The organism is Massilia sp. CT11-137 (assembly GCF_047302885.1).
GTDB lineage: Bacteria > Pseudomonadota > Gammaproteobacteria > Burkholderiales > Burkholderiaceae_D > Telluria > Telluria orientalis.
Genome location: NZ_JBKYMP010000002.1, coordinates 228,841 through 285,322 on the forward strand (window position 1 = coordinate 228,841; position 56,482 = coordinate 285,322).

Below are 56,482 nucleotides of genomic sequence, written 5' to 3' on the forward strand. Positions count from 1 at the left end.
CCACCTCGTCGATCCCGCGCGGTGCCGCTACGGCCGAAGCCGCTGCCGAGTAATTTTTACTCAGCATCACAAAACCCGCCGCGACGCGAGTCCGGCGGGTTTTTTGTTTTTCAGATCAGTCCCAGGGTGAGCGCCTTGAGCGTGGCCGCGGCCCGCGTCGAGCACGCCAGCTTGCGGAATATGCTTTCCACGTGCGTGCGCACGGTTGACGGGCTGATCTGCATGACCCGCGCCGCTTCCTTGTTGCTTTCGCCCAGGCTGATGCGGCGCAGGACTTCGATTTCGCGATCGGACAGCAGGCTCTTGCGCGCCGGTGCCGCTGGGGCAGGGACGCCGGCCGCCGGGACGCCGGCCGCCGGAACGCCGGCCGCCGGGACGCCGGCCGCCGGAACGCCGGCCGCTTCAATAACGTGGCGTATGGCATCGGCATCGAAGCTTTGTGTTTGCCCGGCCAGCACGCGCGCAGCCTCATCTTGTGAATACGCCGGACGCCAGGGCCGCGGCATGCACAGCGCCACGTACGCGCACGCGGCCGCGAGCAGGCGGTGCGGCATGCCGAGCCCATCGGCATCCAGGTTGCGGAAATAGCCGCTGCCGTCCAGCCGTTCGTAGGCGTGCGACGCCAGTGCGGCTTCAAGACGCAGGGTCGGGATCTGGACGCCGGCCCGCGCGGTCCAGTACGGCACGAGCCGGATCTTTTCCCAGTCGGCGGCGCTGAGTTTTCCCTCCCGTTCCCAGATCGTGTTCGATACCGCCGCGCGGCCCATGCCGTGGATGAGGGCGGCGCGGCCGAGACTTTGCTGCTGGGCCGGCGACAGGTCCGCGCGCGCGGCGGCCGCTTCCACCAGCTCGGCCACGCGGCGCGAGTAACCCGCGAGCCACGGCAGCTTCAACTCCATCATGTCGGCCACGATGGACAGCGGCACGTGCCGCGCCAGCAGCGGGTCGACGGCCGCCGGCGCCGGCGTGTCCAGCTCGTCCAGCCACGCCTGCGCGTGCCCGGCAAGCAGGCGCGCGAGCGGCGCCGGGTACTTGCGGCCGGCCATCCGGGCAATCATCTGCAGCGCCTCGGGCAGGCCATGCGTCCGCGCGAGGATCTCGAGGTCGCCGGCCAGGCTCGTGTAGAAGACGACGGTCGGAATGGCCGATCCGCGCAACCGTTCCGGCAGGCCATTGCCATCGTAATGCTCCCAGACGTGACGCAGCCCGGCCTCGACTTCCGCCGGCAGGCCCAGCAGGCCGGCGATGTCGCCCGACACCTCGCAGTGGATGCGTGCCAGCGGCGTCACGCTCTGGACCGTCAGCGGATTGTCCGCGGGCAGCGTCTGCGTGAGCATGGCGTCGCGGCCGCCGACGTCGTCGCCGAGCAGGGTCGCGAAGCCGGACGCGTTCGCCGTGCAGCCGGACCAGCGCAGCAGGGCGACGAGTCGCGCATGGCAGCAGGTGTCAAGCGTAGCGCCGTCGGCCTGCGCGAGGCGCGCCGCGAGTCGTGCCGCGCGGATGGAGCCATCGGTCGGCTGGCCCATGGACAGGTCGCCGACAAGGGCCAGGGCCTGGACGGCGTCTTCGACGGAGACGGTGTTGTCGATTTGCATCCCGGTACTGTAACGACGATGACGTGCGGCGGCAAGGTCGGGGTCGGTCGATCGACCGATACCGCGGTTCGGTCCGTCTCTCTACACTGGCTTCCATCGACACCCCAACAACGAACCACCTACTGACCAACTAAGGGAGCCATCATGAAAGCATCGATCAACACCGTCCTCCGCAACGTCGCCGCCGCTGCCGCCGCCGCCATCGCCGCCGCCGGCACCGGTTTCGCCCACGCCGCCACCGCCGCCGAGCAACCGTCCGTCGTCATCGTCCACGGCGCATTCGCCGACGGCTCCGACTGGGCCAAAGTGATCCCGCTGCTGCAGGCCAAGGGCGTCAAGGTCACGGCCGTGCAGAACAGCCTGGCGTCGCTGGCCGACGACGTCGCCGCCACCAGGCGCGCGATCGACAACCAGCCGGGCAAGGTCGTGCTCGTCGGCCACTCGTGGGGCGGTACCGTGATCACGGAAGCGGGCGCGGGCGACAAAGTGGCCAGCCTCGTCTACGTCGCGGCCTTCGCGCCGGATGCCGGCCAGGCTACCGCCGACCTCGGCAAGGACCTGCCGCCGGCACCGGGCATCACCAAGCTGACGGTCGACAAGTTCGGCTTCGCCAGCCTGTCGCCTGCCGTGCTGAAAGAGAATTTCGCCCAGGACGTGCCCGCCGATCACGCCGCCGTGATGGCCGCCACCCAGGGCCCGATCGCAGTGAAAGCGTTCGGCGAGAAGACGACGGTCGCCGCCTGGAAAAACCACCCGAGCTGGTACATCGTCAGCAAGAACGACCGCATGATCCAGCCGGACCTGGAGCGCCGCTTCGCGAAGGCCATCGGCGCGAAGACGACCGAGCTGCCGACCAGCCACGTGCCGCAGCAGTCGCGTCCGGCGGACGTCGCCAAGGTGATCCTGGACGCGGTCGCCGCGAGCAAATAAGCGCTCAATGATCGTTCACGCGGCCGCGCCGGCCGCGTTTTACGTGATAATCGAGCTTTACGCTCGATTTTCACGTTTTATGCACATTCGCCTGATCGTCGGCCTCGGCAACCCCGGCCCGGAATACGAACAAACCCGTCACAATGCCGGCTTCTGGCTCGTCGACAACCTCGCCAACTCCTTGCCCGGCTGCCACCTGCAGCGCGAATCGCGCTTCAACGCCATGGTCGCCAAGACATCGATCTCAGGCAAGGACGTCTGGCTGCTCGAGCCGCTGACCTTCATGAACCGCTCCGGCCAGTCGGTGGGGGGCCTGGCACGCTTCTTCAAGATCGGACCGGAAGAGATCCTCGTCGTGCACGACGAACTCGACCTGCCACCGGGCGCCGCCAAGCTCAAGCGCGGTGGTTCCTCGGGCGGCCACAACGGCCTGAAGGACATCACGGCCGCGCTCGGCACCCAGGATTACTGGCGCCTGCGCCTGGGCATCGGCCATCCGCGCACGCTGAATTTGCAGCAGGCCGTGGCCGACTTCGTGCTGCATCGCCCGCGCCGCGAAGAGCAGACCCTGATCGAGGAAGCCATCGATAAAAGCCTGCGCATTATCCCGATGGTATGCGAAGGCAAGATGAGCGCTGCGACGATGCAGCTGCACACGGACTGACGTTGCCGCAAACCGGGGTCAGAGCCCGAAATTTGGAAATTGCTCAAAATCGGGCTCTGACCCCGGTGTTCACGAGTCTCAGATTAGCCCGCGCGCCAGCGCCTTCAACGTGGCCGCGGGGCGTGAGCCCGATTCCAGCTTCTGAAAGATATTGTCGACGTGCATGCGGACGCTCGCCGGCGTGATGCGCATGGCGCGGGCCGCCTCGCGGCTCGTTTCGCCCCGGCTGATGTGGCGCAGCACTTCGAGTTCCCGATCGGACAGCAGGCGGTCGCGCACGGGCGGCCGTTGTGCGGGGCCGCGGGCCGCCGCGAGGACGGCCTCGACAGCCTGGCGGTCGAAGCGTCCGGCCGCCGCCTGTGCCGTCATCAACGTGGACGCGGCCGCCTCGCCATGCGCGGGCCGCCATGGCCGCGTCGAGCATAGCGAGACGAACGCGGCGGCCGCGCCGAGCAGCCGTTCCTGCATGCCTAACGCTTCGCCGCGCGCCTTGCGGAAATAACCGCTGCCGTCGAGGCGCTCGTAGATGAAGGACGCGAGCGTGGCCTCGTGCTGGATCGCGGGTATCTGCGTGCCCGCGCGCGCCGTCCAGAACGGCACCTTGCGCACCTGGTCCCAGTCATCCGCATCGAGCTTGCCCGGCCGCTCCCACACGACGTTCGGTATCGCTACCTTGCCGATGCCGTGCAGCAGCGCGGCCCGCACCAGCGGACTTTCTTCGAGTGCCATCATGCCGGCCAGCGACGCACTGCGCCGCGCCAGCGCGGCCACGCGGCGCGAATAGCCCGTGAGCCACGGCAGCTTCAGTTCGATGACGTCGGCCACGATGGACAACGGCACGCGCCGGTCGTGGCCGGGATAATCGGCCGCGCAGGACGGTTCTTCCAGCATGCCCAGCCAGTCCTGCGCATGCGGCGACAGTCTCTGCACGAACGTCGCCGGATATTTCACGCCGGCGCGTTCGCCGATCAGGCGCAAGGCGCCGTCCGTCCCATGCGCGGGCGCCAGCACTTCCAGGTCGCCGGCCAGGCGCACATAGAACACGGCGCGCGGGATGTTCGGGGCGAACAGCACGTCCTGCATGTCGCCGCGGTGGTGGCTGCCGAACAGGTGGCGCAGGCTGTTCTCGACGTCTCCCGGCAACCCGAGCAGCACGGCGATATCGCCCGCCACCTCGCACTGCATTTGCGCCAGCGGCATCACGTTGGCGAACGTGAGGCCGGCGTGGCCGGACAACGTCCGCGTCACCATCGCATGGCGGCCCCTGACGTCGTCGCCCAGCAGGTGCGCGAATCCGGCCGCCGTCGCCGTGCTGCCCGACCAGCGCAGCAGCGCCACCATTCTCGTGCTCGTGCAGGCATCGGCACCGTCGCCGTTTTCTTCCGCCAGCCGGGCGGCAAGCCGCGCCGTGCGGATGGAGTGATCCGGCGACAGGCCCATGGACAGGTCGCCGACCATGGCCAGCACCTGCACGGCGTCTTCGACGGTAATGGTTTCATCGGGTTGCATGGCACTAATGTAACGGCCATTGCCTTGGCGTACAAGGCGCGCGACAGTTCACTGTGCTAGGCTGCCGCCATGAAGATCAGTATCCGCCGCTACCGTCTGGACGACCGCAAGGCCGTGCTGGCGGCCTTTCGCTCCAATGTGCCGGCTCACTTCCCGGCATCGGAGGAATCATGGCTGCGTTCCGCGCTGGACGACCCGGACGGTCCGCTGTTCGTCGTGGTCGAGGCGGGCGAGATCGTCGGCTTCGGTGGCTACGAATTGTCCGAGTTCTACGACCTCGGCACGCTCGTGTTCGGCCTCGTGCGGGCCGACCGCCACGGCACGGGCATCGGCCGCGCGCTGCTGGCCTATCGCCTGCTGCACATGGCCGGACGCAAGCTGCGGCCCCGCTACGTGACGGTCGATACGCATCCGCACACGGCCGGCTTTTTCAAACGCTGCGGCTTCATCGAGATCGCCCGCTGGCCCGGCGGCTACCGTTCGGGACGGGATCGCGTCGACCTGCGCTTCGATCTCACGGACGAGGCCGTGGCCAGGCTGCACGCGTGCGGGTGGCGCGAGGCGTTTGCGCGTGATGGCACTGTCTGAGCGCCCGGGTTTGATCTTTGCATCGGTCGCGACGGCGACCCGGCTGCGCAGGTCGCGCCGGATGCGTTCCAGCGCCGGTTGCATGGCACGGGCATCGATCGGCGAGCAGGTCGCACGGCCGTGGCGGAATGTGAGGCGGCGCTTGACCAGCACGCCGTCGCTCTCGCGCACATACGTCGCGCGATAGAAGATGCCCCCAGTAATCACGCTGGCCGGCGCCGGAAGCGACGTGAGCCGCAGGCCCGGCGGCAGGCGCAGGCGGGTCTCGTCCTCCGCGTCGATGGCCGGGCAGACGAAGTCGTGGTGCCGGTCGCGTTCCTGCGTCAGGCCTGCCACGGCGGCGTCCACGACGCTCCAGGCGCGGTGGCTGGTTGCCAGCGTCCGTCCCGTGCGCAAGGCGCCAACATTGTCGGTGCCGGACAGCGTCAGCGTGTCGTCATCGCCGCCCTGTTTCACGTCGCGCAGGTTGGTTCGTGCGGCATGCTCGCGCCCGCCTGCCGCGACATCGCGCGCCATCGCGCGCAAGGGCTCGGCCAGCGCGCCGGACATGGCCCGGTCCACGTTGAAGCTGACGTGTCCGTCATGATCGACGTCGACCGTGGCCACCGCGCGGACCTTCTGCGGCTGCAGCACCGGCGTCATCGCGAACGTGCCGCTCCTGATCAACAGCACGGGTTTGCCCAGCAACGCAGGCGGCAAATAGCCGGCCTGGACGGATGCCGCCGCCGGGTCGACGAACAGGTCCAGCGCCGGTACGTACAGGATCATGTGGTCGAGGACGGCCAGCACGGGCGCGTCCGGCAGCCGGTAGGCGTTGCCGCCGTTGACGAGGGCCGGCGTACTGTCGATGCCGATGGCGGCCAGCATGGCTTGCAGCCGCGTGGCGTGGTCCTTGTCGTCGCCGCGGCGGACGTTGTTCCGCACCCAGTCCGACAGGGCCAGCACGCGGGCGCGCGTGTCGGGCAGTTCGTCCGCCAGCCGGTGCGCCAGTGCCGCGAGGGCGGGAGCGGGCAGCGCCTTGCCGGCCGCGGCGTCGCGTACGGCGGCGGCGAGCGCCGGGTAGTCGGCGAAGGTGGACACGGCCAGGCGGTGGCCGTCGTCGAGCACGCTGACGGCGCCAGCCTCGCCATGCCCATCGGCCTCGTTCACGTAGCGCCACTGGTAGCGCCGCCGGCCCGGGGGACTGTCGGCCGGTACCGGCACGAAGCCGACGGCATCCGCGTGTAGCGGCAGGGTGGACGGCATGTCGTAGATCACGGTGGTGTTCCGGTGGAATTGAAAAGGCATGACCGCCACGTCTTCGAAGTGGCCGGGCAACGGCGGTATGCGGCGGCGCATGACGTAGTGCACGACCAGCTGGTCGCCCAGCGCCGCATCGGGGAACACGATGGTTCTCGCGTGCGCGTCCGGCTGATCGTGGATGGCGTTCTGCGGCACCGGAATGCGCCGCCCGCCGGGCTTTTGCGTGTATGCGTCCAGCGATACGAGGTCGTCTTGCGCCCTGTCGTAGCGGATGGCGAACCGGCCCTGGTCCCGCAGGGCACGTAACCCGGCGATGGTGCGGACGTCGTCCACGGCAAGCCGGTACGTGCCGTCCTGCTCGACGACATAGTGCCGGACATGGCGCTCGACGATGGCGGAGGAATCGCTGTCCGTGCCGGCGCGCGCATGGCCGAACGGCGCCAGCAGTGTGACGATCATCAGCATTAGCAGGGCACAATATCTACTGGTCATGCGGGCTCCACATGCTCAAGTCGGAAGGGCGACCGGACCATGTTACGGAGGGCGATCCGTTGACCCTTGAGCCTACGCAATCGTGCTCTTCCTGCGATAATTCCGCGATGAGCGCACTGACTTTCCACGCGGGCCCGCTGGCCCTGGCCCGGATCCGCACGCACGGCTTGCGCGCGGAAGACGTCGCCGTCGTGCCTGCCGCGGCGGGCGGGCCGAAGGGTCTCGTGTTCCGCGCCCTCGACCAGTGGGTGTTCGGCGAGTGGTTCCCGCGCGCGCCGCGCGAGCGCGTGCTGATCGGCTCGTCGATCGGCGCCTGGCGCATGGCGGCCGCCTGCCAGCGCGATCCGGTGCAAGCGTTCGCGCGCCTGGGCGAGCTCTACAGTGGCCAGCGCTATACGAGCACGAAGCCGTCGCAGGAACAGATCGACGCCGTCGTGCAGGGCCTGCTGAACGAATTCGTGCGCGGCCACGAGGACGACATCGTCAATCACCCGCACCACCGCCTGCACGTGCTGACGGTGCGCGGCAAGCGCGCCCTCGCGGCGCCCGGCCACCGTCACGCCGAGATGCGCGGATTCGCCGCGGCGGCGCTGCACAACCTCTTTTCGCGCGACAAGCTGGCGCACCTGATGGACCGCGTCGTGCTCGGCGACCGCCGTGCGAACACGCCCTGGCTGCGCGACCGCTTCGACAGCTTCGCCACGCATTTCGCCCCGCTCACGCCGGACAACCTGACAGCCGGCCTGCTGGCCTCGGGCACCCTCCCGATGCTGATGAAGCCGGTGCGCGACATCGCCGGCGCGCCGCCCGGCCACTACTGGGACGGCGGCATCATCGATTACAACCTGGCGCTGCCGTACGCCCGGGTGGCGGCGCAGGCGCCCGGCGACATCGTGCTGTATCCCCATTTCTCAGAGCACATCGTGCCGGGCTGGCTGGACAAGGCGCTGCCATGGCGCCGCGCCGCCCGCGGACCGAACCGCGGCTGGCTGGACAATGTATTGATCGTGGCGCCGAGCCATGCGTTTCTTGCCAAGATGCCGCGCGGAAAAATCATCGATCGCAGCGATTTCAAGTTTTATGGGCTGGATCACGATGCCCGCATCCGTGCGTGGCGCTTGGCGATGGACGAGGGCGAGCGGCTGCGGGATGCCTTCACGGCATTTGTGAACAAGCCCGATATTGCACGGATTCGTCCGCTTTAAACGACGTAATCGGGCCTGTTTGCGGTCTTTGCAGGCAAGCGGAGGTACAATACGAGGTTTCGTAATTCGACCCTGAAAGCTTCCCATGAGTCTCAAATGCGGCATCGTCGGCCTGCCCAACGTCGGCAAGTCCACCCTGTTCAACGCCCTGACCAAGGCCGGCATCCCGGCTGAAAACTATCCGTTCTGCACCATCGAGCCGAACGTCGGCGTCGTCGAGGTGCCGGATCCGCGCATCGACCAGCTGTCGGCCATCGTCAAGCCGGAGCGTGTCGTCAAAGCCATCGTCGAGTTCGTCGACATCGCAGGCCTCGTGGCCGGCGCGTCGAAGGGCGAGGGCCTGGGCAACCAGTTCCTGTCGCACATCCGCGAGACGGACGCCATCGTCAACGTCGTGCGCTGCTTCGAAGACCCGAACGTCATCCACGTGGCCGGCAAGGTCAGCCCGATCGACGACATCGAAGTCATCCAGACCGAGCTGGCGCTGGCCGACATGGGTACCGCCGAGAAAGCCCTGCACCGCGAGCAGAAGAAGGCGCGCGCCGGTGACAAGGATGCGATCAAGCTGGTGGCGATCCTGGAAAAGCTGCTGCCGCACCTGAACGAAGGCCAGCCCGCGCGCACGCTGGGCCTGGACGCCGACCAGCTGGAACTGATTAAGCCGCTGTGCCTGATCACGGCGAAACCGGCCATGTTCGTGGCCAACGTCTCCGAGAGTGGCTTCAAGGACAATCCGCTGCTGGACCTGCTGACGGAATTCGCCAACAAGCAGAACGCGCCGATCGTCGCGATCTCCGCCGCCATCGAATCGGAAATCGCCAACCTGGACGACGCCGACAAGCTGGAATTCCTGGCCGACCTCGGCATGGAAGAGCCGGGCCTCGACCGCCTGATCCGCGCCGCTTTTAAACTGCTGGGCCTGCAGACGTATTTCACGGCCGGCGTGAAGGAAGTGCGCGCCTGGACCGTCCCGATCGGCGCCACCGCCCCGCAGGCGGCCGGCGTGATCCACACGGACTTCGAACGCGGCTTCATCCGTGCGCAGACCATTTCCTTCGACGACTACATCACCTACAAGGGTGAAGCGGGCGCCAAGGAAGCGGGCAAGATGCGTGCGGAAGGCAAGGAATACATCGTCAAGGATGGGGATGTGTTGAACTTCCTGTTCAACGTTTGAGTGAGGTCGGGTCCAGGCGGACCCGACGGCTATCCGACGCCTCGGTCTCTCCATTGAGCCGAGGCTTTTTTATGCGCGCAGATACATTAAGGCCTAGCGGAGATTCAGTCTATGATGAAAGGTTTCGACAGCGAATTTACTGTGTTCTTGGGTGAGTACTTGTCGAGTCCCATTTGATCGTAAATGCATTTAACGAATAGTTCTGGCCGTTTCTGCTGCCATTCCTTGAGCGCGAGGATAGACGTTTTTGCGTCGAGTGCACGTTGCGGAATATGGTGGTTGTACAGCTTCAAATAGTTCATCAATGTAGCCTGCAAATCGGCTCTACTGTCGAAGCGGGTCTGCTGCAGCAACTCGTTGATACGGCCGTTGAAGCGCTCGACCATGCCGTTCGTTTGCGGGTGCCGTGGCGGCGTCAGGCGATGCTCGGCAGGCAGGGCTGCGCAGGCCAAGTCGAAGTCGTGCTGGCCGCTGGGCTTCTTGTCCCTGGTGGCGAAACGGTCGGTGAATTGCGAGCCGTTGTCGGTCAGGATCTTGCTGATCCTGATGGGCGAGGCCAGCTTCAGACGGCGCAGGAAATCGACACTGCCGTTCTCGGTCATGTCGCCGTAGATGTGCATGAAGACCCAGCGCGTGGCCCGGTCGATGGCGACGAACAGGTAGCGGCGCGAGGTCTCGTCCGGCATCTGGGGCAGGTACTTGATATCGATATGAATGAAGCCCGGCTCGTAGTCCTTGAAGGTCTTCTTCGCTTGAATCGCTTCGCCTTCGGCTTTCGGGATCACGTCTTCAAGACGCGACATCCCTTCGCGCTTGAGTTAGACCTGCGCGACCTGGTCGAACAGGAAGGTGTCGCGCCCGCCACGAAAAAGACCTTTAAGGACTACGAGCCGGGCTTCGTGCACATTGATATCAAATACCTGCCGCAGATGCCGGACGAGACGGCGAGGCGCTACCTGTTCGTCGCGATCGACCGCTGCACACGCTGGGTCTTCATCGAGCTGTATGCCGACCAGACCGACAGCAGCGTCGATTTTCTCGCCAAGGTCCACCAAGCCAGCCCCGTCAAGATCGTCAAGCTGCTCACCGACAATGGCAGCCAATTCACCGACCGCTTCACGGCCGGCGGCAAGAAGAAAGAACCGAGCGGCACGCACGTGTTTGACCGACTTTGCAAGCAGCTCGGTATCGAACACCGCCTTATTCCGCCTCGGCATCCGCAAACCAACGGCATGGTGGAGCGCTTCAACGGTCGTATCAGCGACATCGTCAATCAGACCCGCTTCGGCTCACGCGCAGAACTCGAAACGACGCTGCGCAACTACGTCAAGATCTACAATCACAACATTCCGCAACGCGCTCTCAACCATAAAACGCCCATTCAGGCGCTCAAGGAATGGGGCGAAAAGCGCCCGGAATTGTTCAGGAAACGCGTGTATAACCAGCCGGGTCTTGACACTTAGCCATGGGTTGCCGCGAGCAAGCTAGAAATCAGTGTGCACCCGCATGCACTATGATGGCCCTGCAAGGCCACCATTCGGTCGCCAATCAGGAAAGTTGGAGCTCCTTCGATGATAGGGTTTATGCCATGGCCTAGTATTGGACAGGACACGCTATCGCCGACACGGGCAATGCCGATTCCGGAAATGATATGCGTGGTAGAAGCTGAGATAACTTTGCCACCATGAGAAGTGGGGTCACCTAAGCGGATGATTGGCAATGCCATTTCTATACTGAGCTCCTGTTGATGACGTAGATGTTTGCTAGAACGACCTCGTGATCGTTCTATTCAGCGAAGCAAATAATCGCTAACTGGAAAGATTGTCGAGGTGCCTGAATGTTTTTTCCTTGTCAGCCAAAACATCGCTACGCAATCCCAGGTAAAATTTTGAGAAATCTTCCTTGCTGACGGATTCTCTAGTGATGCCATGGCATTCAAGCAATTTATTGATCGCATTAACTAGTGGAAGAGTTTCCGTTTCCGTCCGGATCATGCCTTTTAATGCAGCATCAAGATCGGGTGTCAACGCGTCGGCGGGTACATAGAATGCGGCATTGGACCGATTAGTCTCGTTTGCACTCGACATTAGTCGTATAAATACCGGTATCAATGAAGAATCCGCTTGTATCTGGTAAAGTTCCCACGCTGCCGAGATTTCTGCATCTTCGCGCAATTTCCCGGAATCCAATAGTTGTCTCACTATAGGGACGGCGCGCACCGGATCGGCCACAAAGAGCCCGCCAACGCTTTCACGGCTTCCGCCATTTAACACTCTTTCCAATAAATAATCGAAGGCCTTCGATCTTTCTTCGGGGGACATGCCGTCGAAATGAGCCTCATTCAACCCATCAAGCCGCTCTTTGTTGGCCGTTGTAAAAAAATCTAAGAATTTATGATATGCGTAGGTCATGGTTTTCGTTGGTCAAATTTTAGTAGCTGATCGATATAATTCGGTGACAACTGATGTGTAGATGAGCTCAAATCGACAATATGCATTTGAATGCCGTCGATTTTCCCTGTTTCCAAGCGATCCAACAGCAGGGGTTTTTCTTGATTGTGTCAAACGGTTTTAGGTGTTTAGTTTCGTGTGATCATGCTCCTCGTCGTAGCTGGCCTTTGTTTCGCGCAAGGGCTATGCTGGGCGACTTGATTGCTGGGTTCAGCAGTCCCGGCATTCAACCGCAACAGGAGCAGTTCGCAGCATGAGTTCACGCATCCATCCGCAAGCTCGTACGACCCCGAAAGTCCGGCAGGAGATCAAGGTTTCCGGCCTATCGGACCGTCAGGCGGCGAAGGTCTTCGGCATCACACGGGCGACGGCCGCGAAGTGGCTCAAACGGGATGACGTGCAGGACCGCTCGCATCGTGCGCACACGTTGCATACGACGCTGAGCACGGCCCAGGAAGCCATCGTTCTGGCACTGCGCCAGTCGCTCTATCTGCCCCTCGACGACCTGCTTTTCATTACGCGGCAATATATCAATCCCGACGTCTCCCGATCGGGCATCGCACGCCTGCTCAAGCGCGAAGGCATGTCGCGCCTGGAAGACGTGATTCCGAAGGCCGAGGGCGAAACCATCGCACCGAAAAAGACCTTCAAGGACTACGAGCCGGGTTTCATCCACATCGACATCAAGTACCTGCCGCAGATGCCGGATGAGACCTCGCGCCGCTATCTGTTCGTCGCCATCGACCGCGCCACGCGCTGGGTCTTCATGCACATCTATGGCGACATGACCGAGGCGAGCAGCGTCGATTTCCTACGTCGGCTCAAGCTGGCTTCACCCATCAAGATCAGCAAGATCCTGACTGACAACGGCTCGCAATTTACCGACCGTTTCGCCACCAAAGACAAGAAGCCCAGCGGCAAGCACGCCTTCGACGTCGCTTGCGCAGGCCTGCCTGCCGAGCATCGACTGGCACCGCCGCGTCATCCCCAAACGAATGGCATGGTCGAGCGCTTCAACGGACGGATCAACGAACTGCTACAGCAAACCCGCTTCGACAGCAGGGCCGACCTGCAGGCCACATTGCTGAACTACTTGAAGCTGTACAACCACCACATTCCACAACGCGCCATCGGCAGTAAAACGCCTATCCTCGCGCTCAAAGAATGGCAGCAGAAGCGGCCAGAATTATTCGTCAAACGCGTTTACGATCAAACGGGACTGGACACTCAGCTTTCTCCGCCAGATCCTGCGCCAGCCCACAAATAGTCAACGTCGGATTCCACGACCATGAAGTCGGAAACAACCCACCCCGGTGACATAGACATTCCTGACCCCATGCGGTCGATAATCGAGCCCACCGACGGACGTAGCCGAATCCTTCCCGATCCATAACGATGACGCCTCGTGCACGATGCATGGCCGGCGTCCCGGCCTTGGCGGGGTACGCGCGGCTGAGCTTGAACAATGGGCCGTTGTACTGGCTCGCCGGCGCCAGCGCGCCGTTGTTGTCCGCGTACGGTGTCGTGACCGGTGCGGCCGTCGCGGCCAGCGGGATCAGGCACAGGTCAATGGCAAAGTATCCGGGTTTCATGCGAGGCGTCCCCTTTCGTCAGTGGTTTGATTGCTCTGGGAACCTAACGCGCCGGAAATGTCGCAACGTTGAAGAAACGCAAGGATTCCCGTAATCAACACCGACCGTCGCCATTGCCATGCCGGCAGCATCCGGTTATGTGCCGCGTGGAATGGCTTTCCGCCCCCAGGCAAGGGGTGACAACGGTTTTGACAACGCGTCCGCCGCTTTAAAGCCCGCTATCGCGACGATTGTCGCCGCAAAACCGCGTCAATCCAGCCGATATGCGGCAGGCATATGTATGATTTATGGCAATTACCCCAGCAATGAGGTGCCGTCCACGCTGACAGCGGGCCGTCATTTATCGCAAGTCCTTGATTTCTCGTGCATTGATGGTCTGGCACACCAATTGCTGAGTATGGGTTTTTCAACAACGAGAAACGCATGCAAAAGCTGTTCACGATCCTGATGTGCGCCGCCGGATTCGTACTGGCGGGGGCCGCCCGCGCCACCGTCATCAACGGCACGATCCACAAGATCGACGGCGACAAGGATGGCCAAGTGGACGATGTCCGCATCTCGCAGTTCACGTTCACCGTCACGGCCGGGACGACGGTGTTCTTCGATTCGCTGGCCTACGAGGCGACCAACGTCGACCTGAACGGCGACGGGGTTATTACCGGCTTCGACGTCAACATGTGGCTGTTCAAGGGCACGACCCTGCTGCGCGACGAGGACGATTCGTCCCTCACCTTCGGCGACGGCTCCGTCCACCGTTACGACACGGCCTTCAGCCACACCTTCGGCGAGGCCGGCACCTACACGATGGCGATCGGAGAACATGGCCGCACCGGCTTCGACGCGCTGCGCGGTTATTCCACCAACACCTGGTTCAATCCGCGTGCAGGCAACCTGGACTGGGCCGCCTGGCGCGTCACGATGACGGCGACCAACGGCGCCATCGGCAACGTTGCGAACCTGAACGGCGACCCTGTCGCGGCCGTGCCGGAACCGGCCACGCTGAGCCTGCTCGGCGCGGGCATGCTCGGCGTCGCGGCCGCACGCCGGTGCCGTCCCGCCATGACATCCATGTAATCGCTATTTGCTCAAACGCAGCTGCAGACCCGTTTCGGTATAGGTCGGGGTCGCGGTGAAACCGTCGACGGCGATGGTCTCGAACTTCCCTTTCAGGCTCGTTGCAGCAATCACCGTCAGCGTGTCGCCAACGGCCGGCTTGTAGCCGTCCAGGAACTTGATCCGCAGCGTGCCGCCGGCGATCGTCGCGGTGCCGCTGACGTTGATGCGTCCCTGCTGGCCGGCACCCAGGCGCAGTTCGAGGGTTGCACCGGCGAGCTGCGTGTAGTTGCCGCCCACGACCAGCGCAGCCGGCGCGTTGCTGGCCACGGTACCGCCGCCGGCGACATAGACGTCGCCGTTGCCGAACGCCCTGGCCGACAGCGCCTCGAGCGTTCCCCCTTCGACCTGGGTGCCGCCCGTCCAGCTGTTCTGACCGCCCAGCTTCAGCGCGCCAGTACCTTGCTTGACCAGCTTCCCGCTGCCGGCAATGTCGTTGCGCCAGCGGTCGGCCGCATTGAAGCCGCCGTTGCTCGCATCCATGTTCACGATCACGTTACCGGTGAAGACGGCATAGCCTTCGGCCGCGGCGAACAGATTCAGGCGGCCCCAACCTTCAGGATCGTCCAGGACCGGGTAACCGGAGGGAATCGCCGTGGTTTTCAGCACGACGCGGCGCTGCGCGTCGGTCAGGTAAGGCAACCGCGTCTCGAGCAGCACTTCGGCGCCCTTCGGCACCACGGCCGGCAGGTTCGTGGCCCCGGTCTGCGGCAGGTTGTACGTCATCCGGCGGATGTAGTTGGCACGACTGGTGGCGTAGTCGGCGAAACGGTCGTTCGCGGCGGTGCCGGACACGGCGTAGGCCGCAAAGGTCGCCGGCGTGGTGCCGGTCAGCTTCATGAGGGTCGCATGGGCCTGCGTTACGGCAGCGGAGCGGACTGCGGCACCCGCGGCGATCAGGTTGGCGGCGGCCACGGCCTGCGCCTGGACCCGGCCACTGATGACGTCCAGCGGCGAATGCATGCCGGCGAGGATGCGGCTTTCGCCCAGTTCCAGGCCGCGACCGACCAGCTCCTGGTAGCGCTCCGGCAGCACGTAAGCCATGCCGACGGCATTGCGGGTCGCCTCGGCCGCGTGGCCGCTGGTGAAACCGCCGTCGGTGCTCGGGGTCGTGCTCTTGGCCGGCTCCAGTTGCGGCACGACCTTCACCGCGCTGCTCCAGCGGTAGGGACGCGCATATTTGTAGAAGCGCTTGGCGGGCTCGGTCGAGCCATTGTTACCCATCGAGTTGATCAGGTCGACGACCTTGCCGAAGTCGGCATTGGCGTCGCCGCCGACGCCGTTGTTGTTGCCGCCGTCATCGTATTTGACGGTGGTGGCATCCGCCGGAATGTCGGTGATCGTGGTGGTCTGGCGCGTGGCCGTGCGCCAGGCACTGGTCAGCGGACCCATGCCTTCGGTCACGCTGTAGCCCTTGTTGCGGCGATCGTCCAGGTAGGCCTGCAGCGTCTGCTCGGCAGTGCGGCTGGCGGTGGCTTTGACCACGTAGTCGATATTCGCGTTGTGAACGGCCGCGTTGACGATGGTGCCGCCTTGCGTGCCGTCGTTGGGCAGGCCGGTCCAGGTCGAGGCGACCACCGCGGGGAAACCATCCACGGCGGGCGCGGTGACGCCGGCGTCGACGATCTCGGTCAAGGGTTTCCAGATGTCGAGCATGCCGCCGAGTACGCGCACACCGGCGTTGGTCGCCAGGGTTGCATAGCGGGCGTCGCCACGCTGGTTGGTGGCGGCCGTATCGATGAAGGCCAGCGCCGACGGCACCGGCGCCGTGTCGGGTGCGCCCTGGTCGGCGGGCGCGGCCGGAATGGCGAGTATGGTGTCGGCATTGTCGTTGCGATCGGAGCCGCCGCAAGCTGTCAGCGCGAGCAGCGTGCCGGCAGCGATGGCGAGAGGAAGACGGCGCAGCGGATTGGGGTGGTGCATGCGAAACCCTTCAATGTGTTGTCAAGGCGGAAAAATCGATCGCATGATATGAGCGGCTGATGACGGCTTAATGACCGACGATTCTTGTAATTAGGGTGAAATATTTGTCAACTAATCTCCGGGCATTCCTTTTGTGAACCTTGGAGAGTTGACGCATGAACCCGAATCCCGACGTGTCCCGCCGCCGCCTGCTTCGCCTGATGGGCGCCACCCCGATGCTGCCGCTGGGCGCCGGCGGCGTGGCCGCTCTGCTGGCCGGCTGCGGCGGCGGCAGCGACAATGACACCCCGACGACCACCGCGCCGACGACGCCGGCCGTGACCCTCGCCAGCGTGTCGTTCGGGTCGATGACGGCGCCGACCCTGGCCGCCGCCGCCGCGATGGCGACGACCTCCGTCGGCTCGACGATGACGGTCAACTTCAGCGACAGCAGCAAGCTCGATTTCAAGCTGTCGTATCAACCGTTCTTCATCACGGGCGACATGGTCCCGAACGGCAGCGGCGGCACCATCCTCGCCGGCGGCTACTACGACATCAACAACAAGCCGATCGTCGACACCACCGTCGCCGGCAAGGAGCGCCAGTTCTTCTCGGACTCGCCGGACGGCACGTCGCTGCTGACGGTGCCGAACGCGAACGTGGCGGGCGTGAAGGGCAATACCGTGTTCGCCGTCGTGCAGTTCGAGTACACGACGTGGGCCCAGGACGGCAAGACCGACATGTACGGCCGGCTGCCGTCGCCGATCGCCGTGCTGACCCTCGACCAGGACAAGACCACCGGCAAGCTGACGCTCGTGAAGTACCACAACGTCGACACCTCCAGCGTGAACGGCCTGTGGATCACGTGCGGCGCGAGCCTGTCGCCGTGGGGCACCCATTTGTCGAGCGAGGAGTACGAGCCGAACGCCTACCTCGCCGCCTCCGATGCGCAATTCAAGGCCTTCAGCAAGAACCTGTACGGCGACGAGACGAAGGCGAACCCGTACAACTACGGCCACCTGCCGGAAGTGACGGTCAACGCGGACGGCACCGCATCGATCAAGAAGCACTACTGCCTCGGCCGCATCTCGCACGAGCTGGTGCAGGTCATGCCGGACAACCGCACCGTGATCATGGGCGACGATGCCACCAACAGCGGCTACTTCGCGTTCGTGGCCGACAAGGAAAAAGACCTGTCGGCGGGCACGCTGTACGTGGCCAAGGTCGGCACCGGCTTCTCGCTGGACCCGGCCGCAGCCGCCGCGCCGCTCACGTGGATCAAGCTGGGTTCCGCCACGAGCGCCGAAATCCGCTCGCTGGCCGCGTCGCTGAAACCGGCCGACATCATGGACGTCAAGACGACCGACCCGGCCGATGCCACCTACACGAAGGTCACCGCGAACGGCCGCGTCGAGTGGCTCAAGGTGAAGGCCGGCATGGAAAAGGCGGCCGCGTTCCTGGAGACGCACCGCTACGCCGCCCTCGTCGGCGCCTCGATGGGCTTCACGAAGATGGAAGGCACCACCGTCAACATCAAGGACAAGATTGCGTACTCGGCCCTGCAGAACTGCCAGAGCTCGATGGTCGCCGGACACGCGCTGAACGTGCCGGGCAATGGCATCTCGATCCCGAAGGCGCTGAACGCGGGCGCCGTCATGATGCTGAACCTGAAGGGCGGCCAGAAGGACACGGCCGGCAACGCCATTAACAGCGAGTGGATGCCGGCGGATACGAAGGCGCTGCTGGTCGGCGAAGACATCGCCGCCGACGCCCTCGGCAACACGGCGAACCCGGACAAGGTGGGCAACCCGGACAACCTGAAGTTCTCGGAAAAGATGCGCACGCTGTTCATCGGCGAGGACAGCAGCCAGCACGTGAACAACTTCCTGTGGGCGTACAACGTCGACACGAAGCAGCTCGCGCGCCTGCTGTCCGTGCCGGCGGGCGGCGAGTCGACGGGCCTGCATGCCGTCGACGACGTCAATGGCTGGACCTACATCATGAGCAACTTCCAGCATCCGGGCGACTGGGGTGGCATCCACGCCGGTGTCAAGGGCACGCTGGACCCGCTCATCAAGGCCAATTACAAGGACAAGTTCGGGGCGGCGGTCGGTTACCTGACCGGTGAGCTGGCGCAGTTCAAGCTGGCGAAGGCTTGACCGCGAACGCATGAACCGTCGCCCCTGCGAAGGCAGGGGCCCAATGTCGATGCGTTCACGCGGCGCAAAACTTGGCCCCCCGCCTTCGCGGGGGCGACGTCGAGGCCGCAGGCCGCTCAGAACAACGCCACGAACTCCCGCGCCGCCGAATACGGATCCGGCGCCTGCACCACGCTGCTGATCGCCGCGACCATATCGGCCCCGCGCGACACGAGCGGCCGCGCGTTCGCCGCCGTCATCCCGCCAATCACGACCACCGGCACGCACAGGCTGGCCTTGGCCTGCAGGACGATGTCCGGCGGCGTCGTCACCGCATACTTCTTCACGAGCGACGGATAAAAACCGCCGAACGCGACATAGCTCGCGCCCGCGCCCTGCGCGCGGCGCGCCAGTTCCAGGTCGCCGTAGCACGACGCGCCCACGATCTTGTCCGGGCCGACGACCCCGCGCACCGCCGCCACCGGCGCATCGAGGCCGCCCACGTGGATGCCGTCCGCATCGAGCTCCGTGCACAACGCGACGTGGTCGTTGATGACCAGCGGCCGGCCGTTGCGGCGGCACAGCGCGAGCAGGGCAGAGGCCTGTTCGCGGCGCAGATCCGGTCCCGCATCCTTGTGGCGGTACTGGATCAGCGCGGCGCCGGCGCGCAGCGCCTGTTCCGTCACGTCCAGCAGGCGGTCGGTGTCGTCCCAGTTCGGGGTCACCAGGTACAAACCTCGCATTTCTGTTCTCCTATGGATGGATGCGGCGCGGGATGCGCTGGCCCGGCGCGATGGCGTACGAGTGTGCGAGCGTCCGGTCGCAGTAGCGCTGGCCCAGTTCGAGCGCCTGCGCCATCGTGTCCCCCAGCGCCAGGCGCGCCGCGATGCTCGATGCGAGCGTGCAACCGCTGCCGTGGAATTCGCCGCGCAGCCGCGGCCAGCGCCATTCGCGCGCGCCCGCGGCCGAGAGCCAGCGGTTGACGACGTCGGCGCCGTTGGCGTGTCCGCCCGTGACCAGCACGTGAGGGCAGGGCAGGTCGGCGCCCGTCGTGGAGATGCCCAGCGCCGCCGCCTCCGGCAGGTTCGGCACGACGAGCGTCGCCAGCGCCAGCAGCGGCGCCAGCGCAGCGAGGGCGTCGCCGCGCGCCAGGCTGTCGCCGCGGCCGCTGGCCAGCACCGGGTCGAGGACGACGGGCAGGCCGGGCCGGCGCACCCGCAGCATGCGGATGATGCCGGCGATGGCTTCCGCGTTTTCTCGGCTGCCGGGGATGCCGATCTTCACCGCGTCGATGGGCACCGTGTCGGCCAGCACCACGGCCTGGCGCAGCAGCAGGCCCGCGTCGACGGGTACCACTTCGCGCACGGCGTTGTTGTCCTGGACCGTCAGCGCCGTCACGAGCGGCAGCGCGTGCGCGCCCTGGGCCGATATCGCTTCGATGTCGGCCTGGATGCCGGCGCCACCCGACGGATCGAGGCCGGCGCACACGAGGACGCAGGGCCGCGTGGCGGTCTCCATCAGATCCGGCCCGCCATCGGCGACGACGGCGATGCCGCGAATTTGCGCGGCATGCGGCCCGCCAGATACGCTTCGCGCCCCGCTTCCACCGCGAGGCGCATCGCACCCGCCATACGTACCGGATCCTGCGCGCCGGCGATGGCGCTGTTCATCAGCACGCCGTCGCAGCCCAGTTCCATCGCGATGGCCGCGTCGGACGCCGTGCCGACGCCCGCATCGACGATCACCGGCACCTGCGCCTGCTCGATGATCAGCGACAGGTTCCACGGATTCAGGATGCCCATGCCGGAACCGATCAGCGACGCGAGCGGCATGATCGCCGCGCAGCCGATGTCTTCCAGCATGCGCGCCTGGATCGGGTCGTCGCTGCAATAGACCATCACGTCGAAGCCGTCGCGCACCAGTTCGCGCGCGGCGACGAGCGTCTCGGGCATGTTCGGGAACAGCGTCTTTTCGTCGCCCAGCACTTCCAGCTTGACGAGCTTGTGCCCGTTCAGCAGTTCGCGCGCCAGCTGCAAGGTGTACACGGCGTCCTTGGCGTTGTAGCAGCCCGCCGTGTTGGGCAGGATGGTCCAGCGCGACGGCGGCACCACGTCGAGCAAATTCGGTTCGTTCGCGTGCTGGCCGATGTTCACGCGGCGGATCGCCACCGTGATGATGTCGGCGCCCGATGCTTCGGTCGCGGCGCGCGTCTGTTCCAGGTCGCGGTATTTGCCGCTGCCCACCAGCAGGCGCGAGTTGTAGGCCTTGCCGGCGATGGTGAGCGGCCGGTCCGCATGCGTCGTATTCGTCATGTCGTATTCCTTTTGAAGTTCAGGATCAGCCGCCGCCGATGGCGCGCACCACGTCCACGCGGTCGCGCGCCTGCAGGGGCGTGTCGCGCCAGCGCTCGCGCGGCACGACCTGGCGGTTCACGGCCAGCGCGAGCTTCTGTCCCGCGAGGCCCAGCGATTCCACGAGGTCGTGCAGGCTGGCCCGCGCCGGCAGCGTGTGCGCGGCGCCGTTCAGTTCGATCTCGACCATCCTTATTCCTTGTGATACAGCTCGGCGCCGCGCTTCATGAACTCGACGGCCTTCACCTGCATGCCCTGTTCCAGCGCGGCGTTCGCGGCGATGCCCTGGCCGGCCGCGTAGTCGCGCACTTCCTGCGTGATCTTCATCGAGCAGAAGTGCGGACCGCACATCGAGCAGAAGTGCGCCACCTTGGCGGAATCCTTCGGCAGGGTCTCGTCGTGGAAGGAACGCGCCTTGTCCGGATCGAGGCCCAGGTTGAACTGGTCTTCCCAGCGGAATTCGAAACGGGCTTTCGACAGCGCGTTGTCGCGGATCTGCGCGCCCGGATGGCCCTTGGCCAGGTCGGCCGCATGCGCCGCGATCTTGTACGTGATGATGCCGTCCTTGACGTCGTCCTTGTCGGGCAGGCCCAGGTGCTCCTTCGGCGTCACGTAGCACAGCATCGCGGTGCCGTACCAGCCGATATTGGCGGCGCCGATGCCGGACGTGATGTGGTCGTAACCCGGCGCGATGTCGGTCGTCAGGGGGCCGAGCGTGTAGAACGGCGCCTCGTGGCACTGCTCCAGCTGCAGGTCCATGTTTTCCTTGATGAGCTGCAGCGGCACGTGGCCCGGACCCTCGATCATCACCTGCACGTCGTGCTTCCACGCGACCTGCGTCAGCTCGCCGAGCGTCTTCAGTTCGGACAGCTGGGCTTCGTCGTTGGCGTCGTAGATCGAGCCCGGACGCAGGCCGTCGCCCAGGCTGAACGCGACGTCGTACGCCTTCATGATCTCGCAGATCTCTTCGAAATGCGTGTACAGGAACGATTCCTTGTGGTGGGCGAGGCACCACTTGGCCATGATCGAGCCGCCGCGCGAGACGATGCCCGTCAGGCGGTTCGCGGTCATCGGCACGTAGGCGAGACGCACGCCGGCGTGGATGGTGAAGTAGTCGACGCCTTGCTCCGCCTGCTCGATCAGCGTGTCGCGGTAGATGTCCCACGTCAGGTCCTCGGCCTTGCCATGCACCTTTTCCAGCGCCTGGTACAGCGGCACCGTGCCGATGGGGACGGGGCTGTTGCGGATGATCCATTCGCGCGTTTCGTGGATATGCTTGCCGGTCGACAGGTCCATCACGGTGTCGCCGCCCCAGCGCGTGGCCCACGTCATCTTCTCGACTTCCTCGCCGATCGACGACGTCACGGCCGAGTTGCCGATGTTCGCGTTGATCTTCACGAGGAAGTTGCGGCCGATGATCATCGGCTCCGATTCCGGGTGATTGATGTTGTTCGGCAGGATCGCGCGGCCTTTGGCGATCTCGTCGCGCACGAATTCCGGGGTGATTTCACGGGGAATGCTGGCGCCGAACGACTGGCCCGGATGCTGGCGGCCGATCATCTGCGCCATGCGCTTGCCCGTGGGGCCGGCGGCTTCCAGCGCGGCGAGGTATTCCTGGCGGCGCAGGTTTTCGCGGATGGCCACGTATTCCATCTCGGGCGTGACGATCCCCTGGCGTGCGTAGTGCATCTGCGTGACGTTGCGGCCGGGGACGGCGCGGCGCGGCTTGCGCTGCAGGTTGAAACGCAGCTCGGCCAGCTTCGGGTCGTTCAGGCGTTCGACGCCGTAGTGCGACGACGGGCCGGCCAGTTCTTCGGTGTCGCCGCGCTCGCGGATCCAGTCGGCGCGCAGCGGGGCCAGGCCGGAGCGGATGTCGATGGCGGCGTCGGGATCGGTGTACGGGCCGGACGTGTCGTAGACCCACACGGGCGGATTCGGTTCATGGCCGAACGATGCGGGCGTGTCGGACTGGGTGATCTCGCGCATCGGCACGCGGATGTCCGGGCGGCTGCCCGTCACGTAGACCTTGCGGGAATTGGGCAGCGGCGCGACGGCGGCGGCGTCGACGGTGGCGCTGGCGGAGAGGAATTTCGGATCGGCGTTCAAGTGCACTCCTTGTTGGTCACTGAGGGGCACTTCAAAACCGTCGCGAGCGACAGCAATTTTGTCCGAGACGCGGAGCTGTACGCTAGTACAGCGAGCATCGCAGGGCAAAAATGCAACGCGCAGCAGGTTTGGAAGTTCCCCGTAAGATCGGCGATCCAGCTGGAGGAGATGCGGAGAATACGTGCAGCGAACGTGCGCGTCGACTCTGTAGCTTCCCTTCGCTGGCATTATCCAGATCAGGTTCGGAGGGTATTTCTCACCCACGCCGTTGATGACGGCGCAGGACCCCTAGCATTGGCGTCGTTTCGTGCAGTCCACGAAACGACGGGACGGAGTGTACGCGGGTTTTATGCGCTTGGCAAACAGGAACCGCGGGTGTGGATTGGTGCATACTATCGGCCTGACTCTTCAGATCCCATCAGAACGAACCGATCCATGGCCCTGCTAACCCATCTGCTGCTGTACCCGATCAAATCCTGCGCCGGTATCGCCGTCCGGTCCGCCACCGTGCTCGAATCCGGCCTGTTCGCACTGGGCGTGCACGACCGCGAATGGATGCTGGTGACGGAAGACGGCCAGTTCCTCACGCAGCGCGAGCATCCGCGCATGGCGTTGGTCCGGCCGCTGCCGGATGGCGACAGGCTGCGCGTCCATGCGCCCGGCATGGATCCGCTGGTGTTGCCGCTCGCCTGGGACGCGTCCGCGCCGAAGCGCACGGTGAAGATCTGGGACGACACGGTGGACGCCGCCGATTGCGGCGACGCGGCGGCGGACTGGTTTTCGAATGCGCTGACAACTCCGTGCCGGCTCGTGCGTTTCCACCGCGACGTCGTGCGCCCGACGAGCACCAAGTGGACGAACGGCGTGGAAGCGCGGACGCGTTTCGCGGACGGTTATCCGCTGCTGCTGATCGGCCAGGCGTCGCTGGACGACCTCAACGCCCGCCTCGTCGCGGCCGGCCGCACGGCGCTGCAGATGGACCGCTTCCGCCCGAATCTCGTCGTCGACGGCATCGATGCCTGCGAAGAGGATTTTCTCGCGACGCTCACGATCGGCGACGTGGAGATCCGTCCCGTGAAGCCGTGCGCGCGCTGCCCGATTCCGTCCATCGACCAGGCGACGGGTGTTCCCGGCCCGGATCCGCTGGACATCCTGCAGACCTACCGCGCCAATCCGCGCATGGATGGCGCCGTGTGCCTGGGCATGAACTGCATCGTGACGGCGGGGGCCGGCAGCGAGCTGCATCTCGGGCAGGAATTGACCACCGAGATCGCGTTCTGATGTCCGCGTGGGCACGGGGTGCTACCGTACGGATTGATGTTCGCGTGGGCACGGGGTGCCCACCCTACGGCATCGCTACATCGTAGGGTGGGCGGCCCCCGCCCACGCGAACGCCGACATCACACGAACGTCGCCAGCATCTCGTACGGGTAGATCCCTCGCCGGTGCCCATCGCTGAACGTCAGGTTCAGCGCATAGGCACCCACCGGCTCGATGGCGGCCACGCGCACGGCGGCGTCTTCCGGCACCTCGATCCCGGCCCGCCGCTGCGCGCGGCATGCCGAGCACGGACACGCCGCGCGCAGCCGCGCGTGCGTCACGCGCGCGCTGCGGCCGTCCGGCCAGTGCAGCGCCAGCACGCCCTGCGCGGCGTGGTTCTCGATGGTCTCCGGCAGCGCCGTCATGCTTGCGCCCCGATCTGCTGCAGCGCGAGGCGCACGGACTTGCGCACTTCCGGATCCGGGTCGTTTTCCGCCGCGCGCAGCGCGGGCAGGGCGGCCGGCGAACCGATCTCGCCCAGCGCCAGCGCCGCTTCCTTGCGCAGATTGCCGATCGTGTGCGTGAGCGCCGCGGTCAAGCCGGGCAGGGCATCCACATTGCGCAGGCGGCCAAGGCTGCGGGCGGCGCGCAGGCGCACCTGCCAGTAGGCGTCGTCCAGCGCGGCGATGAGGGCCGGCGCCGCGTCGCGCAGGCGCAGCTTGCCGAGCGTCGTCGCAGCTTCCTCGCGCACCTGCCAGGCCTGGTCGGACAATGCGGCCAGCAGGGCAACCAGCACGGCGGGCATCTCTTCCGCGAAACCCAGCGCACCGGCCGCGGCGCGGCGGACTTCCGGCACCGGATCCTGGATCGCCAGCCGCGTCAGCGCGTCGACCGCATCGCGGCGTTTCAGGTAACCCAGCACGGTCAGGGCTTCGCGGCGCACGAGCGGATCGGCATCGTCCAGGGCCGCCAGCGCGGGCGCAAAACTGTCCGGCACGCGCAGTTCGCGCACGCCGCGCAGCGCGGCCGCACGCACGAAGGGCTCAATCGCGCCGATGAACGGCAGCAGTTCCTGTGCAGATTCCTGCAGCTTCAGTTCGGAGAGGCCCTGGGCCGCGGCGGCGCGCACGTCGGCGTCTTCGTCCGACAGCAGGCGCGCGAGGCCGCGCACGGTCGCCGGCGATTCGAAGGCTTCCAGCGCCCGCGCCGCTTCCGCACGCACGACGGCGGCATCGTCGCCGAGCGCGGCGAGCAGTAGCGGCACGTGGGCGTCGCCGTCCAGGTCGGCCAGGTCCATCACGGCGATGCGGCGCACCGTGGCATCTTTATCCTGCAGGCGCTCAAGGAGAGAAAAATGCGGTTCGGCGAGTTCGGGGTCGTCGTAAAAATCGGAAGTCACGGTGTGTCCTTGCATGGCAGAGTTCAGAGAGGGCCCAGGGGGCTCAGGCGCGCGAGCGGCGTGATGCTGGCCTGCGGGTGCAGCAGGTCCAGGCAGTGGCGCTTCAGGCGCGTGAAGTGGTTCGACGTCATGACGTCCGGATGGCGCGGGCGTTCGAAGTCGAGGCGGATCTCGTCGATGATGCGGCCCGGCCGTGGGCTCATCACGAGGATGCGGTCGGCGAGGAACAGCGCCTCGTCGATGTCGTGCGTGATGAAGATGATGGTCGTGTTCACGCGCGCCCACACGTCCAGCAGAAGTTCCTGCATCTTCAGGCGCGTCTGCGCGTCCAGCGCGCCGAACGGCTCGTCCATCAGCATCACGCGCGGATGGTTGATCAACACGCGCGCGATCTCCACGCGCTGCTGCATGCCGCCCGACAGCTGGATCGGATAGCGGTCCTCGAAGCCGGCGAGGCCCACGAGGCCCAGCAGCTCGCGCGCCCGTTCGCGCCGCTCGCGCCGGCCCACGCCCTGCATCTTGAGGCCGAAGGCGACGTTGTCCAGCACCTTCTTCCACGGGAACAGCGTGTGCTGCTGGAAGACGAGGCCGCGGTCCGGATGCGGTCCCGCGACGGGCGCGCCGTCGACGTGGATGCTGCCGCGGCTCGGCGTCCAGTGGCCGGCCAGCGCGCCGAGCAGCGTGGACTTGCCGCAGCCGGAGGGTCCCAACACGCAGACGAATTCGCCCGGCGCGATGGACAGCGATATGTCCTGCACGGCGTCGAACGCCTGCGCTCCCTCGCCGAGGCGGACGCCCAGCTTGTCGATCTCGATGGCGCCGCCCTGCGCCAGCTGCGCGCGTTCGAAGTTGGTCGTCTGGTTCATCGCTTTTTCCTTTGCATGTGGTACCAGGGCATCGCAAGGTCGCCGATCTTCTTCACGAGCGCGCTGCTGCCCATGCCGATGACGCCGATGAACAGCATGCCGACGACGATGTCCGGATAGTTCTGGATCGTGTACGCGGCCCACGTGTAGTAGCCGATGCCGAACTGGCCTGAGATCATCTCCGCCGTCACGAGGCAGAACCACGCGGTGCCCATGCCGATCGACAGGCCCGTGACGATGTTCGGCGCGGCCGCCGGCAGGATCACTTCCGAGAAGATGGTCCAGCGGCCGGCGCCGAGGCTGCGCGACGAGGCGACGAGACGCGGGTCGGCGCCTTCCACGCCGTGGACCGTGTTCAGCAGGATCGGGAACAGCGCGCCGATGAACGTGATGAACACCATCGACAGTTCCGACGACGGGAACATCAGGATCGCCAGCGGGATCCAGGCGACGGCCGGGATCGGGCGCAGCATTTCCAGCGGCGGCAGCAGCACGTCTTCCAGCAGCCGCGAACGGCCGATGAAAAGACCGAGCCCGATGCCGACGATGCCGGCCGCCACGAAGCCGGCGAACACGCGCCACACGCTGGCCTTCAGGTGCAGCGCCAGCTTGGGCGATTCGATCAAGGTCGTGGCGGCGTCCAGCACGTCCTTCGGCGACGGCACGTTCTGGAAAGAAACCAGGCCGAGGTCGAGGTGGTGGGTCGACGCCCACTGCCAGGCCGCCACGCAGGCGGCGAGCGACAGCGCACGCAGCACCAGGCGGCCCGCGCGGCGCAGCAGGGCCGGGTCGAGTGTGCGAGGGGCGGTGGTGTCCATTGAGGCTCCTGGGTTACTGTAATAGGAACGCTGCGTTTGAACGTCGTTCCCGCAGAGGCGGGAACCCAATTTCTTCGACTACGGCCGCAAAACTTGGATCCCCGCCTGCGCGGGGATGACGAATCATCCGCTAACGGGTAATGGGATCAGATCGATTTCGCGCCCTTGAGCGTATCGAAGTCCACGACCTTGCCCTTCACCTTCGCGGCCTGCGTCTGCGCATCCGCCTTCAGCAGGTAGGCGCTGACGTCCTTGCCGTCGGCCGCGACGACGAACCATGCGTCGCGGGCCAGCAGTTTCAGGCCCGAGCCCTGGTCGTGCGCGTACACCGTGCGCGTCTTCTTGCCCGCCTGTTCCAGCTTGCGCAGCTCGGCGATCGCGGTCGTTGCGTTCGCGTAGTGGCGTACGAGCGGCTCGCCTTGCACCCAGATCTGCGTGAGGTGGCGGAAGTCCGTGATCGGCTTGCCGGTGACGGCGTCCTTGGCCTTCAGCGGCAGCTTTTCGTAGTTCTTCAACTGCTTGTCGTAGTCCAGGCCCGCCTGCCTGAAGGCAGTGCGAATAAAGGTGTCGTCGATGAAGCTGTTCACGTCGATGTCGGCATCGGTCCGCTTCAGGAGGCGCAGGGTCTCGATCGACGTTTTCACGGCTTGCCGATACTCCGGCTTCCACGTGAAGTCGCGCGTCTGCAGGCCCACGGGGCCGTGGAATAGATAGTTCACTTCCGCTTCGATGCCGGTGACTTTCGCGATCAGCTCACTGTATTTTTCCGGCTCGGCCGCGATCAGACGGTCCGCCTCGATGGCGGCACGCAGGTAGGCGACGACGATGTCCGGGTATTTCTTCGCATACGCCGCGTCGACGAGGCTGCCGTGCATCGTCGGCGCCTGGGCTTGCGAGCCGTCGTAGATCTTGCGGGCGAAGCCGCGGTGCGGGAATAACTCCGCGAACGGGACGAAGTCGGCGTGCGCGTCGACCTTGTTGCTCTGCAGGGCCGAGCCGGCGACTTCCGGCGCCTGCGTCGTGATGTTCACGTCCTTCTCCGGATCCCAGCCTTGCGCCTTCACGGCGCGCAGCAGCATGCCGTGGGCGGTGGAGGCGAACGGCACGGAGATCGTCTTGCCCTTCAGTTCCGCCAGCGATTGCACGGGCGAGTTCTTCGGCACGACGATGCCGTTGCCGGAACCGAGCGTGCTGCCCGACAGGACGGTGATGAAGATGCTCTTCTTGCCCGCCTTGGCGTGCGCGGCGCCGTTGAAGGAGCCGGGGAAGTCGGCCATCGAGCCCAGGTCCAGCTTGCCGGCCACCATCTCGTTCGTCAGCGGCGCGCCCGACGTGAAATTCTTCCACTCGATGTCGTACTTGACGTCCTTGTACTTGCCGTCGTGCGGCAGGTATTTTTCGAGCAGGTGCAGCTCGCGGATCAGCAGGCCGCCGGTGGCGCAGTTGATGGTCGTGTCCTGCGTGCCGATGGCGACGCGGATGGTCTCGGCCGCGTTGGCGGAACCGAAGGCGAGCAGCAGGGACAGGGCAAGGAATTTCATTGATTGTTCTCCGTAGGTTGTTCAGCGCAGCAGATAGGGGATGTCGACGTGCACGGCACCCGTGGGGCAATCCTTCTCGCACGGCATGCAGTACCAGCATTCGTCGAACTTCATGTAGGCCTTGCCCTTGACCATGTCGATGGCCAGCACGTCGAGGGGGCACACGTCCACGCACACGGTGCAGCCCTTGTGTGCGATGCATTTGTCTTCGTCGACGGTGACGGGGACGCTGGTGATGTTGATGGTGGTCGGCATGAGGTTCTCCTGGTCAGGCCGCGAGGGCTTCGGTCTTGTGCACGCGCAGGCGGCGGTAGGCGTCCTTCTCGTTGTCGTCGAGCGGAACGATGTACGGGGCGATCGGGCGCTTGAAACAGGTCATTTCGCCGTCCTGCTTCTTCAGCTGCACGTGCACGAACCAGTCGGCATCGTTGCGCTGCGGGTAGTCGACGCGGTTGTGGTACAGGCCCCAGCGGCTCTCCATGCGGTACAGCGACGCGCGTGCGGCCATCTCGGCGCAGTCGCGGATCGCGTGGATTTCCATCGCGCGCATCAACTCGTGCGGATTCCTCGCCTGGAGGCGATCGAGGTCGGCACGGATCATCTCGAAGCGCTGCAGGCCGATCTCCATCTTGCGCGTGACCTTCGGCGGCTGCAGGTAGTCGTTGACCATGCGGCGCAGCTTGTATTCGACCTGGTTCGGCGGCAACCCGTCCTCGCGCGTCAGCGGCGCCCACACGCGGGCGCGCTCGCGCTCGACCTGCGCCTCGTCGACGGCGGGCAGTTCGTGCGCCGCGCAGTACGCGGCCGCGCTTTCGCCGGCCAGGCGGCCGTAGACGAACGCGCCCAGCATGTAGTTATGGGGCACGCAGGCGAGGTCGCCGGCCGCGTGCAGGCCCGGCACCGTCGTGCGCGCATGCTCGTCGACCCACACGCCGGACGCGGAGTGGCCGCTGCACAGGCCGATCTCCGAGATGTGCATCTCGACCATCTGCTCGCGGTAGTCCGTGCCGCGCCCTTCGTGGAAGCGCCCGCGGCTCGGACGCTCGTTCGTGTGCAGGATCGTCTCGATGGTCTGGATGGTTTCCTCGGCCAGGTGGTTCATCTTGAGGAACACGGGGCCGTTGCCGCCCTGGAGTTCGTCGTAGAACTCCTGCATCATCTGGCCGCTCCAGTAATCGCATTCGATGAAGCGCTCGCCTTTCGCATTCGTCGTGTGACCGCCGAACGGGCCGGTGACGTACGCGCAGGCGGGGCCGTTGTAATCCTTGATCAGCGGGTTGATCTGGAAGCATTCGATGCCGGATAGCTCGGCGCCCGCGTGGTACGCCATGCTGTAGCCGTCGCCCGCGTTGGTCGCGTTTTCGTAGGTACCGAACAAATAGCCCGAGGCGGGCAGCCCGAGACGTCCGGCGGCGCCCGTCGCCAGCACGACGGACTTCGCGCGGATCACGTGGAAGTCGCCCGTGCGGCAATCGAAGGCCATCGCGCCTGCGATCGAGCCGTCTTCGGCGGTCAGCAACCGCGTGGCGACGAGGCGGTTGGTGATCGCGACGCGTGCGCGTTTCAGGCGGCGGTACAGCACCTTCTTGATGTCGTGCCCCTCGGGCATCGGCAGGACGTAGGTGCCCATGTGGTGGACCTTGCGCATCGCGTAGTCGCCCGTCTCGTCCTTCTCGAACTTCACGCCCCAGCTGTCCAGCTCCTCGATCATCGCGTAGCTGTTCTGCGCGTACGCCATCACGGTGGCCTGGTTGACGATGCCGTCGTTGGCGATCGTGATCTCCTTGACGTACTGTTCGGGCGTCGCGAAGCCCGGCACGACGGCGTTGTTCAGGCCGTCCATGCCCATCGAGATCGCGCCGCTGCGCTTGACGTTGGCCTTTTCCAGCAGCAGCACGCGCAGCTGCGGGTTCGCTTCCTTGGCCTTGACGGCGGCCATCGGGCCGGCCGTGCCGCCGCCGATCACGAGCACGTCGACGGTTTGAATATGCGTTTCCATATCGGTTCCAGTTAAATGAATGTCAGGGATGGCGCGGCAGGCGTAGGGCGTACTGGAAGGCTTCGCCGCGTACGTACAGGTATTCGAAGTCGAGCGGCATGCCGTCCGCCGTCCACGTCAGGCGCTCGATGCGCAGCAACGCGGCACCCGGTTCCACGCGCAGCGCCCCGGCCAACGCGTGATCTGCATTGACCGCGCCGATCTGGATGTCGGCGTGGCCGAGCGTGATGCCGTAGTCGGTTTCCAGGATCAGGAAGATGTCGCGTTCAGCGAGGTTCTCGCCGCGCAGGCGCTCGCCGATCGCGGGCGGCAGGTACGTGATCTCGAACGACACCGGCTCGCGGTCGAGCCAGCGCACGCGGTGGATCTCCGTCACCGGCGCGCCCGGCGCCACGCGCAGCCGCGCCGCCACCAGGGGCGTTGCCTCGACCAGCGCATGCTTCACGACGCGGTTGACGATCCGGTGGCCCTTGCGCGACATCGCTTCGCCGAAGCCTTCCAGCCGCGCCAGTTCCTGGCTCGGACGGGTCGCGGCGACGAACGTGCCCTTGCCTGGCACCTTCACGATCACGCCTTCCTTCTGCAGGTCGCCCAGCGCCTGGCGCACGGTAATGCGGCTCACTTTGAAGAGGGTGCCGATCTCGCTTTCGGACGGCAGCCGGGCCTGCGGGGCATAGGTGCCGTCGACGATGCGTTCGCGCAGCCGTTCACGGACTTGCGAATACAGCGGGACGGCGGATGGTTCGATGGCGCGAAGGGTGGCGTGGGTCATGGTCTGGTATGTCCTGTCATGACAAGTCATGATTGGCAGGATGGTATCGACGAGCGGGGCCCCGGGGAACGAATGGTTTCGCGCTTGTTAATTTGGAAAACGCCTGAGTCGGTGGGCGTATATCGATATGCGGCGGATGCGCTAGACTGCGCGGATGCATTCCCTGATCATCCTGCTTCATGGCGCCGGTCAGACGCCCGCCGACATGGCGCCGCTGGCCGACCTGGTCACCATCCATGATCCTCACGCGCGCGTGGTTGCACCGCCGGCCGCCTGTCCCTGCGACCGCGGCGGCGCCGGCTTTCAATGGATGTCGGTGGCCGGCATCACGGAAGAGAATCGTCCGGGCCGCATCCGTGCCGCGCTGCCCGTATTCGTCGCGACCATCGAGGCGTTACAGCGCGCGCATGGCGTGGGCGCGGATGACACGGTGATGGCGGGCTTTTCGCAGGGCGCGATCATGGCGCTGGCCGCGTGCCGGGACCGCTATCTCGCGCGCCACGTCGTCGCCGTCGCGGGACGCTGCGCGCCGCTGCCGGGCGTCTGGGAGCGGCGTACGGCCGTCACGCTCGTGCACGGCCGCCGGGACGGGACGGTGCCCGTGCAGCACAGCGAACGCATGTTCGAACGCCTCGCCGCGCTCGGGGCGGACGTGCGGCTGGACGTCGTGCCCCGCGCCGTCCACCTGCTGGCGCCGCCGCTGCTGGACCGGGCCTGGGACGCGGTACGCGCAACATTGAGATGACATGTTGGCAATATTGTTAGCCTTACCTCATCATTTTCGTTTTCAAGCCGCGTAAGTTCGCGTAAATTAGGGTTCTTGCTGAAGGGGAACCACACATGCACGAGCGCGGCGCCAGTGTGCGCGAACTCATCGCCGAGAACGAGGCCTTGCGCCGCCAGTTGGCCAGTTTGATGGACCAGGCCGAGGGCAACCACGCCATCATGATGCGGCACCAGGCGTTCGACCTGGAAATCGTGGGCGCGAGCACTTTCCAGGAACTGGTCGGCACGATCTTCCGCCTGCTGCCCGTGGTGTCCGACCTCGACGCCGTCACCCTGTCGCTCGTCGACACGGACGCCGACATCTACACCGTCATGGACAAGCTGGGCGTGGATTTCGAGGCGTTTCCCAACCTGCTGTTCCACGACAATGTCGATGGTCTCGGGTATGACCTGACCGCCGGTCGCACGCCGAAACCGCGGCTGATACCGTTCGACGCGGCCACGCAACGCCACGCCTTTCCCCATCCGCCCGCGGGCATCGCCAGCGTGGCGCTGGTGCCGCTGCTGCGCAATAAACGATTGATCGGCAGCCTGAACCTGGGCAGCCGCGACCCGGGCCGCTTCACGCCGCTGCTGGGGACGGACTTTGTCGAGCACATGGGGTCGATCATCGCGATCTGCCTGGAGAACGTGATCAGCAACGAGATGCTGAAGTACATCGGCCTGACCGATGCGCTGACGGGCGTCTACAACCGCCGCTACATGGACCGCCGTCTCGTCGAAGAGATCTCGCGCGCGCGGCGCCAGGCGTACCGGCTGTCGTGCATGTACATCGACATCGATTATTTCAAGCAGGTCAACGACACGTATGGCCACCTGGCCGGCGACGACGTGCTGCGCGAAGTCGCGGCGCGCATCAAGGCCGAACTGCGCATGACGGATGCGCTGGGCCGCTTCGGCGGCGAGGAATTCGTCGTGCTGCTGATCGACGCGGACCTGGGCAGCGCCAGCATGGTCGCCCAGCGCATCCGCGCCAGCGTGGCGGAGAAGCCGTTCGTGATGCCGGAAGGGCAGACGCTGGCGGTGTCGGTGTCGATCGGCGTGGCGACCCTCGACGATTTCGAGCGCGACCACGCGATCGAGGGTGTGGCGCAGCAGCTCGTCGCGCAGGCCGACCAGGCGCTCTATCAAGCCAAGGAAGGTGGACGCAACCGCGTCGTCGCGATGACGTAACGTCACGCGTGGGCTCGGGGAGCCCACCCTACGAATTTCCGTAGCCGTAGGGTGGGCACCCCGTGCCCACCGATCACCGCAGTAACCGGCCTTCCGCGCGCGTGACCGCGTTTCCGGTTCCTCTTAATACCACCACATCCCCCGCCCGCAATTCCGTCTCCGGCGTCGGCTCGATGCGGTCGATCCCGCGCCGCACGGCCGTGACTTCGGCCCCCACTTCGTCCAGTTCCAGCTCCGCGATGCAGCGCCCGACGGCGCCGGCGTCGTCGCGCAGGGTCACCGAATGCAGGCGCACGTAGTTGTGTTCCGTGCCGTCCGCGATGTCGCTGGCGCCGTGGAAGAAGCCGCGCAGCGAGGCGTAGCGCTCGTCGCGCGCGGCCTGCACGCGGTGCACCACGCGGCGCAGCGGCACGCCCATCACGACCAGCGCGTGCGAGGCCAGCATCAGGCTCGATTCCAGCGCTTCCGGCACGACCTCGGTGGCGCCGGCCCGTTTCAGCACGTCGAGTTCCGTGTCGTCGTGGGCGCGCACGATCACGGGCAGCTTCGGCGCCAGCTCGGTCACGAGGTGCAGCACTTTCACCGCGAGGCGCGTGTCCGCGAACGTGATCACGAGGGCGCTGGCGCGGTTGATACCGGCCGCGATCAGCGCTTCGCGGCGCGTGCAGTCGCCGTACGACACGTTGATGCCGGCCGTGCGCGCTTCCTGCACCCGCTCGGGGTCGAGGTCGAGCGCGTACCACGGCAGCTTTTCTTCCGACAGCAGCGTGGCCAGCGACTGGCCGCTGCGGCCGAAGCCGGCGATGATCACGTGCTTCTGCGCGGCCATCGTGCGGCTCGCGATCTGCGTCAGCTGCAGCGACTGCAGCATCCATTCGTTGGTCGCCACCTTCATCACGAGCTTGTCCATGTTCGCAATGACGAACGGGGCGACCAGCATCGACAGCACCATCGACGCGAGCACGAGCTGGATCACGAACGGCGCGATCAGGTGCGAACCCGAGGCGAGGCTCAGCAGCACGAAGCCGAATTCGCCGGCCTGCGCGAGCGCGAGGCCAGTGCGCATCGCGACGCCGTCGGTCGAGCCGAACGCCTTGGCCAGCAGCGCGATCAGCGCGAATTTCAGCAGCACCGGCACGGCCAGCAGGAGCAGGACGACCCACCAGTTCGCGAGCACGAGCTGCACGTTCAACAGCATGCCGATGGTGATGAAGAAGAGGCCCAGCAGCACGTCGCGGAACGGCTTGATGTCCTCCTCCACCTGGTGCTTATAGGGCGTCTCGGAGATCAGCATGCCCGCCACGAACGCGCCCAGCGCCATCGACAGGCCGGCGTGTTCCGTGATCGCGGCCGCGCCCAGCGTCACGAGCAGCAGGTTCAGCATGAACAGTTCCTGCGAGCGGCGCTTGACGACGATGTTGAACCACTTGCGCATCAGCTTCTGGCCGAAGAACAGCAGCAGCGCCAGCACGGCGGCGGCCTTGATGCCGGCCCACGCGAGCGTCATCGCGAGTTCCTCGGCCGGTTTCGCCAGCGACGGGATCAGGATCAGCAGCGGCACGACGGCGAGATCCTGGAACAGCAGGATGCCGATGATGCGGCGTCCATGCTCGCTTTCCAGCTCCAGCCGTTCCGTCAGCAGTTTCGAGACGATGGCCGTCGACGACATCGCCAGCGCCCCGCCGAGCGCCAGCGCGGCCTGCCAGCCGATCTGCATCGACGGGGGCAGGTAGCGCGTCCACAGCGACGCCAGTACCGTCACGACGATGGTCAGCACGACCTGCGCGAGCCCGAGCCCGAACACGATGTGGCGCATGGCGCGCAGCTGGGCCAGCGAGAATTCCAGCCCGATGGAGAACATGAGGAAGACGACGCCGAATTCGGCCAGGGCCTGCGTCGTGGTGCCGTTGTCGGCGAGGTTCAGCGCGTGGGGGCCGATCAGCACGCCGACGGCGAGATAGCCCAGCATCGGCGGCAGGTGCAGCATCCGGAACGCGACGACGCCGAGGACTGCGCTGCCCAGCAACAGGAGGGTGAGTTCGAGGCCTGAGGTCATGGAGCGCGACGGCGAGGTCCCGTAAATATGTTGTTTGTTACGTCTGGCAAGTTTTTTGCTTTCCCAATTCGGATATACTTTGCCTATGAGTGTAACCGATGAAAAAATAATGCTGACAAGTTTTAACGAGGCCCAGGCACGGCGCGCGCTGGATCTGGCCCGCGAGGCGTTGGATGTCGAAGGCGAGGCGATCCGCAAGCTGTCCGCGCGCCTCGACCGCGACGACAGCGTGCCGCGCGCCGTCGCGCTGATGATGGCGTGCAAGGGCCGCGTCGTCGTGTCGGGCATGGGCAAGTCGGGCCACATCGGCCGCAAGATCGCGGCGACCCTGGCCTCCACCGGCACCCCGGCGTTGTTCCTGCACCCGGGCGAGGCCGCGCACGGCGACCTCGGCATGGTGACCTCGCAGGACGTATTGATCGCCATCTCGTATTCCGGCGAAAGCAGCGAACTGGCCATCGTGATCCCGGCCGTCAAGCGCATGAACGTGCCCGTGATCGCGATGACCGGCAAGCCGGAGTCGAGCCTGGCCCTGGCGGCGGACGTGCACCTGGACGTGGCCGTCGAGAAGGAAGCCTGCCCGCTGAACCTGGCGCCGACCGCGAGCACCACCGCGACCCTCGCGCTGGGCGATGCGCTCGCCGTCGCGCTGCTCGAGCTGCGCGGCTTCAAACCGGACGATTTCGCACGCTCGCACCCGGGCGGCGCGCTCGGCCGCCGCCTGCTCACGCACGTGCGCGACGTGATGCGCAGCGGCGCCGCGGTGCCGACGGTGAAACCGGACGCGCTCCTCACGGACGCGCTGCTGGAAATCTCGCACAAGGGCATGGGCATGACGGCCATCGTCGACGATGCCGGCCGCCCCGTCGGCGTGTTCACGGACGGCGACCTGCGCCGCCTGATCGAAAAGGTCCAGGATTTCAGCAAGCTCGCGATCCGCGACGTCATGCACCCGAACCCGCGCCGCGTGCATCCGGAACAGCTGGCGGTGGATGCCGTCGCCGTGATGGAAGAATTCCGCATCAACCAGATGCTCGTCACGGATGCGGACGGCGTGCTGGTGGGCGCATTGCACATCCACGACCTCACGCGCGCCAAGGTGATCTGATGGTGACTCCGCTGGCACACATGGAGCGCGCGGCGCGCGTCAAAGTCATGATCTTCGACGTGGACGGCGTCCTCACCGACGGCAGCCTGACGTACGGGCCGGACGGCGAAGTCACGAAGACGTTCTACGTGCTGGACGGCCTCGGCATCCAGCTGCTGAATCGCACCGGCGTGCAGACGGCGATCATCAGCGCACGCACGTCGCCCATCGTCATCAAGCGCGCAAGCGACCTCGGGATCACGCACGTGTTCCAGGGCCAGCACGACAAGCGCCTCGCGTTCGCCGAGCTGCTGGATAAAACCGGCGTGACGGCGGAGGCGTGCGGCTACATCGGCGACGACGTGATCGACCTGCCGCTGCTCACGCGCGTGGGCTTTGCGGTGACGGTGCCGAGCGGGCATCCGGAAGTGCAGCACCGCGCCCATTACGTGACGAAGAACCCGGGCGGCCGCGGCGCCGTGCGCGAAGTGTGCGACATGGTGATGCGCGCCCAGGGCACCTACGAACAGGCGCTCGCGCCTTACTTCGGATAAGAGAGATATGGCTCCCGCAAGCTACAAGCGTACCGCGCACCGCTGGCGCCTGCTGCTCCTGATGCTGTTCGCCGTGTTCTGCGCGTTCGGCAGCTTCTGGCTCGTGCAGGTGATGCAGGGCGAGGAGAACGGGCCGGGCTTCAACGCGGGCAACGAGCCGGACTACATCGTCGACAACTTCAGCTGGGTGCGCATGTCGGAGGCCGGCAAGCCGCGCTACGTGATCTCGGGAGAGCGCCTCACGCACCGCCCCGTCGACAACACGGCGCTCGTGGACAAGCCGGTCGTGCAGAGCCTCACCGACGAGCATCCGCCGATGACGATGACGGCCAACAGCGCGCTCGTGAGCCAGAACCAGAACCAGATCGACCTGACGGGCAATGTCGACATCCGGCGTCCGGCCGCCCCGGGTGCGGAGCCGATGCGGATCCGCACCGAGGTCCTGACGATCCTGCCGGACGACGAGATCGCGAAGACCGACAAGCCGATCCACATGACGCTCGGCGCCGCATCGGTCGACGCGGTGGGCATGGTCGCCAACAACGCCACGCAGCAGATCGCGCTGGGTGGCCGCGGCAAGGTCACCTATCCGCCACGCCAGTCGCGCGCAAGTCACTAAAAAGGACTATCGAATGAAAAAAATACTCGCCGCCGCCATCTTCCTGCTGGTGCCGCTGGCTGCCTCGGCCGAGAAGGCGGACGCGCTCAAGCCCGTCGACATCGCGTTCGACAACGCCAATGTCGACCAAGTCACGCAGAACTACGTCGCCACAGGCAACGTGGTCATCACGCGCGGCACCATGATCCTGAAGTCCGACCGCGCCGAGGTCAAGGAATCGCCGGACGGTTGGCGTACCTTCATCCTCACCGCGAATCCCGGCAAGCTCGCGACCTTCCGCCAGAAGCGCGACGGCGGCCCGGACCTGTGGGGCGAGGGCCAGGCCCAGCGCATCGAATACGACGAGCGCAACGACATCGTGAAGCTGTTCTCGAAGGCCGTCATCCGCCAGCTCGAGGGCAAGAAGGTCACGCAGGAGATGGCCAGCGAATTCATCTCCTACGACAACCGCAACGAGAAGCTGCTCGGCCTGAACGACGCCAACGGCACGGACAAGCCGGGCAATGGCCGCGGCAGCATCACGCTGCAGCCGCGCCGTGCCCCTGCCGCCGGCGCCGCTCCCGCTCCGGCAGGCAAGCAATGACGGAGGCAAGCGCAATGGAAGCAGGCACGCAGGCCGCGCCAGCCGAATGCGGCGGCAGCACCCTCGTCGTCAAGGGACTGCAGAAGAGCTACGGCAAGCGGCTCGTCGTACGCGACGTGTCGCTGCAGGTGGCGTGCGGCGAAGTGGTCGGCCTGCTGGGCCCGAACGGCGCAGGCAAGACGACCTCGTTCTACATGATCGTGGGCCTCGTGCCGTCGGACGCCGGCAGCATCGACATCAACGGCACCGACATCACCGGCCTGCCGATCCATCGGCGCGCGCTGCTCGGACTGTCGTACCTGCCGCAGGAAGCGTCCGTGTTCCGCAAGCTGACGGTGGAAGAGAACATCCGCGCCGTGCTGGAATTGCAGCGCGAGAACGGCAAGTCGCTCACCAAGGCGCGCATCACCGAACGTCTCGACGAGCTGCTGGCCGAGCTGCAGATCGAGAAGCTGCGCGAGAGCCCGGCGCTGTCGCTATCCGGTGGCGAACGCCGCCGGGTGGAGATCGCGCGCGCGCTCGCGACCAATCCGCGCTTCGTGCTGCTGGACGAACCGTTCGCCGGCGTGGATCCAATCGCCGTGATCGAGATCCAACGCATCGTGCGCTTCCTGAAGGAGCGCGGCATCGGCGTGCTGATCACGGACCATAATGTGCGCGAGACGCTGGGCATCTGCGACCGCGCCTACATCATCAACCAGGGCGCGGTGCTGGCATCGGGCCGTCCCGACGACATCATCGCCAACGAATCGGTGCGCCGCGTCTACCTGGGCGAACACTTCCGAATGTAGTCATGAAACAGACGCTGCAACTCAAGACCTCACAGCACCTTGCACTGACGCCGCAACTGCAGCAATCGATCCGCCTGCTGCAGTTGTCCACGCTCGAGCTGCACCAGGAAATCGAGCAGGTCCTGAGCGAGAACCCGCTGCTCGAACGGCTCGACGATCCGCTCGACCGCTCCGTGCGGTTGCTGGCCGACGGCGCTATCAACAGCGCGCCGTCCTCGTCACAGGCGGGCGAGGCGCCGGCCGCGCAGGGCAATGGCGACGAAGGCGGCAGTGCGCCCGCCGAGAGCGGCAATGGCGAAGGCGGTGACGCCGGCGGCGACAGCGGAGAAAGCGGCGGCGAAGGCGGCGAGGACTGGGGCGAATACGGCCGCAGCGGCAGCGGCGGCGGCGAGGATGAGGACGGCCGCCCGCAGCTGGAAGCGAGCCCCGTCACGCTGCGCGAGCATTTGATGGAGCAGGTGCGCCTGACGTGCTGCGCGGCGCGCGACTGCGCGCTCGTGGAACTCGTCGTCGATGCGCTCGACGACAACGGCTATCTGGAAGAACCGCTGGAAGACATCCATGCGCGCCTGCCGGAAGAACTGGAGATCGAGTTCGACGAATTGCGCACGGCGCTCGCCATGGTGCAGAGCATGGACCCGCCGGGCGTGGGCGCGCGCAGCGCGGCCGAGTGCCTGGCGCTGCAGATCCGCCGCATGCCCGGCGTGCCGATGGTGACGCGGCGCATGGCGCTCGTCATCGTCGAGAAATACCTGACGTGGTTCGCGCAGCGCGAATTCAACAAGCTGAAGAAGGCGCTCGATTGCGACGACGAAGACCTGCGCGAGGCCCAGGCCGTCATCCGCCAGTGCAATCCGCATCCTGGCGCGGCGTTCGCGTCGGACGTGTCGGACTTCGTCGTGCCCGACGTGATCGTGCGCCGCGCCAAGGATGGCTGGAGTGTGCAGCTGAATCCGGAAGTGATGCCGCGCCTGCGCGTGAACAGCCTGTACGCGTCGCTGATGAAGCAGGGCAAATCGGAAACGCAGATGAACGCGCAGTTGCAGGAAGCCAAGTGGCTCATCAAGAACATGCGCCAGCGCTTCGACACGATCCTGCGTGTAGCCCAGGCAATTGTCGATCGGCAGCGCAACTTTTTTTCCCACGGCGCAGTCGCGATGCGGCCCCTTGTTTTACGTGAGATAGCTGATACACTAGGTCTACACGAGAGCACAATTTCTCGAGTCACAACTCAGAAATATATGCTGACCCCGCACGGCATGTTCGAGTTGAAGTATTTCTTCGGGAGTCACGTTGCCACCGAAGCGGGAGGCGAAGCATCGTCGACGGCAATACGGGCCCTCATCGTACAACTCACAGGAGCAGAAGACCCCAAGAATCCATTATCCGATAGCAAGATCGCGGAGATGCTAGGGGAACAGGGAATGGTCATCGCGCGACGCACGGTCGCAAAATACCGTGAGGCGCTGAAAATCCCGCCCGTCAGTCTCCGCAAATCCTTGTAACAAACACTGTCCCATTGCGCAGATGCGCGCACGGCAGGCAGTGCATCTTCAAAGGAGTGTGTATGAATCTCACAATCAGCGGACATCATCTCGATGTAACTCCAGCCATCCGAGAATACGTACAGAACAAGCTCGAACGCATCACCCGTCATTTCGATCAAGTGATCGACTCACACGTCATCCTCTGCATCGACAATCTCACCGAGAAAGAAAAACGCCAGAAAGCCGAGATCAACCTGCGCCTCGCGGGCAAGATCGTCCATGTCGCCAGTGCCGCGCACGATCTATACGCCGCGATCGACATGCTGATGGACCGCCTGGACCGCCAGGTCGTCAAGTACAAGCAAATGCTCAAGGATCATGACAACGCGTGTATCAAGCGCATGTCCGAAGGTGGGGAGGAGGAGCCCGCCACGGCGTAATGCCACGCGTGCAGTAGCACCAAGGAGTAAAGGGCGCATCGGCGCCCTTTTAGTTTTTATGGGCGCTACAATGCTGCTCTGATTATTTCAATAACAACGAGACATGACTGCACACGTTCTGACGCGGGTTGCCAACCGCAGCGGCATCATCACCCTGGACCGCCCGAAGGCGCTGAACTCGCTGTCGCTGGACATGGTCCGTGCGCTCACCGCCACGCTGCTCGCCTGGCGCGACGATGCATCGATCGACGCCGTCGTCATCGGAAGCAGCAGCGAAAAGGCCTTGTGCGCCGGCGGCGACATCCGCTTTTTCCACGAGGCCGGCCGCGCCACGCCGCAGACCGGCAGCCCGCTGCTGGAAGATTTCTTCACCGAGGAATACGCGCTCAACCACCTCATTCACTTCTATCCGAAGCCGTACATTGCGCTGATGGATGGCGTCGTGATGGGCGGCGGGATGGGCATCGCGCAGGGCGGGCCGGATTGCGGCCTGCGCATCGTGACGGAGCGCTCGAAGATCGCCATGCCCGAAGTGAACATCGGCCTGTTCCCGGACGTGGGCGGCAGCCACTTCCTGTCGCACGCGCCGGGCCGCCTCGGCCACTATCTCGGCGTGACGGGCGTGACGATCGGCGCGGCCGATGCGATCTACGTCGGCCTGGCCGACGTGTTCGTGCCGGGCGCGCAGCTGGATGCGCTGCGCGCGCTGATCGAGACGACGCCGGGCGCGGAACTGCCCGCCGCGATCCGCGCGTTCGCCGCGCCGTTCCCGGCCGGCGCGAGCGAACTGGAAGCGCAGCGCGACGCGATCGACCGCCACTTCGGCGCGGACTCCGTCGCGGCCGTGATGGCATCGCTGGAGACGGATGGGAGCCCGTTCGCGCAAAAGACCTTGGCCACGCTGCGCCAGCGCTCGCCGCTGATGATGTCGGTAACGCGTGAGATGCTCGTGCGCGGGGAAGCGCTCGGCGTCGCGGACTGCCTGCGCATGGAGCGCTCGCTCGTGCGCCGCACGTTCGAACACGGCGAAGTGCTCGAAGGCGTGCGCGCGCTCGTGATCGACAAGGACAATGCGCCGCGTTGGAATCCGCCCACGCTCGATGCGGTCACGCCGGAGATGGTCGCGTGGTTCTTCGCGCCCGTCTGGCCTGAACACGCGCATCCCTTGCGCGCTTTGTGATCTCGCTGGAAGCAGACGCGTTCCGCCTGGACGCACCGGATCGCCCCGTGCTGTTCGCGAAATTCGAACCGGCCGGTCCGCTGCGGTGAAGAGCGGCTTCTACCGGCTGCTCGACGAGTTCTTTTGATTTCCGCGCGGGCTCGGCGAGCCCGCCTACGCCGGGATCACGTACGGTGGGCATTTGAGGCCGGGGGCCTCAAATGAAACGTGCCACGCGTGAAGCATGCGTCGTGTTGGCGGTGTCAGGGCTGCTCGCGGTGGCGCACGACGACGCGTTCCGTGTCGCTGAAATACGCGCCGAGCCGCTCCGCCATGTACACGGAGCGGTGCTGGCCGCCCGTGCAACCGACGGCCACGGTGAGATAGCTGCGGTTGTCCTTCTTGAACGACGGCAGCCACTTGGCGATGAACGCGCGGATGTCGGACAGCAGCTCGGCCGCCTGCGGCTGGGCGTCGAGGAAGGCGATCACGGGCGCGTCCCTGCCGTTCAGCGGGCGCAAGGTGAGGTCGTAATACGGATTCGGCACGGCGCGCACGTCGAACACGAAGTCGGCATCGAGCGGCACGCCGCGCTTGAATGCGAACGATTCGAAATACAGCGTCAGCGGCGCGTAGGCGACCTCGGCCAGTTCCTTGATCCATGCGCGCAGCTTGTTGGCCGACAGTTCGGACGTGTCGATCACGTGGCCCATCTTCTCGATCTGCCCCAGCCGGTCGCGTTCTTCCGAAATGCATTCGATCAGCGTGCGGCGCGACGCCGGGTTCTCGCCCGGACGCAGTTCGTGCGACAGCGGGTGGCTGCGGCGCGTCTCGGAAAAACGGGCGACGAGCGAGTGCGTGCTGGCGGTCAGGAAGATCACCTTCACCTGGTGGCCTTCCTCCCGCAGCGCGGCAACCGTCGTCGGCAGCTCGGCCAGGGACTCCGCGCTGCGCGCGTCGACGGCGACGGCGATGCGTCTGGTTTCGTCGCCTTCGATGCTGCCGACGAGCGCCGGCAGCAGGGCGGGGGGAAGGTTGTCGACGCAATAGTAGCCAGCGTCTTCGAGGACGTTCAGGGCGACGGATTTACCGGAGCCCGAGATACCGGTGATGAGTAGGATGCGCATGGCGCGATGATAGCATCGGCAAGTCTTTGCCGCATCGCACAAGGCTTATGGATGAGGTATTTGCAACAGTGCCGTGGGGAGCGGATTCCTGGACTGAACTTTCGTATGCTCAGTCGCTGCTCATTGCTTGTCGCTGGTGGAGCAGGGGTTTCGCGGAGCACCGCTCCGCGCCTGCGGAACGGGCGGGCCATGCTTGGCCCGCACTCCACTGCAGCGCTAATCGCTGCTCATTGCTTGTCGCTGCCGCTCCATGAACTCCTGCAGCGTATCGATCCCGCGCAGCTGCAGGATCGTGTTGCGCACCGCGGCTTCCAGCAGCACCGCGATGTTGCGGCCGGCCGCGACGGGAATGACCACTTTGCGGATCGGCAGGCCCAGCACGTCCTCGGTGGGGAAGTGGAAGGGCAGGCGTTCGACTTCCTCGTCCAGCGCGCCCCGTTTGACGAGGTGGACGATCAATTTGAGGCGCATCTTGCGGCGCACCGCCGTCTCGCCGAAGATCGCCTTGATGTCCAGCAGGCCCAGACCACGCACTTCGAGCAGGTTCTGCAGCAGCGGCGGGCAGCGGCCCTCGATCATGTTCGGGGCGATGCGCGAGAATTCGACGGCGTCGTCGGCGACGAGGCCATGCGAGCGCGAGATCAGTTCCAGGCCCAGCTCGCTCTTGCCGAGGCCCGAGTCGCCCGTGATCAGCACGCCGACGCCCAGCACGTCCATGAACACGCCGTGCATGATGACGCGCTGCGCCAGCTTCTTCGACAGATACACGCGCAGGTAGTCGATGACCTGCGCGGCCGGCAGCGGCGTCGAGAACAGCGGGATGTTCTGCTCGTCGCAGATGGCGAGGATGTCCGGCGGGGTGTCGAGACCCTGCGCGATGAACAGCGCCGGCGGACCGCCCGCGATCAGTTCGCCGATCAGGTGGCTGCGCGAGCCGGATTTCAGGCGCTGGTAGTAATTCAGTTCCTGGTGACCGAACACCTGCATGCGGCCCGGGTGGATCAGGTTCAGGTGGCCGACCTGGTCCGCGGCGGAGACGGCGTCGCCGGAAATCTGGCGTTCTCCGCCTGGAAATCCGGCGAACCAGCCCAGTTGCAGGCTGTCGCGGTTGTCGTCGTACAGCCGTTGGATGGTCAGCGGGGTCTGCAGCATGGTCGCTTTCGCAAGGTCAGCCGAGGGCTTGCAGGCTCGGTTGCCAGTTGATGATGCGTTCGTAGACGGACTTCGGATCCGTGTCCGTGCTCAAGGCCGTGCGGATTGCCTCATCCGAAAACAGTTCCGCGATCTCCGACAGGATTTCCAGGTGCTGTTGCGTGACGTGGTCCGGGATCAGCAGGAAAAAGAGCAGTTTCACCGGCTGGCCGTCCGGCGATTCGAACGGGATCGGCTCGGCCAGGCGCACGAACGCGGCCAGCGGCGATTTGAGGCTTTTGCTGCCCTTGATGCGACCGTGCGGCACGGCGACGCCATGACCGAGTCCGGTGGACCCGAGACGCTCGCGCGCGAACAGGTTGTCCGACACGGTGGAGCGGGCGATGCCGCAGTTGTTCTCGAAGATCAGGCCGGCCTGCTCGAAGGCGCGCTTCTTGCTCGACACTTCGATGTCCAGCTGCACGTTCTCGAGCGAGAGGATTTTGCTTAGATTAGTCATAACACGCTTCTATTGCGGTGCACCCTGGGTGCTTGCGAGCGGGAATTATAGGCCTGTTTTATGGCCGTGTAATTCGATTTTGCACGCCGTCCGACGCCTGTGTGATCCCTGCCGCAAACCTTTGCGCAAAGACCCCGTACTCGGCGTTCCGGCGAGCGCAATTTCCGCCACGAAATCCCGGGTTTCACGCATGAAACATCTTCCCGGGGCCTCTTTTGCCGATTTTTCTAGCGCTGAGTTGCCGTTTTACACATCCGGAAACCCCGTGAAGGATGTCGCCGGAAACGTACACTGTAGATGGGGACGAACGATCAAAAATCACCCATCCGCATTGTTCATTGGCGCGCGGCACGCAAATTCGGCGGTTTGGCGGTGCTGAAATTGGCGCGCCACGGATTGATGTCCAGGCCGCCGCGCCGGGTATAGCGGGCATAGACCGCCAGCTTGTTCGGCTTGCACTGGCGCAGGATGTCCGTGAAGATGCGCTCGACACATTGCTCGTGGAATTCGTTGTGCTCGCGGAAACCGATCAGGTAGCGCAGCAGGCTTTCCTGGTCGATCTGCGGACCGACGTAGCGGATCTGCACGCTGCCCCAGTCGGGCTGGCCCGTGACGAGGCAGTTCGATTTGAGCAGGTGCGACACGAGGGTTTCCTCGACCGCGGCTTCGTCGTGGTTGGCCTTGAGCAGTTCCGGCGACGGCCTGTAATTGTCGATCTCGACGTCGAGGCGGTCGATCAGGAGGCCGTCCAGCTCGCCCATTTTGAGCTTGTCGAATTCTTCGGGCAGCGTCAGCGCCGCGTGCACGGGCGCGCCGACCGCATTCGACAGGTCTTCGCGCAGCAGGGCCAGCAGGGCGTCCGTGTTGGCCAGCCGGGTCTGGTTGAACGAATTCAGGTACAGCTTGAAGGATTTCGATTCGACGATGTTGGGCGAATCGGCCGGCACCGTGAAGGTCGCGATGGCGACCTGCGGCTTGCCGCGCATGTTCAGCCACGACAATTCATACGCATTCCAGATGTCGACGCCGAAGAACGGGAGCGTGCCCGCCAGGCCGAGTTCGGCGCGTTTTTGCTGGCGCGGGATGGGAAACAGCAGCTCCGGCGCGTATTCGGTCTGGTAGGCCGAGTTTTTGCCGAGAGGCGATTGTTCAGGGGTATTGGTCATGGTGTGTACTCGAAGCCGGCCAACGTGCGTGACGATGCCGTCCGGCGGCGGCAAAGCGGCGTATCGTACACCTTTCCCGCGATCGTTGCGCGCACCGCTCATGGATGCGTTACGGGTACATTATTCGTGGGCACGGGGTGCCCACCCTACGATATCGTTTGCCGTAGGGTGGGCACCCCGTGCCCACCAGCATATCAAAGGAAAAGCTTGTAGACCGGATTCGCGCTCTCGTCCCAGTGGCGATAACCGAGCGTCGCGAGGAACTCGCGGAACTCGTCCATCTCGCCCGACGGCACTTGCAGGCCGACGAGGATGCGGCCCACGTCGCCGCCCTGGTTCCGGTAGTGGAACAGCGAAATGTTCCAGTTCGGCGCCAGGGTGTCCAGGAAGCGCATCAGCGCGCCCGGACGCTCCGGGAATTCGAAGCGGTACAGCAGTTCGTCGTGCGCGAGCCCGCTCTTGCCGCCGACGAGGTGGCGCACGTGCTGCTTGGCCAGTTCGTCGTGGGTGAGGTCGAGGGTGCGGAAACCGTGTTCCTCGAACGTGCGCGCGACGGTACCGGACTCGCTGCGGCTGCCGATCTGCACGCCGACGAAGACATGCGCCTCGCGCTCGTCGCTGATGCGGTAGTTGAATTCGGTGACGTTGCGCGGCCCGATCAGCGCGCAGAAGCGTTTAAAACTGCCGCGCTGCTCGGGGATCGTCACGGCGAACACGGCTTCGCGCGCCTCGCCCAGTTCGGCGCGCTCGGCGACGAAGCGCAGGCGGTCGAAGTTCATGTTGGCGCCGCACGCGACGGCGACGAGCGTCTCGCCGCGCACCGGATTCTTCGACATCTGCGAACGTTCCACGTAGGCCTTCGCGCCCGCGATGGCCAGCGCGCCGGACGGTTCGACGATGCTGCGCGTGTCGGTGAACACGTCCTTGATGGCGGCGCACAGCGCGTCGTTGTCGACGATGATGATTTCATCGACCAGTTCCTGGCACAGGCGGAAGGTCTCGGCACCGACCAGGCGCACGGCGGTGCCGTCCGCGAACAGGCCGACGTCCGGCAGGGTCACGCGCTCGCCGGCCTTGAGGCTGCGCGCCATCGCGTCCGAATCGTTCGTCTGCACACCGATGATCTTGATGTCGGGGCGGATCTGTTTTACGTACGCGGCCACGCCGCTGATCAGGCCACCGCCGCCGATCGCGAGGAAGATCGCATGGATCGGCGCCGAATGCTGGCGCAGGATCTCGACGCCGATCGTGCCCTGGCCGGCGATGACGTCCGGATCGTCGAACGGGTGCACGAACGCCAGCTTCTGTTCCTTTTCCAGCATCTGCGCATGGTTGAACGCATCCGTGTACGACTCGCCGTGCAGCACGACTTCCACGTTGCTGCCGCCGAACGCGCGCACCGCATCCACTTTCACGCTGGGCGTGGTGGTCGGCATCACGATCACGGCGCGGCAGTTCAGGCGCGCCGCCGACATGGCGACGCCCTGGGCGTGGTTGCCAGCCGACGCGCAAATCACGCCGCGTTTCAGTTGCGACTCCGACAGGTTGGCCATCTTGTTGTAGGCGCCGCGCAGCTTGAAGCTGAACACGCTCTGCATGTCCTCGCGCTTCAGGTAAATCTTGTTGTCGGTGCGCTTCGACAGGCTGGGGGCGTACTCCAGCGGGGTTTCGACGGCCACGTCGTAGACGCGCGCGGTGAGGATTTTCTTGAGGTAGTCGGTAGTCATGATCGATGCGGGGCTGTTCGGGTTCCGGGGCGACGCTGACTGTCCTGCTTGGTGGGTAACCGAGGCGAGCAGTGCGGCAGCCTGGCTTGGTAGAGCCAGGCGTACCGTGTCGTTGCGAGGTGTTGCTCCTCATTATAATGTACTCAACTTATCCTTCCGCCGTCCATCCCTTCTTTCCGATGATCGAATCCGCCGTCCTGTGGCTGCTGAAATTCCTCGCCGTGCCCACTGTCGGGCTCACGTCGGTATTCCTCATCGCCTTCGTCTCCGCGACCCTGCTGCCGCTCGGCTCCGAACCCGCCGTGTTCGCCGTCGTGAAAGCGAATCCCGCGATGTTCTGGCCCACCGTCCTCGTCGCCACGCTGGGCAACACGCTGGGCGGCATCGTCGACTACTGGATCGGCTACCGCGCCAAGGTCGCGTTTGCGAAGGAACGCTCGTCGCGCTGGTTCCACTGGCTCAAACGCTACGGCGCGAAGACGATGCTGCTGTCCTGGGTGCCGGGCATCGGCGACCCGCTTTGCACCCTGGCGGGCTGGCTGCACCTGCCGTTCTGGCCCAGCGTGATCTATATGGCGATCGGCAAGTTCGGGCGCTACGTGTTCATGACGGTCACGCTGCTGTATGTGCCGGACGGGTGGTGGAGGTGGCTTGGGGAGATGACGAGCCGGGTATTTGGATAGACGCGGGTGTTGTGTGTGGATGGTCTATGCCGGTTGGCATCTGACCGTGATCGGATTTAATCGCCGAGGCGAACTACGCAGCGTCCTTCATTCGACGCTGGCACGCTGGTCGCCCAGCCGCGCGATAGGCTTGCCGTCGACATCGTGCGATGGCGAGCCACTGATCACCTTGCCGCCGTGATCAGTCGAGTCTCCGACTACAATAATCTTGAGCGGCATGGTAATTTAATCGTCACGTTAGATTGCGAATTCAAGAAATAGGCTCAGTTCACCTTAAATCCACACCTTCCATCGCCATCGGAAGAATGGTAGAAATTTATTGGTTTTGCAGTTTTGGATTTTCTATACGTAACCATCTTGCCTTGCCTGATCCCAGAGCCGACCTGAGCAAAAACATACTCGCCACCAATCTTCCCGCCAATTACCTCAACTCGGGTGAGTTCGTAATTTCCGGCATCTGGATCGTCCTCCATATCCGTTCTCACGAAATTCGTGAACACCAATGAGATTATGCCCTTCGATCCCACATATTGCACGACGGCGCCAACCTCCCTGTCTAGATCCGTATCCTTATAGGCCTTCAGAACAAATTGAATCTGCTTGTCGGAACCACCTCGTGCCGCATGGGTCCAGCACGATTCCTCCACCCGCACTTCAGCGTGCGCTATGCTCGAGCCAAGGATCGTTACGCAAAACAAAGTATATAGTTTATTCATTTAAGCACCTGGCCTCTGTTTATCAAGTGGAACGGAAATTTGCCAAGAGGGAGTCCTCAAGACAAACCTTTTTTTTCGGTGGCCGTGTGAGTCCAGTTCCTCCGTCGGTTCTTTTTCACTATTTCTTCTCCAGTCGAAAATTATGGTCTCCGATGTCGCTTCCGCAACCCAGTCGAGCAGAATATCTCGCAAGAAAAGGATACTCTGGAGCCGGGAGTCCAGGCCATTCAGGTTTTCGATATGACTTCCCCCTCCATTGACAGATTTGCTCGCGGCGATCGCATCGCTTTGTGCAATTCCGTGGTCCATTATTCTCAATAATCCCTGTTTATATAATACAAAGTATGCAGCTGAATCAGCGCAGTTCGCCGCATTGAAGTTCGTGTTGTCGCGTGCAATGTAAATGTCTGGGTTCCAGCCTATTTCGTTATATGCGTCGTTGGTGATTTTATGCGGAAAGCCACGGAAATTTCCGTATGATCTGTAGGTCTCTTCCCAAGTCAACTGAATCAAGCCACGGCCGTAGTACGGATAATAGGCTTTCGACTGGAGATAAGCCGGCCCACCACCTTCTTTCATCAGCGTCAAATAACCAGTCTCTGGAATGACGTGGGCAAAGAAATGGAGAAGTCTTTGTCTCGTTTTCGCGACCCCGTATTTCCTTGTCGCCTTGTTGAAATGCACAGCCCAGCGTGTCGCCCGTGCAAATGCATCGATCCATTTACACTGCACCTCATGAAAACTCGTACCTTGCAAATGTAATTGCTTTCGAGGAAAGCATTGCGCAAGCTCTAGGCTGCTAAGCCATCCGCACTTTGAGAAGTGACGTATAAACGCAACTGGATGGAAATGCCACTCCGCGTTTTTGAAGTTGCCCGGCAGACCATCTATGCCCATCGCTTCCAGGTGTTTTTTCGCCTTGTCCCAACTTGCAGAATTCTCGGCGATGTCCGGTCGGTCGCTCATAAACTTATAGCGAGTCTCCAACGTTGCCTTGTCCCATTCATTCGGGAATTTGCAGATGACGTGGGCCAGCTTTAGCTGTACCTCTTCATTACCGATACGTCTCGCCAATTGTTCGAGGTCGTTCTTGCTGTCCGGAGACGCAGGATCGGCGATCAAGTTCTTGAGCTTGTCTGAACCGCATTTTTGATCGTTGGGGCTATCGTCGTCATCATAGCAATTCCAGCCTATGACAGGCAGAAAGTCGGCGTCGCTGAATTTACGGCTCCCCTCCGCATTCAAGTCTGCCCACACGTCCGTTCCCGCAATCGTCCGGATTTTCCTCCAATGCATAGCGTCATCTGGCAGTGTGTCCTTGTCCTCCGAGCTTCTGCCGATATTGCGGCCGAAACGCAGTAACTCGTACCAACCACTTGGGCTACTCCTCGCGGCACCAGACTGCACGGCACTCTTGTGGCGCGCTGCCGCCTCCTCATCAAGGGTGTATTCAGCGCCAGCCTCCGGCGTCCGGGAGCCGATCAATTGCCATGCCGTGTTGTAGGTGCTGAAGACACAGGTCCCGGGTGCCATTCCGCTACCGCCAAGATCCATCCTGACCCATTGAGCCTCACCTAAGACCGCAGTACCGTGATAGGCACTTCTCACGTGCACATTTGGCTTGGCCGCGGTCATGACGACCGGCGTCGACGCAGGCAGATAGAAATAGATGTCGCCAAATAAGGAGTCAGTCCGGCCGTCGACCGTGGGTGCCAGCTTAGGATCTTGCCATGTCGGTTCGCGGCCGATCAACTTATGCAGATTTGCGCGGTCGCAAGCAATGCTCAGCTCGATTTGTCCTGCGTGGTTGTAGATCGCCCCTGGTTTGCCGAGCTTATCCTTGCGATAAACTGCCTTGCCGACCACGACCGCTGTCTCAACGTGCGACAGGTGCATGTAGCTGGAGTAAAAGGTCACAGACGTTATCGTGTCACCGTCCGCTCCGATATCGGTTGTGTGTTCGATTACGACCATGCCATTGTCCGACCAGCTCGGGGCTGCCCCGAACGGGTTGTAGGCTTGGCCGTCGTTCGGATCCTCGACTTTCAGCCGAGGCTGGTGCACAAAGACGACCTTCCCGTCGGCAATGGCGCGTACAGGAGCGTACCCGGCGTCGGTGACCTTCGGTGCCTGCAAATGTAATCCCGTGTGCCACATGAAAGATTGGCTCACTGGATAATTTCCTTCTGGAGCCAAAGTAGTCGCCTCACGTGCCACAACTGATCGGAGACCTGTGTCAAAAATATCCTTCTCATCATGCTTGTCAGTCAAAAAAGGTGGGCTAATTAACATGATTGTTTTTTTCGCTTATGAATTTCAAGAGATTTCGACATTGAAGCTTTTCTTTTCGAGAATATGGCTTGACTTTATCAATTCGCATGTCAATCACCGGTTACTAGGAGAAGATCGTTCTCCCGGGCGGTCGCTGGCCCCAGGCTAATGCCGCATTCAGAGGGACAGTTTTAATTTCGTCTCCACTTGCATTCGTTGCACCACTGGCATATCAGGCGTCGACAGATTTTTCGGTTCAATAAAACTGTGAGTTGCAGCGTGCGCGATGAAAGAGCGGCTGGTGCCGAGCTCAATGCCTCCGGCGTCGAACTTCATATAACTACCGCCGCCATTGATGACGAGATCTTCCTTGGCACTGATGGTGATGCGGTTTGCAGTCTGCGTAATCGACAGTTTCGCCAAAAGATTGATATTGTCGGAGAGCGCCTGGATGTCGATGTCGCCGGCCGCAGCCACCATTTTCATGCCGGCCTTCTGGACGAATAAACGGAAGGTCTGACGGATGGTGGCGAAGAAACTTGTCCCTGCAGCCAACGAAAGGTTTTTCCCGGTTGTGATGGCCGTATGGCGCTCGCTGGCAATGTGGCTGTCGCCTGCAGTAGTTGTTGCAATTCCTGAAGGGCTCGCCAGTACCAGATGTGGCTCCGTCAGCTCAGGAAAGCCACTAGTTGCCGAGGAGGGGCCGGTAATCGCGTCGTTCTGCGTCTGGAGTGAAAGAGCGACGTCCTCCTGGTTGCTACTGATATCTTGGGCGCCATTTTTTTGCGCAAGCTCGCCCAAAATTCGATGCTGCTCTACAGCGAGATTGAAGCGCCGAGAGGTTTCTTCGACGTCCTTGATCGCCCCGTGCGCGCCCTGTCGAGCTTCAGTGGTAATCAGCATGCCCTTTGCCGCGCGGGCAACGCCGTGTCCATCAGTGCGTAGTTCCCATCCTTCACCGCGCGCATCTTTGCGTCCGCGAGTGTCGTCGATGCGAGTGATATGTCCGAGCGAGAGTTGGCTGCATTGATGGTCGCTTTTCAACTGCGCCTGGATTCTGCCGGCAGTATCGTCCAGTATCAGATGATTACCTCGCCCACTGCCTTCTTCGGCTTGCAGCTCCCGGCTCCGCAACCCGCTCAAAGCCTGCTGCTCAGGCAACTGCCAAGGCGGCATATGCGTGAAGTTGTACAGCGCCCCAAGAATCACAGGATGATCAATGTTCTCGTCAAGATAGACCACCGCCACTTCCTCACCAACCCGAGGCAAGCGAATATTCCCGAATTCGCCGCCAGCCCCTGGCGACATGACACGGAGCCAAGGCGAACTGTTCTCGTCGTAATTGCCCAGCCTGTCCCAATGAAACTGGACTTTGACGCGCCCGTAGCCATCGGTATGGATTTCCGAACCGTCAGGCCCGGCCACGATCGCCGTCTGAATGCCGGGATAAGTGCAGGGCTTGCTGTTGTAGTGGCGGCCTGGACGCCACTGGATATCCTTGCGTACGCACCGGAACGAATTCTCGTAATGCGACGGCGCGCCCGGCCCGGCCCGGTAGTTGTTGCTGGCTTCGTGGTCGACCGAAAGGATCAGATAGTCACGGTTGGCGATACTGGGGTGAGGCGCTTCACCCCACTTCGGCGCTTGCAGCTCGGCGCTGAAATGGCCGCCGAGCTTGAAGCATCGGCCGGGCTGGGCGGTACGATCGTTGCCGCGCGCTTCGAAATACTGGGTATTCGCATCGCGCTCGCCCATGCGCTGCTGCGCGAGTTTTTCGCCGTCGTCGTAGGTGCGAAACCCGTACGATCCCGTGTTTTCGTAGATCTCGTACGGAAAGACGTCGCCCTGATCATTCAGTGACTCGGCGGTCGACCGCTGCACGATCGGATTCTTGTAATCGAAGCTGGCCAGGGTCGTCTGGCCGGAACCGATGCGCCGCGCAGGGCTCCATTCGCGAATGCCGTCGTATTCGAGCGAACCGGCCTTGTCGCGGAACGGAATCTCTCCTGAATCGTCGATCCCGGACGGATCGATGGGTTGCGCGAGCGTGCTCTTGTCGCTGAGCCAGAGCGTATGCCCGTCCGCCCGATGCTCATACCAGTAGTGCAGCCCGAGATCTTCCCAACGGCGGTGCAGGTGGTTGTAGTCGGTCTCGTCGTACTGGTTGGCGCAGGTCATGCGCGGATAGTCGCCGACGATAGCCGCATGCCAGTCGGCCTGGCGGTAACGGGCAAACGTCAGTTCGGTCAATTCGATGACGCTCTTGCCGTGGAACGACACGTTGTCCTTGCGCAGCCTCGTAAAGGCCAGCCAGGGCTCGAGCACCAGGCGATAAAACGCGAAACCGCCGTCAGTGCGCATGAATTGGAATTCGGTGACGTAGCCGTTGAAGTAGCGCAGCGAGCCGTCTTCGCGCACGATAGAAATCGTCACCATCCTGGCCATCATCGCCTTCAAGGGAATTCGTGCGTCATCGGACAGGAGCTCGACCTCGACACGGAAGCAGCGGGACACTTCTTCGCGTGCCGACATCCGGTTCGGCAAGAGAATGGGATCAGGCCCGTCCCCCCGGGGGAATTCCAGGCGCATCAAGCGGTCGTGCTGCGCATTGAGACTGAACACCGACAGCGCAGCGCCTGCCGAGATCGCTTGACCCCTATCCATGTATTACCTCCGATGGGTTATCTGGTATCAGATTTTCCATCGGCCAAGGTAACCAACAGAGCTTGAATGTTGTTGATAAGAAGCAAAAGCGGATTCGCTTGGTCTCTTGTGCCCCGTAGGCAACGAACGCAATTGATTCGTCCCCCTATGCCGAAGCCATGTCGCCCTGAAAATTTCTGGAATTGATGTAGCCCAGGTGCAGTGAGGTGCTTCGTACAAATACATATGGCACCAAGGTTAAGTCGACGTGGATAAGATGCCCTCGCGACCACGATGCCGAGCTTTCGCCGGAAATTCTTGCGTTCAACCAAAACAAATTTGCGCGAAAGCGTCGTTTTCCGCCCCTTTCTGCTTTTTCGCCGTTGCAAAAAATATTCCTTCCCCAGCGTGGTGCATCGCAATAAGCTAGAATAGAGAGTCCTACGCGTCAGTACGACAGTCGATCTCCCCATGAACGCTCCTGCCAATATCCACGCCCTGCTCGAAGAAAACGCGCCCATCCGGCTGCGCGAAATCCCTTATAACTACACGTCGTTCTCCGATCGCGAGATCGTGATCCGGCTGCTGGGCGAGTCATCGTGGCAGTTGCTGGGTGAATTGCGCGGTGCCCGCCAGACCGGGCGCTCGGCCCGCATGCTGTACGAAGTCCTGGGCGACATCTGGGTCGTGCGCCGCAATCCGTACCTGCAGGACGACCTGCTGGACAACCCGAAGCGCCGCGCCAAGCTGATCGAAGCGCTGCATCACCGCCTGGCGGAAGTCGACAAGCGCCGCCTGACGGTCGATGCCGGCGAGTCCGACCCCGCCACGGCCGCGCGCCGCAGCGCCGCCGTCGAGCAGCTGCTCGTCGCCGCGCGCAAGGCCGTCGACGACTTCGGCCGCGAATTCGCCGTCACCTACGACCTGCGCAAGCGCGCCAAGGCCGTGCTGGGCCGCTACACGGACAAGCGCAACATCCGCTTCGACGGCATGCACCGCACGTCGCACGTGACGGACGCCACCGACTGGCGCGTCGAATACCCGTTCCTCGTCCTGCTGCCGGACTCGGAAGACGAGATTGCCGGCCTCGTGAAAGGCTGTATCGAACTCGGGCTGACCATCATTCCGCGCGGCGGCGGCACCGGCTACACGGGCGGTGCGATTCCGCTGTCGCCGATGTCGGCCGTGATCAACACGGAAAAGCTGCTGCAGATGGGCGAGGTCGAGATGACGCGCCTGCCGGGCGTCGACCGCGAGTACGCGACCATCTTCACGGGCGCCGGCGTCGTCACGCAGCGCGTGTCGCAGGCGGCCGAGAAGGCCGGCTTCGTGTTCGCCGTCGACCCGACGTCCGCGCACGCCTCGTGCATCGGCGGGAACATCGCGATGAACGCGGGCGGCAAGAAGGCCGTCCTGTGGGGCACCGCGCTGGACAACCTCGCGTCGTGGCGCATGGTCGACCCGAACGGCGACTGGCTCGACGTCACGCGCGTGGACCATAACCTGGGCAAGATCCACGACGCCCCGGTCGCCACGTTCAAGCTCGAATGGACGCACCCGTCCGAGAAGGGCGCGCCGAAAGGCCAGCCGTTCCGCACGGAGACGCTGGCCATCGAAGGCCGCCGCTTCCGCAAGGAAGGCCTCGGCAAGGACGTCACCGACAAATTCCTCGCGGGCCTGCCGGGCATCCAGAAAGAGGGCACCGATGGCCTGATCACCTCAAGCCGCTGGATCCTGCACAAGATGCCGAAGTACACGCGCACCGTCGCGCTGGAATTCTTCGGCCAGGCGCGCGATGCGATCCCGTCGATCGTCGAGATCAAGGATTACCTCGACAGCCTGCCGAAGAGCGGCAAGCCGGAATTCGCCAGCCTGCGCCTCGCGGGCCTGGAACACCTGGACGAGCGCTACCTGCGGGCCGTCGGCTATGCGACGAAATCGAAGCGCGGCACTTTGCCGAAGATGGCGCTGTTCGGCGACATCGTCGGCGACGACGAGAACGCTGTCGCGCTGGCCACGTCGGAAGTCGTGCGCCTCGCGAACACGCGCGTGGG

50 protein-coding genes, 3 pseudogenes and 1 riboswitch (2 of these 54 running past the window's edge) are annotated in these 56,482 nt (G+C 64.3%); of the genes and pseudogenes, 23 read left to right on the forward strand and 30 right to left on the reverse strand.

What is annotated here, in order from left to right; genetic code table 11:
- Positions 1 to 53, forward strand: the end of a protein-coding gene (locus ACEN98_RS17765; RefSeq protein ID WP_413338968.1) for a 50S ribosomal protein L25/general stress protein Ctc. The gene continues 535 nt to the left of window position 1, outside the view; 53 of the gene's 588 nt are visible here — the last part of the coding sequence; its start codon lies beyond the left edge, outside the window; its stop codon occupies positions 51 to 53.
- A gap of 57 nt (positions 54 to 110) precedes the next feature.
- On the opposite strand, the gene ACEN98_RS17770 is transcribed toward ACEN98_RS17765, so the two are convergent.
- Positions 111 to 1,595: an HD domain-containing phosphohydrolase gene (locus ACEN98_RS17770; protein ID WP_413386176.1), complete on the reverse strand. Its 1,485-nt coding sequence runs from the start codon at positions 1,593 to 1,595 to the stop codon at positions 111 to 113.
- Positions 1,596 to 1,739: 144 nt separating this feature from the next.
- On the opposite strand from ACEN98_RS17770, the gene ACEN98_RS17775 reads away from it, so the two are divergent.
- Both ACEN98_RS17775 and pth read left to right on the forward strand, forming a co-directional pair.
- Positions 1,740 to 2,525 (forward strand): alpha/beta fold hydrolase, encoded by a 786-nt coding sequence (locus tag ACEN98_RS17775; protein WP_413386177.1) that lies wholly within the window; start codon positions 1,740 to 1,742, stop codon positions 2,523 to 2,525.
- Between the two features lie 79 nt (positions 2,526 to 2,604).
- Positions 2,605 to 3,189: an aminoacyl-tRNA hydrolase gene (gene pth / locus ACEN98_RS17780; protein ID WP_413386178.1), complete on the forward strand. Its 585-nt coding sequence runs from the start codon at positions 2,605 to 2,607 to the stop codon at positions 3,187 to 3,189.
- A gap of 78 nt (positions 3,190 to 3,267) precedes the next feature.
- Here pth and ACEN98_RS17785 read toward each other — a convergent pair whose 3' ends face one another.
- A complete protein-coding gene (locus tag ACEN98_RS17785; RefSeq protein ID WP_413386179.1) occupies positions 3,268 to 4,698 on the reverse strand; it encodes an HD domain-containing phosphohydrolase in 1,431 nt (476 codons plus the stop codon).
- 69 nt (positions 4,699 to 4,767) lie between these two features.
- On the opposite strand from ACEN98_RS17785, the gene ACEN98_RS17790 reads away from it, so the two are divergent.
- The gene (locus tag ACEN98_RS17790; protein ID WP_413386180.1) at positions 4,768 to 5,286 is read left to right on the forward strand and encodes a GNAT family N-acetyltransferase; all 519 of its coding nucleotides are present in this window, start codon (positions 4,768 to 4,770) and stop codon (positions 5,284 to 5,286) included.
- A gap of 1,161 nt (positions 5,287 to 6,447) precedes the next feature.
- On the opposite strand, the pseudogene ACEN98_RS17795 reads toward ACEN98_RS17790, so the two are convergent.
- Positions 6,448 to 7,020 (reverse strand): annotated as a pseudogene (locus ACEN98_RS17795) (DUF3857 domain-containing protein); the annotation flags it as partial.
- Positions 7,021 to 7,127: 107 nt separating this feature from the next.
- Between ACEN98_RS17795 and ACEN98_RS17800 the strand changes: the two are divergent.
- A complete protein-coding gene (locus tag ACEN98_RS17800) occupies positions 7,128 to 8,225 on the forward strand; it encodes a patatin-like phospholipase family protein (RefSeq protein ID WP_413386181.1) in 1,098 nt (365 codons plus the stop codon).
- Between the two features lie 85 nt (positions 8,226 to 8,310).
- Entirely contained in the window at positions 8,311 to 9,402 is a 1,092-nt protein-coding gene (gene ychF / locus ACEN98_RS17805; protein ID WP_105378846.1) for a redox-regulated ATPase YchF, read from the forward strand.
- Between the two features lie 104 nt (positions 9,403 to 9,506).
- On the opposite strand, the pseudogene ACEN98_RS17810 reads toward ychF, so the two are convergent.
- Positions 9,507 to 10,220 (reverse strand): annotated as a pseudogene (locus ACEN98_RS17810) (integrase core domain-containing protein); the annotation flags it as partial.
- Between the two features lie 3 nt (positions 10,221 to 10,223).
- Between ACEN98_RS17810 and ACEN98_RS17815 the strand changes: the two are divergent.
- Positions 10,224 to 10,865: pseudogene (locus tag ACEN98_RS17815) on the forward strand (integrase core domain-containing protein); the annotation flags it as partial.
- Here the strand turns inward: ACEN98_RS17815 and ACEN98_RS17820 are convergent.
- Positions 10,862 to 11,128, reverse strand: a complete 267-nt coding sequence (locus ACEN98_RS17820) for a PAAR domain-containing protein (protein ID WP_413386182.1) — start codon at positions 11,126 to 11,128, stop codon at positions 10,862 to 10,864. The pseudogene ACEN98_RS17815 and the gene ACEN98_RS17820 overlap by 4 nt on opposite strands.
- 82 nt (positions 11,129 to 11,210) lie before the next feature.
- Positions 11,211 to 11,813 (reverse strand): hypothetical protein, encoded by a 603-nt coding sequence (locus tag ACEN98_RS17825; protein ID WP_413386183.1) that lies wholly within the window; start codon positions 11,811 to 11,813, stop codon positions 11,211 to 11,213.
- Positions 11,814 to 12,105: 292 nt separating this feature from the next.
- Here ACEN98_RS17825 and ACEN98_RS17830 point away from each other — a divergent pair, with 292 nt between their 5' ends.
- Complete coding sequence (locus tag ACEN98_RS17830) at positions 12,106 to 13,119, forward strand: IS481 family transposase (protein ID WP_413386184.1); 1,014 nt, start codon at positions 12,106 to 12,108, stop codon at positions 13,117 to 13,119.
- A gap of 748 nt (positions 13,120 to 13,867) precedes the next feature.
- A complete protein-coding gene (locus ACEN98_RS17835) occupies positions 13,868 to 14,518 on the forward strand; it encodes a DVUA0089 family protein (RefSeq protein ID WP_413386185.1) in 651 nt (216 codons plus the stop codon).
- 3 nt (positions 14,519 to 14,521) lie between these two features.
- On the opposite strand, the gene ACEN98_RS17840 is transcribed toward ACEN98_RS17835, so the two are convergent.
- Positions 14,522 to 16,480 (reverse strand): phosphatase PAP2 family protein, encoded by a 1,959-nt coding sequence (locus ACEN98_RS17840; protein ID WP_413386186.1) that lies wholly within the window; start codon positions 16,478 to 16,480, stop codon positions 14,522 to 14,524.
- Between the two features lie 155 nt (positions 16,481 to 16,635).
- On the opposite strand from ACEN98_RS17840, the gene ACEN98_RS17845 reads away from it, so the two are divergent.
- The gene (locus tag ACEN98_RS17845; protein WP_413386187.1) at positions 16,636 to 18,618 is read left to right on the forward strand and encodes a PhoX family protein; all 1,983 of its coding nucleotides are present in this window, start codon (positions 16,636 to 16,638) and stop codon (positions 18,616 to 18,618) included.
- 116 nt (positions 18,619 to 18,734) lie between these two features.
- Here ACEN98_RS17845 and thiE read toward each other — a convergent pair whose 3' ends face one another.
- Genes thiE through thiC form a run of 5 tightly spaced genes read right to left on the reverse strand, consistent with a single transcriptional unit; the run spans position 18,735 to position 23,054 of the window.
- Entirely contained in the window at positions 18,735 to 19,340 is a 606-nt protein-coding gene (gene thiE / locus ACEN98_RS17850) for a thiamine phosphate synthase (protein WP_413386188.1), read from the reverse strand.
- Positions 19,341 to 19,350: 10 nt separating this feature from the next.
- Positions 19,351 to 20,115 carry a bifunctional hydroxymethylpyrimidine kinase/phosphomethylpyrimidine kinase gene (thiD, locus tag ACEN98_RS17855; protein WP_413386189.1) on the reverse strand — a complete coding sequence of 255 codons (765 nt, stop codon included), beginning with the start codon at positions 20,113 to 20,115 and terminating at the stop codon, positions 19,351 to 19,353.
- Entirely contained in the window at positions 20,115 to 20,909 is a 795-nt protein-coding gene (locus tag ACEN98_RS17860) for a thiazole synthase (RefSeq protein ID WP_413386190.1), read from the reverse strand. Before ACEN98_RS17860 ends, thiD begins: the two co-directional genes overlap by 1 nt.
- A 25-nt stretch (positions 20,910 to 20,934) precedes the next feature.
- Positions 20,935 to 21,138, reverse strand: coding sequence for a sulfur carrier protein ThiS (thiS, locus tag ACEN98_RS17865; RefSeq protein WP_413386191.1), 204 nt, complete (start codon positions 21,136 to 21,138; stop codon positions 20,935 to 20,937).
- Positions 21,139 to 21,140: 2 nt separating this feature from the next.
- Positions 21,141 to 23,054 (reverse strand): phosphomethylpyrimidine synthase ThiC, encoded by a 1,914-nt coding sequence (gene thiC / locus ACEN98_RS17870; RefSeq protein WP_413386192.1) that lies wholly within the window; start codon positions 23,052 to 23,054, stop codon positions 21,141 to 21,143.
- Positions 23,055 to 23,250: 196 nt separating this feature from the next.
- Positions 23,251 to 23,354: riboswitch (TPP riboswitch) on the reverse strand.
- A 135-nt stretch (positions 23,355 to 23,489) separates the two neighbouring features.
- On the opposite strand from thiC, the gene ACEN98_RS17875 reads away from it, so the two are divergent.
- Entirely contained in the window at positions 23,490 to 24,335 is an 846-nt protein-coding gene (locus tag ACEN98_RS17875; protein WP_413386193.1) for an MOSC domain-containing protein, read from the forward strand.
- Positions 24,336 to 24,454: 119 nt separating this feature from the next.
- Here ACEN98_RS17875 and ACEN98_RS17880 read toward each other — a convergent pair whose 3' ends face one another.
- The 8 genes from ACEN98_RS17880 to ACEN98_RS17915 form a co-directional block, all read right to left on the reverse strand.
- Positions 24,455 to 24,739 (reverse strand): DUF971 domain-containing protein, encoded by a 285-nt coding sequence (locus tag ACEN98_RS17880; protein WP_413386195.1) that lies wholly within the window; start codon positions 24,737 to 24,739, stop codon positions 24,455 to 24,457.
- Entirely contained in the window at positions 24,736 to 25,713 is a 978-nt protein-coding gene (locus tag ACEN98_RS17885; protein WP_413386197.1) for a HEAT repeat domain-containing protein, read from the reverse strand. Before ACEN98_RS17885 ends, ACEN98_RS17880 begins: the two co-directional genes overlap by 4 nt.
- A gap of 23 nt (positions 25,714 to 25,736) precedes the next feature.
- Positions 25,737 to 26,579 carry an ABC transporter ATP-binding protein gene (locus ACEN98_RS17890; protein WP_413386199.1) on the reverse strand — a complete coding sequence of 281 codons (843 nt, stop codon included), beginning with the start codon at positions 26,577 to 26,579 and terminating at the stop codon, positions 25,737 to 25,739.
- A complete protein-coding gene (locus ACEN98_RS17895; RefSeq protein WP_413386200.1) occupies positions 26,576 to 27,397 on the reverse strand; it encodes an ABC transporter permease in 822 nt (273 codons plus the stop codon). The genes ACEN98_RS17890 and ACEN98_RS17895 overlap by 4 nt, the downstream gene beginning before the upstream one ends.
- A 146-nt stretch (positions 27,398 to 27,543) precedes the next feature.
- Positions 27,544 to 28,938 carry an ABC transporter substrate-binding protein gene (locus tag ACEN98_RS17900; RefSeq protein ID WP_413386201.1) on the reverse strand — a complete coding sequence of 465 codons (1,395 nt, stop codon included), beginning with the start codon at positions 28,936 to 28,938 and terminating at the stop codon, positions 27,544 to 27,546.
- Between the two features lie 21 nt (positions 28,939 to 28,959).
- Positions 28,960 to 29,193 carry a ferredoxin family protein gene (locus tag ACEN98_RS17905; protein ID WP_036238885.1) on the reverse strand — a complete coding sequence of 78 codons (234 nt, stop codon included), beginning with the start codon at positions 29,191 to 29,193 and terminating at the stop codon, positions 28,960 to 28,962.
- A 13-nt stretch (positions 29,194 to 29,206) separates the two neighbouring features.
- The gene (locus ACEN98_RS17910) at positions 29,207 to 30,937 is read right to left on the reverse strand and encodes a fumarate reductase/succinate dehydrogenase flavoprotein subunit (RefSeq protein WP_413386202.1); all 1,731 of its coding nucleotides are present in this window, start codon (positions 30,935 to 30,937) and stop codon (positions 29,207 to 29,209) included.
- Between the two features lie 22 nt (positions 30,938 to 30,959).
- Positions 30,960 to 31,709, reverse strand: a complete 750-nt coding sequence (locus ACEN98_RS17915; protein WP_413386203.1) for a GntR family transcriptional regulator — start codon at positions 31,707 to 31,709, stop codon at positions 30,960 to 30,962.
- A gap of 154 nt (positions 31,710 to 31,863) precedes the next feature.
- Here ACEN98_RS17915 and ACEN98_RS17920 point away from each other — a divergent pair, with 154 nt between their 5' ends.
- Both ACEN98_RS17920 and ACEN98_RS17925 read left to right on the forward strand, forming a co-directional pair.
- A complete protein-coding gene (locus ACEN98_RS17920) occupies positions 31,864 to 32,454 on the forward strand; it encodes an esterase (protein ID WP_413386204.1) in 591 nt (196 codons plus the stop codon).
- Between the two features lie 95 nt (positions 32,455 to 32,549).
- A complete protein-coding gene (locus ACEN98_RS17925; RefSeq protein WP_413386206.1) occupies positions 32,550 to 33,668 on the forward strand; it encodes a DUF484 family protein in 1,119 nt (372 codons plus the stop codon).
- 73 nt (positions 33,669 to 33,741) lie between these two features.
- On the opposite strand, the gene ACEN98_RS17930 is transcribed toward ACEN98_RS17925, so the two are convergent.
- Entirely contained in the window at positions 33,742 to 35,724 is a 1,983-nt protein-coding gene (locus tag ACEN98_RS17930; RefSeq protein ID WP_413386207.1) for a cation:proton antiporter, read from the reverse strand.
- An 85-nt stretch (positions 35,725 to 35,809) separates the two neighbouring features.
- Between ACEN98_RS17930 and ACEN98_RS17935 the strand changes: the two genes are divergently transcribed.
- The 8 genes from ACEN98_RS17935 to ACEN98_RS17970 all read left to right on the forward strand — a co-directional run bounded on the left by ACEN98_RS17935 (position 35,810) and on the right by ACEN98_RS17970 (position 42,465).
- A complete protein-coding gene (locus ACEN98_RS17935; protein WP_413337896.1) occupies positions 35,810 to 36,832 on the forward strand; it encodes a KpsF/GutQ family sugar-phosphate isomerase in 1,023 nt (340 codons plus the stop codon).
- Positions 36,832 to 37,365, forward strand: coding sequence for a KdsC family phosphatase (locus ACEN98_RS17940; RefSeq protein WP_413386208.1), 534 nt, complete (start codon positions 36,832 to 36,834; stop codon positions 37,363 to 37,365). The genes ACEN98_RS17935 and ACEN98_RS17940 overlap by 1 nt, the downstream gene beginning before the upstream one ends.
- Before the next feature lie 7 nt (positions 37,366 to 37,372).
- The gene (lptC, locus tag ACEN98_RS17945; protein WP_413386210.1) at positions 37,373 to 37,984 is read left to right on the forward strand and encodes an LPS export ABC transporter periplasmic protein LptC; all 612 of its coding nucleotides are present in this window, start codon (positions 37,373 to 37,375) and stop codon (positions 37,982 to 37,984) included.
- Between the two features lie 13 nt (positions 37,985 to 37,997).
- A complete protein-coding gene (lptA, locus tag ACEN98_RS17950) occupies positions 37,998 to 38,567 on the forward strand; it encodes a lipopolysaccharide transport periplasmic protein LptA (protein ID WP_413337890.1) in 570 nt (189 codons plus the stop codon).
- Positions 38,568 to 38,581: 14 nt separating this feature from the next.
- Positions 38,582 to 39,358 (forward strand): LPS export ABC transporter ATP-binding protein, encoded by a 777-nt coding sequence (lptB, locus tag ACEN98_RS17955; RefSeq protein ID WP_413337888.1) that lies wholly within the window; start codon positions 38,582 to 38,584, stop codon positions 39,356 to 39,358.
- Positions 39,359 to 39,360: 2 nt separating this feature from the next.
- The gene (locus ACEN98_RS17960) at positions 39,361 to 40,863 is read left to right on the forward strand and encodes an RNA polymerase factor sigma-54 (protein ID WP_413386211.1); all 1,503 of its coding nucleotides are present in this window, start codon (positions 39,361 to 39,363) and stop codon (positions 40,861 to 40,863) included.
- Between the two features lie 62 nt (positions 40,864 to 40,925).
- On the forward strand, positions 40,926 to 41,285 hold the full coding sequence (hpf, locus tag ACEN98_RS17965; RefSeq protein WP_371770598.1) for a ribosome hibernation-promoting factor, HPF/YfiA family: 360 nt from the start codon (positions 40,926 to 40,928) through the stop codon (positions 41,283 to 41,285).
- Positions 41,286 to 41,388: 103 nt separating this feature from the next.
- Entirely contained in the window at positions 41,389 to 42,465 is a 1,077-nt protein-coding gene (locus ACEN98_RS17970; RefSeq protein ID WP_413386212.1) for an enoyl-CoA hydratase/isomerase family protein, read from the forward strand.
- A gap of 242 nt (positions 42,466 to 42,707) precedes the next feature.
- On the opposite strand, the gene rapZ is transcribed toward ACEN98_RS17970, so the two are convergent.
- From rapZ to ilvA, 5 genes are all read right to left on the reverse strand, one after another.
- Complete coding sequence (gene rapZ / locus ACEN98_RS17975) at positions 42,708 to 43,571, reverse strand: RNase adapter RapZ (protein WP_413337882.1); 864 nt, start codon at positions 43,569 to 43,571, stop codon at positions 42,708 to 42,710.
- A gap of 216 nt (positions 43,572 to 43,787) precedes the next feature.
- Entirely contained in the window at positions 43,788 to 44,723 is a 936-nt protein-coding gene (gene hprK / locus ACEN98_RS17980; RefSeq protein ID WP_036238906.1) for an HPr(Ser) kinase/phosphatase, read from the reverse strand.
- 16 nt (positions 44,724 to 44,739) lie between these two features.
- Positions 44,740 to 45,222 (reverse strand): PTS sugar transporter subunit IIA, encoded by a 483-nt coding sequence (locus ACEN98_RS17985; RefSeq protein ID WP_259448148.1) that lies wholly within the window; start codon positions 45,220 to 45,222, stop codon positions 44,740 to 44,742.
- A gap of 335 nt (positions 45,223 to 45,557) precedes the next feature.
- The gene (gene queF / locus ACEN98_RS17990) at positions 45,558 to 46,388 is read right to left on the reverse strand and encodes an NADPH-dependent 7-cyano-7-deazaguanine reductase QueF (protein WP_413386213.1); all 831 of its coding nucleotides are present in this window, start codon (positions 46,386 to 46,388) and stop codon (positions 45,558 to 45,560) included.
- Between the two features lie 194 nt (positions 46,389 to 46,582).
- Positions 46,583 to 48,187, reverse strand: coding sequence for a threonine ammonia-lyase, biosynthetic (gene ilvA / locus ACEN98_RS17995; RefSeq protein WP_413389055.1), 1,605 nt, complete (start codon positions 48,185 to 48,187; stop codon positions 46,583 to 46,585).
- 107 nt (positions 48,188 to 48,294) lie between these two features.
- Between ilvA and ACEN98_RS18000 the strand changes: the two genes are divergently transcribed.
- Positions 48,295 to 48,798 (forward strand): YqaA family protein, encoded by a 504-nt coding sequence (locus tag ACEN98_RS18000; protein ID WP_413386214.1) that lies wholly within the window; start codon positions 48,295 to 48,297, stop codon positions 48,796 to 48,798.
- Positions 48,799 to 48,885: 87 nt separating this feature from the next.
- On the opposite strand, the gene ACEN98_RS18005 is transcribed toward ACEN98_RS18000, so the two are convergent.
- The 4 genes from ACEN98_RS18005 to ACEN98_RS18020 all read right to left on the reverse strand — a co-directional run bounded on the left by ACEN98_RS18005 (position 48,886) and on the right by ACEN98_RS18020 (position 54,449).
- Positions 48,886 to 49,017: a PAAR domain-containing protein gene (locus ACEN98_RS18005; protein ID WP_413386215.1), complete on the reverse strand. Its 132-nt coding sequence runs from the start codon at positions 49,015 to 49,017 to the stop codon at positions 48,886 to 48,888.
- A 44-nt stretch (positions 49,018 to 49,061) separates the two neighbouring features.
- Positions 49,062 to 49,514, reverse strand: coding sequence for a hypothetical protein (locus ACEN98_RS18010; RefSeq protein WP_413339691.1), 453 nt, complete (start codon positions 49,512 to 49,514; stop codon positions 49,062 to 49,064).
- A complete protein-coding gene (locus ACEN98_RS18015) occupies positions 49,515 to 51,686 on the reverse strand; it encodes a hydroxyethylthiazole kinase (RefSeq protein ID WP_413386216.1) in 2,172 nt (723 codons plus the stop codon). It lies immediately after the preceding gene.
- A gap of 276 nt (positions 51,687 to 51,962) precedes the next feature.
- Positions 51,963 to 54,449, reverse strand: a complete 2,487-nt coding sequence (locus tag ACEN98_RS18020; protein WP_413386217.1) for a type VI secretion system Vgr family protein — start codon at positions 54,447 to 54,449, stop codon at positions 51,963 to 51,965.
- A 450-nt stretch (positions 54,450 to 54,899) separates the two neighbouring features.
- Here ACEN98_RS18020 and ACEN98_RS18025 point away from each other — a divergent pair, with 450 nt between their 5' ends.
- Positions 54,900 to 56,482 carry the 5' portion of a DUF3683 domain-containing protein gene (locus ACEN98_RS18025; RefSeq protein WP_413386218.1) on the forward strand. 2,425 nt of this gene lie beyond the right edge of the window, so the window shows 1,583 of its 4,008 coding nt (coding positions 1-1,583); its start codon is at positions 54,900 to 54,902; its stop codon lies beyond the right edge, outside the window.

Excerpts from the sequence above, each read along its gene's own strand:
- ACEN98_RS17905 (WP_036238885.1), bottom strand. The coding sequence starts at position 29,193 with ATGCCGACCACCATCAACATCACCAGCGTCCCCGTCACCGTCGACGAA.
- pth (WP_413386178.1), top strand. The coding sequence starts at position 2,605 with ATGCACATTCGCCTGATCGTCGGCCTCGGCAACCCCGGCCCGGAATAC.
- ACEN98_RS17875 (WP_413386193.1), top strand. The coding sequence starts at position 23,490 with ATGGCCCTGCTAACCCATCTGCTGCTGTACCCGATCAAATCCTGCGCC.
- ACEN98_RS17775 (WP_413386177.1), top strand. The coding sequence starts at position 1,740 with ATGAAAGCATCGATCAACACCGTCCTCCGCAACGTCGCCGCCGCTGCC.
- ACEN98_RS18000 (WP_413386214.1), top strand. The coding sequence starts at position 48,295 with ATGATCGAATCCGCCGTCCTGTGGCTGCTGAAATTCCTCGCCGTGCCC.
- ACEN98_RS17985 (WP_259448148.1), bottom strand. The coding sequence starts at position 45,222 with ATGACTAATCTAAGCAAAATCCTCTCGCTCGAGAACGTGCAGCTGGAC.
- ACEN98_RS17920 (WP_413386204.1), top strand. The coding sequence starts at position 31,864 with ATGCATTCCCTGATCATCCTGCTTCATGGCGCCGGTCAGACGCCCGCC.
- rapZ (WP_413337882.1), bottom strand. The coding sequence starts at position 43,571 with ATGCGCATCCTACTCATCACCGGTATCTCGGGCTCCGGTAAATCCGTC.
- thiS (WP_413386191.1), bottom strand. The coding sequence starts at position 21,138 with ATGGTCGAGATCGAACTGAACGGCGCCGCGCACACGCTGCCGGCGCGG.
- ACEN98_RS18010 (WP_413339691.1), bottom strand. The coding sequence starts at position 49,514 with ATGAATAAACTATATACTTTGTTTTGCGTAACGATCCTTGGCTCGAGC.
- ACEN98_RS17800 (WP_413386181.1), top strand. The coding sequence starts at position 7,128 with ATGAGCGCACTGACTTTCCACGCGGGCCCGCTGGCCCTGGCCCGGATC.
- ACEN98_RS17830 (WP_413386184.1), top strand. The coding sequence starts at position 12,106 with ATGAGTTCACGCATCCATCCGCAAGCTCGTACGACCCCGAAAGTCCGG.
- ACEN98_RS17820 (WP_413386182.1), bottom strand. The coding sequence starts at position 11,128 with ATGGCATTGCCAATCATCCGCTTAGGTGACCCCACTTCTCATGGTGGC.
- ACEN98_RS17835 (WP_413386185.1), top strand. The coding sequence starts at position 13,868 with ATGCAAAAGCTGTTCACGATCCTGATGTGCGCCGCCGGATTCGTACTG.
- ACEN98_RS17970 (WP_413386212.1), top strand. The coding sequence starts at position 41,389 with ATGACTGCACACGTTCTGACGCGGGTTGCCAACCGCAGCGGCATCATC.
- hprK (WP_036238906.1), bottom strand. The coding sequence starts at position 44,723 with ATGCTGCAGACCCCGCTGACCATCCAACGGCTGTACGACGACAACCGC.
- ACEN98_RS17880 (WP_413386195.1), bottom strand. The coding sequence starts at position 24,739 with ATGACGGCGCTGCCGGAGACCATCGAGAACCACGCCGCGCAGGGCGTG.
- ACEN98_RS17935 (WP_413337896.1), top strand. The coding sequence starts at position 35,810 with ATGAGTGTAACCGATGAAAAAATAATGCTGACAAGTTTTAACGAGGCC.
- thiE (WP_413386188.1), bottom strand. The coding sequence starts at position 19,340 with ATGCGAGGTTTGTACCTGGTGACCCCGAACTGGGACGACACCGACCGC.
- thiD (WP_413386189.1), bottom strand. The coding sequence starts at position 20,115 with ATGGAGACCGCCACGCGGCCCTGCGTCCTCGTGTGCGCCGGCCTCGAT.
- ACEN98_RS17790 (WP_413386180.1), top strand. The coding sequence starts at position 4,768 with ATGAAGATCAGTATCCGCCGCTACCGTCTGGACGACCGCAAGGCCGTG.
- lptB (WP_413337888.1), top strand. The coding sequence starts at position 38,582 with ATGGAAGCAGGCACGCAGGCCGCGCCAGCCGAATGCGGCGGCAGCACC.
- hpf (WP_371770598.1), top strand. The coding sequence starts at position 40,926 with ATGAATCTCACAATCAGCGGACATCATCTCGATGTAACTCCAGCCATC.
- ACEN98_RS17770 (WP_413386176.1), bottom strand. The coding sequence starts at position 1,595 with ATGCAAATCGACAACACCGTCTCCGTCGAAGACGCCGTCCAGGCCCTG.
- ACEN98_RS17915 (WP_413386203.1), bottom strand. The coding sequence starts at position 31,709 with ATGACCCACGCCACCCTTCGCGCCATCGAACCATCCGCCGTCCCGCTG.
- ACEN98_RS18020 (WP_413386217.1), bottom strand. The coding sequence starts at position 54,449 with ATGGATAGGGGTCAAGCGATCTCGGCAGGCGCTGCGCTGTCGGTGTTC.
- ACEN98_RS17960 (WP_413386211.1), top strand. The coding sequence starts at position 39,361 with ATGAAACAGACGCTGCAACTCAAGACCTCACAGCACCTTGCACTGACG.
- ACEN98_RS17890 (WP_413386199.1), bottom strand. The coding sequence starts at position 26,579 with ATGAACCAGACGACCAACTTCGAACGCGCGCAGCTGGCGCAGGGCGGC.
- lptA (WP_413337890.1), top strand. The coding sequence starts at position 37,998 with ATGAAAAAAATACTCGCCGCCGCCATCTTCCTGCTGGTGCCGCTGGCT.
- ychF (WP_105378846.1), top strand. The coding sequence starts at position 8,311 with ATGAGTCTCAAATGCGGCATCGTCGGCCTGCCCAACGTCGGCAAGTCC.
- ACEN98_RS17860 (WP_413386190.1), bottom strand. The coding sequence starts at position 20,909 with ATGACGAATACGACGCATGCGGACCGGCCGCTCACCATCGCCGGCAAG.
- ACEN98_RS18005 (WP_413386215.1), bottom strand. The coding sequence starts at position 49,017 with ATGCCGCTCAAGATTATTGTAGTCGGAGACTCGACTGATCACGGCGGC.
- ACEN98_RS17910 (WP_413386202.1), bottom strand. The coding sequence starts at position 30,937 with ATGGAAACGCATATTCAAACCGTCGACGTGCTCGTGATCGGCGGCGGC.
- queF (WP_413386213.1), bottom strand. The coding sequence starts at position 46,388 with ATGACCAATACCCCTGAACAATCGCCTCTCGGCAAAAACTCGGCCTAC.
- ACEN98_RS17840 (WP_413386186.1), bottom strand. The coding sequence starts at position 16,480 with ATGCACCACCCCAATCCGCTGCGCCGTCTTCCTCTCGCCATCGCTGCC.
- ACEN98_RS17895 (WP_413386200.1), bottom strand. The coding sequence starts at position 27,397 with ATGGACACCACCGCCCCTCGCACACTCGACCCGGCCCTGCTGCGCCGC.
- ACEN98_RS17940 (WP_413386208.1), top strand. The coding sequence starts at position 36,832 with ATGGTGACTCCGCTGGCACACATGGAGCGCGCGGCGCGCGTCAAAGTC.
- ACEN98_RS17825 (WP_413386183.1), bottom strand. The coding sequence starts at position 11,813 with ATGACCTACGCATATCATAAATTCTTAGATTTTTTTACAACGGCCAAC.
- ACEN98_RS17930 (WP_413386207.1), bottom strand. The coding sequence starts at position 35,724 with ATGACCTCAGGCCTCGAACTCACCCTCCTGTTGCTGGGCAGCGCAGTC.
- ACEN98_RS17900 (WP_413386201.1), bottom strand. The coding sequence starts at position 28,938 with ATGAAATTCCTTGCCCTGTCCCTGCTGCTCGCCTTCGGTTCCGCCAAC.
- ACEN98_RS17845 (WP_413386187.1), top strand. The coding sequence starts at position 16,636 with ATGAACCCGAATCCCGACGTGTCCCGCCGCCGCCTGCTTCGCCTGATG.
- ACEN98_RS17785 (WP_413386179.1), bottom strand. The coding sequence starts at position 4,698 with ATGCAACCCGATGAAACCATTACCGTCGAAGACGCCGTGCAGGTGCTG.
- ACEN98_RS17925 (WP_413386206.1), top strand. The coding sequence starts at position 32,550 with ATGCACGAGCGCGGCGCCAGTGTGCGCGAACTCATCGCCGAGAACGAG.
- lptC (WP_413386210.1), top strand. The coding sequence starts at position 37,373 with ATGGCTCCCGCAAGCTACAAGCGTACCGCGCACCGCTGGCGCCTGCTG.